This window comes from Peptoniphilus sp. HMSC075B08 (assembly GCF_001815405.1).
In the GTDB taxonomy this organism is placed as follows: domain Bacteria; phylum Bacillota; class Clostridia; order Tissierellales; family Peptoniphilaceae; genus Peptoniphilus_A; species Peptoniphilus_A harei.
The window spans coordinates 1-57,671 of the sequence record NZ_KV820444.1; the positions used below are offsets into that span (position 1 = coordinate 1).

At 35.4% G+C, this 57,671-nt stretch carries 47 protein-coding genes (1 of these 47 running past the window's edge); 34 read left to right on the forward strand and 13 right to left on the reverse strand.

The window, feature by feature from the left end; genetic code table 11:
- Positions 1-560: 560 nt before the first annotated feature.
- Both HMPREF3023_RS03150 and HMPREF3023_RS03155 read left to right on the forward strand, forming a co-directional pair.
- Complete coding sequence (locus HMPREF3023_RS03150; RefSeq protein ID WP_070700583.1) at positions 561-1,193, forward strand: hypothetical protein; 633 nt, start codon at positions 561-563, stop codon at positions 1,191-1,193.
- An 87-nt stretch (positions 1,194-1,280) separates the two neighbouring features.
- Positions 1,281-1,913 (forward strand): hypothetical protein, encoded by a 633-nt coding sequence (locus tag HMPREF3023_RS03155; protein WP_070700586.1) that lies wholly within the window; start codon positions 1,281-1,283, stop codon positions 1,911-1,913.
- Positions 1,914-2,051: 138 nt separating this feature from the next.
- Here the strand turns inward: HMPREF3023_RS03155 and nrdG are convergent, their stop codons facing one another.
- Together nrdG and nrdD are read right to left on the reverse strand one after the other, a co-directional pair.
- Positions 2,052-2,546 (reverse strand): anaerobic ribonucleoside-triphosphate reductase activating protein, encoded by a 495-nt coding sequence (gene nrdG, locus HMPREF3023_RS03160; RefSeq protein WP_070700589.1) that lies wholly within the window; start codon positions 2,544-2,546, stop codon positions 2,052-2,054.
- A complete protein-coding gene (nrdD, locus tag HMPREF3023_RS03165) occupies positions 2,546-4,669 on the reverse strand; it encodes an anaerobic ribonucleoside-triphosphate reductase (protein WP_070700592.1) in 2,124 nt (707 codons plus the stop codon). The genes nrdG and nrdD overlap by 1 nt, the downstream gene beginning before the upstream one ends.
- A gap of 205 nt (positions 4,670-4,874) precedes the next feature.
- Between nrdD and HMPREF3023_RS03170 the strand changes: the two genes are divergently transcribed.
- The 3 genes from HMPREF3023_RS03170 (at position 4,875) to HMPREF3023_RS03180 (ending at position 7,625) form a co-directional block, all read left to right on the forward strand.
- Complete coding sequence (locus tag HMPREF3023_RS03170) at positions 4,875-5,681, forward strand: thioredoxin domain-containing protein (protein WP_070700594.1); 807 nt, start codon at positions 4,875-4,877, stop codon at positions 5,679-5,681.
- A 152-nt stretch (positions 5,682-5,833) separates the two neighbouring features.
- Complete coding sequence (panC, locus tag HMPREF3023_RS03175; RefSeq protein WP_070700597.1) at positions 5,834-6,667, forward strand: pantoate--beta-alanine ligase; 834 nt, start codon at positions 5,834-5,836, stop codon at positions 6,665-6,667.
- 1 nt (position 6,668) lies between these two features.
- Entirely contained in the window at positions 6,669-7,625 is a 957-nt protein-coding gene (locus HMPREF3023_RS03180; protein ID WP_070700601.1) for a bile acid:sodium symporter family protein, read from the forward strand.
- Between the two features lie 53 nt (positions 7,626-7,678).
- Here the strand turns inward: HMPREF3023_RS03180 and HMPREF3023_RS03185 are convergent, their stop codons facing one another.
- Positions 7,679-8,155, reverse strand: a complete 477-nt coding sequence (locus HMPREF3023_RS03185; protein ID WP_070700604.1) for a pyridoxamine 5'-phosphate oxidase family protein — start codon at positions 8,153-8,155, stop codon at positions 7,679-7,681.
- Positions 8,156-8,232: 77 nt separating this feature from the next.
- Here HMPREF3023_RS03185 and HMPREF3023_RS03190 point away from each other — a divergent pair, with 77 nt between their 5' ends.
- Positions 8,233-8,538 carry a cupin domain-containing protein gene (locus HMPREF3023_RS03190; protein ID WP_070700607.1) on the forward strand — a complete coding sequence of 102 codons (306 nt, stop codon included), beginning with the start codon at positions 8,233-8,235 and terminating at the stop codon, positions 8,536-8,538.
- Between the two features lie 240 nt (positions 8,539-8,778).
- On the opposite strand, the gene abc-f is transcribed toward HMPREF3023_RS03190, so the two are convergent.
- Positions 8,779-10,380 (reverse strand): ribosomal protection-like ABC-F family protein, encoded by a 1,602-nt coding sequence (abc-f, locus tag HMPREF3023_RS03195; RefSeq protein ID WP_070700610.1) that lies wholly within the window; start codon positions 10,378-10,380, stop codon positions 8,779-8,781.
- Between the two features lie 380 nt (positions 10,381-10,760).
- Positions 10,761-13,061 carry a bifunctional dihydroorotate dehydrogenase B NAD binding subunit/NADPH-dependent glutamate synthase gene (locus HMPREF3023_RS03200; RefSeq protein WP_070700612.1) on the reverse strand — a complete coding sequence of 767 codons (2,301 nt, stop codon included), beginning with the start codon at positions 13,059-13,061 and terminating at the stop codon, positions 10,761-10,763.
- A 161-nt stretch (positions 13,062-13,222) separates the two neighbouring features.
- On the opposite strand from HMPREF3023_RS03200, the gene proB reads away from it, so the two are divergent.
- Both proB and HMPREF3023_RS03210 read left to right on the forward strand, forming a co-directional pair.
- Positions 13,223-14,005: a glutamate 5-kinase gene (proB, locus tag HMPREF3023_RS03205; protein WP_070700614.1), complete on the forward strand. Its 783-nt coding sequence runs from the start codon at positions 13,223-13,225 to the stop codon at positions 14,003-14,005.
- Positions 13,983-15,239, forward strand: a complete 1,257-nt coding sequence (locus tag HMPREF3023_RS03210) for a glutamate-5-semialdehyde dehydrogenase (protein ID WP_070700617.1) — start codon at positions 13,983-13,985, stop codon at positions 15,237-15,239. Before proB ends, HMPREF3023_RS03210 begins: the two co-directional genes overlap by 23 nt.
- Before the next feature lie 605 nt (positions 15,240-15,844).
- On the opposite strand, the gene HMPREF3023_RS03215 is transcribed toward HMPREF3023_RS03210, so the two are convergent.
- The 3 genes from HMPREF3023_RS03215 to HMPREF3023_RS03225 are packed head-to-tail and all read right to left on the reverse strand — an operon-like array spanning position 15,845 to position 19,501.
- Complete coding sequence (locus HMPREF3023_RS03215) at positions 15,845-17,917, reverse strand: TRAP transporter permease (RefSeq protein WP_246829174.1); 2,073 nt, start codon at positions 17,915-17,917, stop codon at positions 15,845-15,847.
- Complete coding sequence (locus tag HMPREF3023_RS03220) at positions 17,907-18,437, reverse strand: DUF1850 domain-containing protein (RefSeq protein ID WP_070700618.1); 531 nt, start codon at positions 18,435-18,437, stop codon at positions 17,907-17,909. The genes HMPREF3023_RS03215 and HMPREF3023_RS03220 overlap by 11 nt, the downstream gene beginning before the upstream one ends.
- Complete coding sequence (locus HMPREF3023_RS03225; RefSeq protein ID WP_070700619.1) at positions 18,437-19,501, reverse strand: TAXI family TRAP transporter solute-binding subunit; 1,065 nt, start codon at positions 19,499-19,501, stop codon at positions 18,437-18,439. The genes HMPREF3023_RS03220 and HMPREF3023_RS03225 overlap by 1 nt, the downstream gene beginning before the upstream one ends.
- A gap of 366 nt (positions 19,502-19,867) precedes the next feature.
- Between HMPREF3023_RS03225 and HMPREF3023_RS03230 the strand changes: the two genes are divergently transcribed.
- The 7 genes from HMPREF3023_RS03230 (at position 19,868) to HMPREF3023_RS03260 (ending at position 28,384) form a co-directional block, all read left to right on the forward strand.
- The gene (locus tag HMPREF3023_RS03230; RefSeq protein WP_070700621.1) at positions 19,868-20,599 is read left to right on the forward strand and encodes a TraX family protein; all 732 of its coding nucleotides are present in this window, start codon (positions 19,868-19,870) and stop codon (positions 20,597-20,599) included.
- An 83-nt stretch (positions 20,600-20,682) separates the two neighbouring features.
- A complete protein-coding gene (locus HMPREF3023_RS03235) occupies positions 20,683-22,050 on the forward strand; it encodes an MATE family efflux transporter (protein WP_070700624.1) in 1,368 nt (455 codons plus the stop codon).
- 176 nt (positions 22,051-22,226) lie between these two features.
- On the forward strand, positions 22,227-23,168 hold the full coding sequence (locus tag HMPREF3023_RS03240) for a D-2-hydroxyacid dehydrogenase (RefSeq protein ID WP_070700626.1): 942 nt from the start codon (positions 22,227-22,229) through the stop codon (positions 23,166-23,168).
- Between the two features lie 153 nt (positions 23,169-23,321).
- Positions 23,322-24,932, forward strand: coding sequence for a MutS-related protein (locus HMPREF3023_RS03245; protein ID WP_070700629.1), 1,611 nt, complete (start codon positions 23,322-23,324; stop codon positions 24,930-24,932).
- Between the two features lie 120 nt (positions 24,933-25,052).
- Positions 25,053-25,658 carry a histidine phosphatase family protein gene (locus HMPREF3023_RS03250; RefSeq protein WP_070700632.1) on the forward strand — a complete coding sequence of 202 codons (606 nt, stop codon included), beginning with the start codon at positions 25,053-25,055 and terminating at the stop codon, positions 25,656-25,658.
- A 9-nt stretch (positions 25,659-25,667) separates the two neighbouring features.
- Positions 25,668-26,603: an NAD(P)/FAD-dependent oxidoreductase gene (locus tag HMPREF3023_RS03255; protein WP_070700634.1), complete on the forward strand. Its 936-nt coding sequence runs from the start codon at positions 25,668-25,670 to the stop codon at positions 26,601-26,603.
- The gene (locus HMPREF3023_RS03260; protein ID WP_070700637.1) at positions 26,600-28,384 is read left to right on the forward strand and encodes a thioredoxin domain-containing protein; all 1,785 of its coding nucleotides are present in this window, start codon (positions 26,600-26,602) and stop codon (positions 28,382-28,384) included. Before HMPREF3023_RS03255 ends, HMPREF3023_RS03260 begins: the two co-directional genes overlap by 4 nt.
- Positions 28,385-28,463: 79 nt before the next feature.
- Here HMPREF3023_RS03260 and HMPREF3023_RS03265 read toward each other — a convergent pair whose 3' ends face one another.
- The gene (locus tag HMPREF3023_RS03265) at positions 28,464-29,096 is read right to left on the reverse strand and encodes an HAD family hydrolase (protein WP_070700640.1); all 633 of its coding nucleotides are present in this window, start codon (positions 29,094-29,096) and stop codon (positions 28,464-28,466) included.
- Between the two features lie 76 nt (positions 29,097-29,172).
- On the opposite strand from HMPREF3023_RS03265, the gene HMPREF3023_RS03270 reads away from it, so the two are divergent.
- Positions 29,173-30,213, forward strand: coding sequence for a DNA polymerase IV (locus HMPREF3023_RS03270; RefSeq protein ID WP_070700643.1), 1,041 nt, complete (start codon positions 29,173-29,175; stop codon positions 30,211-30,213).
- 66 nt (positions 30,214-30,279) lie between these two features.
- Positions 30,280-30,984: a YwaF family protein gene (locus HMPREF3023_RS03275; RefSeq protein WP_070700646.1), complete on the forward strand. Its 705-nt coding sequence runs from the start codon at positions 30,280-30,282 to the stop codon at positions 30,982-30,984.
- Between the two features lie 25 nt (positions 30,985-31,009).
- Here HMPREF3023_RS03275 and HMPREF3023_RS03280 read toward each other — a convergent pair whose 3' ends face one another.
- Positions 31,010-31,765 (reverse strand): formate/nitrite transporter family protein, encoded by a 756-nt coding sequence (locus HMPREF3023_RS03280; protein ID WP_070700649.1) that lies wholly within the window; start codon positions 31,763-31,765, stop codon positions 31,010-31,012.
- 113 nt (positions 31,766-31,878) lie between these two features.
- Positions 31,879-33,294, reverse strand: a complete 1,416-nt coding sequence (nhaC, locus tag HMPREF3023_RS03285; protein ID WP_070700652.1) for a Na+/H+ antiporter NhaC — start codon at positions 33,292-33,294, stop codon at positions 31,879-31,881.
- 111 nt (positions 33,295-33,405) lie between these two features.
- Here nhaC (HMPREF3023_RS03285) and HMPREF3023_RS03290 point away from each other — a divergent pair, with 111 nt between their 5' ends.
- Complete coding sequence (locus HMPREF3023_RS03290) at positions 33,406-33,915, forward strand: adenine phosphoribosyltransferase (protein ID WP_070700655.1); 510 nt, start codon at positions 33,406-33,408, stop codon at positions 33,913-33,915.
- A gap of 259 nt (positions 33,916-34,174) precedes the next feature.
- Here the strand turns inward: HMPREF3023_RS03290 and HMPREF3023_RS03295 are convergent, their stop codons facing one another.
- Both HMPREF3023_RS03295 and HMPREF3023_RS03300 read right to left on the reverse strand, forming a co-directional pair.
- Positions 34,175-34,669 (reverse strand): LURP-one-related/scramblase family protein, encoded by a 495-nt coding sequence (locus HMPREF3023_RS03295; RefSeq protein WP_070700658.1) that lies wholly within the window; start codon positions 34,667-34,669, stop codon positions 34,175-34,177.
- Positions 34,670-34,783: 114 nt separating this feature from the next.
- Positions 34,784-36,775, reverse strand: coding sequence for a urocanate hydratase (locus HMPREF3023_RS03300; RefSeq protein ID WP_371327606.1), 1,992 nt, complete (start codon positions 36,773-36,775; stop codon positions 34,784-34,786).
- Between the two features lie 704 nt (positions 36,776-37,479).
- On the opposite strand from HMPREF3023_RS03300, the gene hutI reads away from it, so the two are divergent.
- The 16 genes from hutI to HMPREF3023_RS03380 all read left to right on the forward strand — a co-directional run.
- Positions 37,480-38,745: an imidazolonepropionase gene (gene hutI, locus HMPREF3023_RS03305; RefSeq protein ID WP_070700664.1), complete on the forward strand. Its 1,266-nt coding sequence runs from the start codon at positions 37,480-37,482 to the stop codon at positions 38,743-38,745.
- Positions 38,746-39,074: 329 nt separating this feature from the next.
- Positions 39,075-40,454, forward strand: coding sequence for a Na+/H+ antiporter NhaC family protein (locus HMPREF3023_RS03310; protein WP_070700667.1), 1,380 nt, complete (start codon positions 39,075-39,077; stop codon positions 40,452-40,454).
- Between the two features lie 531 nt (positions 40,455-40,985).
- Complete coding sequence (gene nhaC / locus HMPREF3023_RS03315) at positions 40,986-42,521, forward strand: Na+/H+ antiporter NhaC (RefSeq protein ID WP_070700670.1); 1,536 nt, start codon at positions 40,986-40,988, stop codon at positions 42,519-42,521.
- Between the two features lie 51 nt (positions 42,522-42,572).
- Positions 42,573-43,088 carry a hypothetical protein gene (locus HMPREF3023_RS03320; RefSeq protein ID WP_070700674.1) on the forward strand — a complete coding sequence of 172 codons (516 nt, stop codon included), beginning with the start codon at positions 42,573-42,575 and terminating at the stop codon, positions 43,086-43,088.
- Positions 43,089-43,417: 329 nt separating this feature from the next.
- Entirely contained in the window at positions 43,418-45,019 is a 1,602-nt protein-coding gene (locus HMPREF3023_RS03325) for a gamma-glutamyltransferase family protein (RefSeq protein ID WP_070700676.1), read from the forward strand.
- Positions 45,020-45,030: 11 nt separating this feature from the next.
- A complete protein-coding gene (gene uvrB, locus HMPREF3023_RS03330; protein WP_070700679.1) occupies positions 45,031-47,022 on the forward strand; it encodes an excinuclease ABC subunit UvrB in 1,992 nt (663 codons plus the stop codon).
- 12 nt (positions 47,023-47,034) lie between these two features.
- On the forward strand, positions 47,035-49,851 hold the full coding sequence (uvrA, locus tag HMPREF3023_RS03335) for an excinuclease ABC subunit UvrA (RefSeq protein WP_070700683.1): 2,817 nt from the start codon (positions 47,035-47,037) through the stop codon (positions 49,849-49,851).
- Between the two features lies 1 nt (position 49,852).
- On the forward strand, positions 49,853-50,644 hold the full coding sequence (locus HMPREF3023_RS03340; protein ID WP_070700686.1) for a L,D-transpeptidase: 792 nt from the start codon (positions 49,853-49,855) through the stop codon (positions 50,642-50,644).
- A gap of 113 nt (positions 50,645-50,757) precedes the next feature.
- Positions 50,758-51,612 carry a transporter substrate-binding domain-containing protein gene (locus HMPREF3023_RS03345; RefSeq protein WP_083315501.1) on the forward strand — a complete coding sequence of 285 codons (855 nt, stop codon included), beginning with the start codon at positions 50,758-50,760 and terminating at the stop codon, positions 51,610-51,612.
- Between the two features lie 68 nt (positions 51,613-51,680).
- Positions 51,681-52,355, forward strand: a complete 675-nt coding sequence (locus HMPREF3023_RS03350) for an amino acid ABC transporter permease (protein ID WP_070700689.1) — start codon at positions 51,681-51,683, stop codon at positions 52,353-52,355.
- Positions 52,348-53,070 carry an amino acid ABC transporter ATP-binding protein gene (locus HMPREF3023_RS03355; RefSeq protein ID WP_070700692.1) on the forward strand — a complete coding sequence of 241 codons (723 nt, stop codon included), beginning with the start codon at positions 52,348-52,350 and terminating at the stop codon, positions 53,068-53,070. The genes HMPREF3023_RS03350 and HMPREF3023_RS03355 overlap by 8 nt, the downstream gene beginning before the upstream one ends.
- Before the next feature lie 153 nt (positions 53,071-53,223).
- A complete protein-coding gene (locus tag HMPREF3023_RS03360) occupies positions 53,224-53,910 on the forward strand; it encodes a hypothetical protein (RefSeq protein WP_070700695.1) in 687 nt (228 codons plus the stop codon).
- Entirely contained in the window at positions 53,900-54,109 is a 210-nt protein-coding gene (locus HMPREF3023_RS03365) for a hypothetical protein (RefSeq protein WP_070700697.1), read from the forward strand. The genes HMPREF3023_RS03360 and HMPREF3023_RS03365 overlap by 11 nt, the downstream gene beginning before the upstream one ends.
- 422 nt (positions 54,110-54,531) lie before the next feature.
- Positions 54,532-56,070, forward strand: a complete 1,539-nt coding sequence (gene hutH, locus HMPREF3023_RS03370; RefSeq protein WP_070700700.1) for a histidine ammonia-lyase — start codon at positions 54,532-54,534, stop codon at positions 56,068-56,070.
- Positions 56,071-56,145: 75 nt separating this feature from the next.
- Positions 56,146-57,039, forward strand: a complete 894-nt coding sequence (gene ftcD, locus HMPREF3023_RS03375) for a glutamate formimidoyltransferase (protein ID WP_070700702.1) — start codon at positions 56,146-56,148, stop codon at positions 57,037-57,039.
- Positions 57,040-57,048: 9 nt separating this feature from the next.
- Positions 57,049-57,671, forward strand: the 5' end (the start) of a protein-coding gene (locus tag HMPREF3023_RS03380; RefSeq protein ID WP_070700704.1) for a formate--tetrahydrofolate ligase. The gene runs 1,057 nt beyond the window's last position; 623 of the gene's 1,680 nt are visible here — the first part of the coding sequence; it begins with the start codon at positions 57,049-57,051; the stop codon falls past the right edge of the window.

The following is a 57,671-nucleotide window of genomic DNA, read 5'->3' on the forward strand; positions in this document are numbered from 1 at the left end:
GCAACGACCTGGGAGAGTAAGTTATCGCCAGTTAAAAGGTCTATTGATGTAAGGATTCCTTTGTCAATAGACTTTTTATTTTAAATACTCCTTTTAAAATTAGTAAAATATTTTGCTTTAATTATTCCACAAAGAGTAATCTCATTACATATTAAAGATAAGAAGATCTTCCAAGACCTCTTGGGAGATTTTTTTATTGGAGAAATTTATCTTAATTTATAAAGAGAAGCTTGTACTTAAAATAATAAGATAATTAGTGTTTAAAAGATTCTTCTTATTAAGAAGTAAGATATTTTTGATTGAATTATAAATTTTAAACTCCAGTGGCTATTATGTGAGATAAAAGCTTAGGTAGATTCTTATGATATTAATTTGAAATAGCAGAATTTTACTTAGGAAGAATTTCTTATAATAGGTTAGGGAGTTTTACCAGTAAAAGAATATTTGTATGCTTTCCTATATACTTTTTAATGAATTAAAAATAAAGAAAGATAGGTATGAGATTTTAAATCTTGTTAATTATAAGTAAATTTTAGGGTAAACTATAGGTAGGTGATATTATGAAAAGTAAAGTCGCAAAAGTTTTTGCTATTGTAATAATTCTTGCAATAATTTTATTTGCAGCTATTCAAATTTATTTTTCTCCAACTCCAGATTTTAGGAGAAATAATTCTATCCATGGGGTCAAGGTAAATATAAAGGTTTCTGATGATGAGAGAAAACCCATTGTAAGGACCTTTGAGAGATCTAAGTTTGAAAGTTTACCTGAGAGCAAGGTCATGAAAGTAAGGGATAAAATTGATGGTAGGATAGAAGGAGACATCCCTTGTATACACTTAAGTGAAGATAATAAATTTTATGTAGAGTTCATAAATAAGGGAAAAGCTTATGAGCCAGAAATACCAAAAATAAAAATATTTGCTCATGCTTCACATTATGATGACAAAGAAAAGCAAAGAGTTATAGAGGGCGAGTTAGATAGGCTTGACGACGGCAGGTATTATTTTGAGACTAAGAGATATAGCACTCAATTTGAAAAATATTTTATGGAATACTTAAGGATTGAAATTTATTATACTATTGGCCATGTTGACTATGTCTCCACCTTTGGGACCTTCCAAGATAACGCCGATGATGGGACTAACTTCTTTGACAATGAAAAATTAGAAAAGCCAATCCCTCCAGAAGAATAAGACAAAAAGATCTTACCTTCGCGAAAGATGTTATTGTGAATTTTTATTATCAATTGTTAAAGGTGTAATAATAAATTAGGTGATATTATGATAAAAAAATTAATAAATATTTTTTCTATTATTTTAATTCTTCTTGTGACTTTATTTGTAGGTCTACGCATTTATTATTACCCAAAGCCAGAGCTAAAAAGAAATAATTCTGTCCATGGAGTTAAAGTAAATATAAAGGTGTCTAATGATGAAAGGACACCAATTATTAGGACCTTTGAGAGAGCAAAGTTTGAAAGTTTACCTGAACAAAAAGTTATGAGGGTAAGGGATACAATTGCAGGAGCCATAGAAGGAGACATTCCTTGTATTCATTTAAGTGAAGATAATAAATTTTATGTAGAGTTCATAAATAAGGGAAAGGTTTATGAGCCAGAAATACCAAGAATAAAAATATTTGTATCTGAATCTCCTTTTGATGACAATCAAAAGCTAAGAGTTAGAGAAGGCGAGTTAGATAGGCTTGACGATGGCAGATATTATTTTGAAACTAAGAGATACAGCACTCAGTTTGAAAAATATTTTATGGAATACCTAAGAGTTGAAATTTACTACACAATTGATGGTGTGGACTACATTTCTACCTTTGGGACCGTTCAAACTAATGCCGATGGTGGGACAAGCTTCTTTGACAATGAAAGGTTAGAAAATCCAATCCCACCAGAAGTCTGAAATAGGACAAAAAAAATCCTCAGCAGTGATGTCTACCCATCAAGGCTGAGGTTTTTTTATCTTAATTTTTAATTTATATAAAAGGGTTTATTAAGTCTTATAAAGTAATTAATTAGATAAAAAATTCTAAGACAAAATTTACAAATCAAACAAAACTACTTCATTGGACTCTAAAGATTTTTGCACGTCGATTATCCTTTGGTTGGAAGATCCTCGAAATCTTAAACTTAAGTCTTTTAAAGCTTCTACAAATCTTCCATCAACTAGGACGTGACATTCTTCTAGGAGTTTCTTCTTGTCCTCATCTTTTAAAATTTCTTCATAAGTATAGCCAGAGAAGATCCAAATGTCTTTTTGGACTTCTTTTTTTATGTCACGAAGAACTTGTAAGAGGTCCACTTCATTTTGGAAGGGTTCACCACCTAGGATGGTGAGGCCCTTAACTTCATCTAACTTTAAAAATTCTATAACTTCGTCTGTTTCCTTTTGGGTCCAAGGATCACCAAAGTCAAAGTCTTGGTATTCTTCATTAAAACAATTGTGGCACTTGTGGGTGCAGCCTGTCACAAATATTGTGGTCCTTATGCCAGGACCATTGGCAACATCATACTTTCTTATTTGTGCAAAGTTCATTAGATGTGAAGAACCCTTGCGTTGATTTCCTTAGTGCGACCTTCGTTCCAGAAGTTTTCACCAAGGTAACCACAAGTACGTCTTACTACAGTAAGGCTTGACCTGTCTGTGTTGTGGCATTGTGGGCATTCCCAGTCGCCATGGTCATTTAGTTTGATTTCACCGTCAAAGCCACATTCTGCACAATAGTCTGACTTTGTATTAAATTCTGCGTATTGGATGTTGTCGTAAATATATCTTACAATTGTCTCTAGGGCTTCAAGATTGTGGCCCATGTTTGGAATTTCTACATAGGAGATGCAGCCGCCAGTTGACTTGTCTTGGAATTTTGCTTCGAAGTTAAATTTTTCAAAAGCAGAAATTTCTTCACGAACGTCTACGTGGAAGGAGTTGATGTAGTAACCCTTGTCAGTTACATTTTCTATGATGCCAAATCTTTCCTTGTCAATGTTGGCAAATCTTTGTGTAAGTGACTCAGCTGGTGTTGCGTAAAGAGTAAACTTAATTCCATACTCTTCAGTCCACTTCTTGACAGCATCGTTAAGGGCGTCCATGATCCTCATGGCAAAGTCGTAGCCCTTCTTGTCTGTGTGGCTCACGCCCTTTATTAGCATTGTGGCTTCATAAATTCCAATATATCCAAGAGAAACTGTTGAGTAGCCATTTTCTAGAAGTGGAGCAATAGGCTCATGCTTGCCAAGTCTTGCAATGGCTCCGTGTTGCCAGTGAATTGGGGATGAGTCACTGTTGACCTTCTTTAGGTGTTCGTAACGCAATAGTCCAACCCTCTTAACTAGGTCTAGTCTTTTTTCAAGGATTTCAAAGAATTTTTCTTCGCTTCCTCCAGCAAGGATTCCTATTTGTGGAAGGTTGATGGAACAAGCACCCATGTTAAACCTACCTTCAAACTTGTAGTTACCCTTCTCGTCCTTGTAAGGTGGAAGGAAGGCCCTGCATCCCATTGGAGAAAATACGTTGCCTTCGTAGTTGGCACGCATCTTCTTGGCAGAAATGTAGTCAGGATACATCCTCTTAGCTGTACACCTAATTGCAAGAGATGTTAAATAATAATATTTTGAGTCCTTGTTGATGTTATTTTCATCAAGAACGTAAATTAGCTTAGGAAAGGCTGGTGTAACATAAACACCTGCGTCATTTTTGATTCCTTGGATTCTTTGCTTTAAGATTTCTTCGATTATCATTGCAACTTCATCAACATATTGGTCGTCATCTTCAAGCCACATAAATAAGGTAACGAAAGGTGCTTGACCGTTGGAAGTCATCAAAGTATTTATTTGATATTGGATTGTTTGGATTCCACTTTCAAGGTCCTTCTTAGTCATTTGATTTGCCATTTTTTCAGCAAGTTCAATATCTCCAAGAGTGTCAAGGGCAAGGGAAAGGTTCTTTTCGTAAGACCTTCTTAGGTACTTGCCAAGACAAGAGATATTAATACTTTGGCCACCATATTGGTTTGATGCAATTTGTGCAATGATTTGTGTCATAACATTGCAGGCAACTTGAAAGGACTTTGGAGTTTCAATCATCTTGCCATTAACAACAGTTCCATTGTCAAGCATGTCCTTCATGTTAACTAGGCAGCAGTTAAAAATTGGTTGGATGAAGTAGTCCATATCGTGGATGTGGATTGCGCCAGATTCGTGTGCTTCCACTAAATCTCCTGGAATCATCTTTCTCTTGGCGATATCCTTTGAAACTTCACCTGCTATTAGGTCTCTTTGAGTAGAGGCAATAACAGCATTTTTGTTGGAGTTCTCGTCCATGAGATCTTCGTTTGTTTCGTTTAAGAGACCAAGAATATCATCATCAGTAGTGTTTTGTTCACGCTTAAATTGTTGAACAGACTTGTAAGATTCGTAAGCCCTAGCAGTGGCTGGGTTTTCGTTTTGAATCAAACGGTAATAAACTTCTCCTTCTATGTCATAAATAGAAAGGGGAAGTTCTTTTTCTCCAGCCAACTTTTCTATTTCATTTGCAATTTCAAGAGCTTGACCTTCTATGTAGACACCAGAACTTGAGTGCATTGCCTTTTCAATGGCAATTACAATTTTATCCTTGTCAAAGTCAACTTTTTTTCCGTTTCTCTTGATAACTTGTAACATTTTTCCATCTCTCCTTTTATATAAATATATGAACGCTCCTTTTTTATTACGGATATAATTATACTACATATAGTGTATGAAAGCCATGAGGAAAACATATATTGTGTTAAATATTATAAGATTTTTAAAAGTCAAGTCTTTTTAAGAAGATTTTGCTGAAAAAATTTTTATCCTTTGATATAATCGACCTAGATTAGGAGGGACCATGTTAAAAATATTTACAGACCTATTAGATCCCTTTTTATGGGGACTTTTTCCAATAATAAGAAAATTTGAAAGAAAATATAAAAATTTTGATTACGAATTTGTCATGGGAGGACTAATTGGCAACTACGAAGAATTTTTGCCAGAGAACTTCAGGGACAAAAACTCAGTAGATCTTGGCAATAAAATTCTCTTTGACATGTACAGGGCCACAGGAACTATAACTAACATGTCAGGATTTCCATCATCGCCGGACCTTTTCACAGAAGACTACAAATCGTCTTATCCCTTGGACAAGTATTTCATTTCGGTTGAAGAGATGGATAAGGAAATAGCCAAGGACTACATGAGAAAGTCCTTAGAAGAAGCCATAATTTTTGGAAAAAATATATTTAAACTAGAAGTCCAAAAGGAAATCCTAGATGGCTTTGGCCTGGACTATGATGAATTTTTATTTAACTACGAAAACTCTCACGACTTGTTCCTACAGGATAGGATGGAGGCCTTTGACTACAGGGTAAAGAAGCTACCAGGATTTTTAATTACAAAAAACTCCAGAGTCCTACAAAACATCATGGACTTTTCAAGAGTGGAAGAATTTTTCTTAGAAAACCTAGACCTAGAAGAGAGAGAAGAAAACTTAAGTGAAGAAGAAAAAATTTTGGACTACATAAGGTCCTATGATTTGGTCTTAAAAGATGAAATTAAAATTGTCTTTGAAGATGAAAATATTTTAGAAGACATTATAAAAGATGGAAAAGTTAAGCTAGAAAAAATAAATTCCTTTGAGATTGTGAAAATTATTTAAATAATAAAATTAGACGGCTAGACCGTCTTTTTTTCTGCAAAAAATTTTTAAATTTGTTATAATATTTGCCGGAGACGGTATTATTTTTATAAACCGTACTTAAATATTTATAATTAAATATTTCTCCAAAATAAATTTTTAAGGAGAGAATGATGAAGGTACTAAGAAATGTACAAGAAGCTTTGGAATTTACTAAAGGAAATTACCAAAAGTCTGTGGGTTTGGTTCCTACTATGGGATTTTTGCACGCAGGTCACAAGTCACTTATGGATGAGGCGAGAAAGAACAACGACGTCGTAATCGTGTCTATTTTTGTAAATCCAACACAATTTGGACCTGGTGAAGACTATGAATCTTACCCAAGAGACGAAGAGAGAGATTTTAAACTCTGTGAAGAGGCTGGAGTTGACGCAGTGTTCACACCAGACCCAGAGGAGTTTTATCAAAACCACAAAACTTACGTAACTATCGAAGATTTAAAGGACAACTTATGTGGCAAGACTCGCCCAATTCACTTTAGGGGAGTTTTAACTGTTTTAACAAAGTTATTTAACATCTTTAGACCTACTAGAGCCTACTTTGGCAGGAAGGATGCCCAACAGTTTTTAATTGTAAAGAAGGCTGTCAAGGACTTAAATTTTGGAATCGAAATTGTTCCTTGCCCAATTAAAAGGGAAGATGACGGACTTGCAATCTCATCAAGAAATGTTTACTTGTCTGATGAAGAGAGAAAGGCCGCACCAGTTCTTCATAGGGCCTTAGAGAAGGGCAAAGCTGCCATGAAAAAGGGTATAAAGGCAGAAGATTTAATCAAAATCATTGAAGATGAAATAAAAACTGAAGACCTTGCTGATATTGAGTATGTTCAAGTTGTTGACACAGAAGAAATAAGAGACATGGACGTAATAGACAGGGACTGCCTTGTGGCCATTGCTGTTAGGTTTGGCACAACTAGACTTATAGACAACTTTTTCTTCGAGGTGTGAAGTGTTTAGAAAGATTTCAACCTATATAGAAAAATACTTGATCTTAATTATCCTACTTCTTTCTGCAACTGCCCTAAGGTATCCAGATGCCTTTAAGGGAATGACAAATTACACATCCCTCTTCTTGGCAGCGGCCATGTTTGGCATGGGAACTAGCATAGAAGTTAAGGACTTTAAAAATCTGTTAAAGGCACCAAAACTTATATTTTTGGGAGCTCTTTGCCAGTACACAATTATGCCCCTCTTGGCACTTTTCTTGTCAGTGATTTTTAAATTGCCAAAGGATATAAGTCTTGGGGTAATCCTTGTTGGAACTTGCCCTGGTGGAACTGCTTCAAATGTCCTCAGTCATATTGCTGAAGGAGACTTGGCATATTCTGTGCTACTTACAGTTGCCTCAACTTTACTTGCCCCAATTTTGACGCCACTTCTTGTCTACATGATGGCAGGATCTTTAGTTGAAGTTTCCTTTATGGCTATGTTTATGTCTATTGTAAAGGTAATCGTCCTTCCAGTGGGACTTGGAATTATTGCCAATACTATTTTAAAAGAAAGAATTAAGAAGGTGGATTTTATCTTTCCCCTTATTTCTTCTATAGCAATTGCCCTTATCATTGCGGCCATTGTGGGACTTAACGCAGAAAAAATTATGACTTCAGGACTTTTAGTCTTTGGAGTAGTTATTATCCACAATATTTTGGGCCTTGGTCTTGGCCTTGGTCTTGGAAAATTAGTGGGTCTTGATTACGACAAGCAGTCAGCCCTATCAATTGAAGTTGGCACACAAAACTCTGGTCTTGCAGTAGTTCTTGCAAACACAAACTTTGCAATGAACCCACTTGCAGCCCTACCAGGAGCAATTTTCTCTGTAGTTCAAAACCTAATTGGTTCAATTTTTGCGCATTATAGGGAAAGTCAAAGAGAAAAGAAGTTAGAAGAAGTTAAATTAAATATATAAAAATAGAACCAAGGTTTAGGTGAAACTAAGCCTTGGTTTTTTATTGCGATTTTTTATTTTTCGTGGACTCTCTTGCAAGTCATGTGCTGGATGTTAAGGGAAAAGACTAGGGCATTTTTAAAACTTCTCTCCATAACTCCATTTATTTCTGACATTGAAGGATAATATCTCGATGCAAGTTCAATTAATTTTTTGGCGGCTAAGTCTCTGTCCTCTATGATTTCGATTTCTCCAAAGGCCACTAGGCTCTTTAGATAGTAGGACCAGCCATTTTCTGAAAGCTCTTGGTCCCCATAAGTCACAAAACAGGCCTTATTATTCTTCTTGATGCAGTCAAGCTTGTAGCCAGTCTTGGCTCCGTGAAAATAAATTTTATTTTCTTCCTCGTCATATAAAAAATTTATGGGAATAGAATAGGGGTATCCATCTTCTCCATTAAAGGATAGGACTCCTCTTTTATTTTTCATAAGCAAGCTCTTAGCTTCTTCAAGGGGAAGCTCTTGCTTTATTCTTCTCATTTCTCTAAACATTTTCCACCTCTCTTTTAATTATAGCAAATTATTTTGCACTTATATATTGAGATTTAAAGTCGTGATATAATTAGCCTATGGATAAGATATACAATATTTTTAAAAATATAAAATTCTCTAGTGAAGATGAAATTGAAGAAAAAATTTACGAAGACGATGGGATAAAAGTTATTAGGACAATGTCCCTTGACCAAGTCACAGGCTTTTATGACCAAGATGAACTTGAAATTGTCTTCTTGCTAAGGGGAAAGGCAGAGATAGAGTATGAAGATGGGAGGAGACTTGACCTAGGAGAGGGTGATAGCCTAGTAATAAGACCCCACGAGATCCACAGGGTTTCATGGCAGGAAGAGGCAGTTTGGCTCTGTATTTTTAGAAAGTAGGATTTTATTAGAAGATGGCAAAAAATTATGGATTTATGAAAGATTTGAGCTTTGTAAAAATTTATGAACTTGAAAAAATTTGTTAAGTCATAAAAATTTGCAAGTTTATAAAAAGTTAAGACGTCATAAAAAGTCCTAAGCTTGAAAATTATTGTTTTAATTTAGAGAGATTTTATTTTTCTAATGTTACATTTTAAAATTAAGTCTTAAAAAAGCACCTACTCTCGTAGATGCTAAAATTTATTTTTTTCTTTCTTCAATGAGTTTATTATACTCCTCTTCTAGTTTTTTTCTTTCCTCTTTAGGTAACTCCATTGCTAGTCTAGAACTTATGGAAGATATTCTAAAATCAAGTAATAAACTATCTCTATCCTTGCTACTCATTGTTTTCTCTTTTTTATTTTTGTATTGTGATAAACTACCTTTAAAACTTTTGATTCTTTTATCTTCTATAATTAAAAGTGTATCTGCTAGATTATTTATAAACTCCTCATCATGACTTACAAATATAAATGGTCTATCATAAGATTTCAATAGATTTTCTAAACTTTCTATTGCTCTTATATCTAAAAAGTTTGTCGGTTCATCAAAAATAAGATAGTTAAAATCAGAAGTTAATATTTTAGCCAACTTTACCTTGGCTTTTTCTCCATCACTTAAAATACTTACAATCTTGTGGACATCATTAGTCTTAAATCCTAATCTCGCAAGAACAATTCTTGTCATTGTTTCATCATATATAGATGTATTTAATACATTTGCTAGGATATCAGCATCTTCTTCTAAAATATCACTCATTTGACTAAAATAACCTATTTTAAGATTTGGATGCACCCATACATTTTCTTGATTTAGAATCATATTTACAAGGGTGGTTTTTCCACTTCCATTTTCTCCTATAAGAGCTGTTTTAGAATTATTTTTTATTTGAAAGTTGGATTTTTCAAATAAAATCTTATTTCCAAACTCTTTATTTAGCTTTTCTCCTCTTATCAAAACTTTAGAGTGGAGTTGTTTATTATCTGGAATGGATAGTTGTATTTCTGTTTCTTCTTTAGGTTTTTCTTTTACTTCTAGTTGATCTATTCTGGATTCTACAGATTTTACTTGTTTATCTAGTTTTTTCTTGTTTTCTTGACCGCCCATCTTATGGAGCCTTGCTTCTGAGTTTCCCATCCTTTTAGGCGTGGTTCTTACTTTTGATGATTGTTCTTTTATATTGCTAGCTAAATTTTCAAGTCTTCTTTTTTCTTTTATAAAATTTGAATACTCTTTTTCTTTAAACTTAAGTCTTTTCTCTCTTTCTTCAAGATAGAATTTGTAGTCCCCATTATATTCTTCAATTCTTCCGTTCTTTAATTCTAAAATCTTTTTACAAGTTTTATTTATGAAATCACGATCATGCGAAATTAGAAGATATCCAACTTTTCTTGAATTTAGCTTTCCTATGAGTTCTTCCTTTTGCTTTAAGTCTAAGTGAGATGTAGGCTCGTCGATTAATAGAAATTTAAAACTATCTGATAATAGGTCTGTTAGCTTTAATCTTTGCTCTTCGCCTGGACTATAGTTGTCATTAGCCCTTAACTGTGATTTAGAGTAGGTTTCATCAGAAAAGTACTTGGCTTTACTGTCATAATTTAATAAATAACCCAGTTCTCTATCCACTCTTACTTGACCAGTATAGTCTTTATCTAAGCCTAATATTATTCTTAAAAAAGTAGTTTTACCCTTACCATTTTCTCCTATTAAGGCTATCTTTTCATTTTTATTTATTGATAAACTATCAATTTCAAATAGCTTTCTATCTGGTAAAGTTTTTATTAAGTCTTGTATATATATCATAAATCCTCCTATGTTTTTGTGAGAGGATTTCTTTTCCTCTCTTAGTTATTTAGAAAATTATTTGTGTTAATCATTTATCTGTACCTCCTAATACTATTCCATAATAGATACCCAATTCAGAATACTATAAGCCCTTTGCCATAAGAAACCGATTCACTTGTATAATTACTACATCTTATATCCCTATCAAGAGCCAGAATTGTAGTAATAACTCCCTCTATCTTTTAGATCTTCATTTTATAATATTTTTTCAAAACTATATAAGAAGATTTAAAGATATAATTATGTTTTAAAAAATATTTCAAAACATCTTAACTTAAGTAATGAATACACAAAAATAGGGAAGAGCTAAGACTCTTCCCTTAATTTTTATCTTTATCTTATTTATTTCTCAAAAATTCATCAATGGACTTTGCTGCATTTTTACCAGCACCCATGGCTAGGATTACTGTTGCAGAACCTGTAACTGCATCTCCACCAGCAAAGATTTCTTGGCGAGATGTTTGGGACTCTTCATTTACAATGATGCCGCCCCAGTTTTCTATGTCAAGATTTTTTGTAGTTGAAGAAATTAGTGGGTTTGGATTTGTTCCTAGAGCCATGATAACTGTTTGGAAGTTCTCTTCATAGTCACTTCCTTCAATGGCAACAGGTCTTCTCCTGCCAGATGCATCTGGTTCTCCAAGTTCGTTTCTCACGCACTTCATTCCCTTAACCCAGCCTTCGTCATCTCCAAGGATTTCAACAGGTGCAGTTAGCATTTCAAACTTAATGCCCTCTTCCTTGGCGTGGTGGACTTCTTCAGTCCTTGCAGGTAATTCCTTTTCAGTACGTCTGTAGACAATGGAAACGTCGGCCCCAAGTCTCTTTGCAACTCTTGCAGCATCCATGGCAACATTGCCGCCGCCAATAACTGCAACTTTTTCTCCAACGTTAACTGGAGTGTCGTACTCTTCGTCAAAGGATCTCATGAGGTTATTTCTTGTCAAGAATTCGTTGGCTGAATAAACTCCATTTAGATTTTCGCCAGGAATATTCATAAACTTAGGTAGGCCGGCACCTGATCCAATAAAGACTGCTTCAAAACCTTCCTTGATTAGGTCGTCTATGGTTTCAGTCCTGCCTATTACAAAGTTATTTTCGAATTTAACTCCAAGTTTCTTTATATTTTCAACTTCGTACTCAACAACTTCGTCTGGAAGCCTAAATTCTGGAATACCGTATATTAAAACTCCACCAGATTGTTGTAAGGCTTCAAAAACCGTTACGTCGTAGCCCATTTTTGCAAGTTCACCTGCACAAGTAAGGCCAGCTGGTCCTGCTCCAACTATTGCAACCTTCTTGTCAATCTTTCTGATGTCGGCACTTTCTTGGATTTGGTGACGTCTTGCATAGTCAGCTGCAAATCTTTCAAGCTTACCAATGGAAACTGCGTCGCCCTTATTTAAGAGGACACATCTTTCTTCACATTGAGATTCTTGTGGACAAACCCTGCCGCAAACTGCTGGAAGGGAAGTGTAAAGGGAAAGAACCTTGTAGGCTTGCTCAAAGTTGCCACTGGCAATTTCCTTTATGAAGCCAGGGATGTCAATGGAAACTGGACAGCCTTCAACGCAGCCAGGTTTCTTACAGTTTAGGCATCTTGAAGCTTCTGTTGCTGCTTCTTCGGCAGTGTAGCCAAGGCAAACTTCCTTGAAGTTTTTATTTCTTTCATCAGGTGCTTGTTCAGCAATTGGAACTTTTGTGAACCTGTCTTCAGCTTTTTTTATTTCAAAGTCTTGATTGTCCTTTAAAGAAGTCTCGGCCTTGTGATCAGATACTGCAAGGTCCATTGTGCAGTGGTGGTCAGCAATTGTTTGAGTCTTCTTGTTGTCAATGTATTGTCTTTGCCTCTTCATGGCAGAATCAAAGTCAACGAGGTGACCGTCAAATTCTGGTCCATCGACGCAGGCAAACTTAGTTTTTCCATCAATAGAAACACGACATGCACCACACATGCCAGTTCCATCAACCATAATTGGGTTTAGGGAAACTGTTGTTGGAAGGTCATACTTCTTAGTAGTTAGGCAGACAAATTTCATCATTATCATTGGCCCAATGGAAACCACTTGGTCGTAGTGCTTTTTCTCATTTTCCACAAGGTCCACAATCTTGTCAGTTACAAGACCCTTAAAGCCATAGGATCCGTCATCAGTTGCTATGTATAGGTTGTCGCAAACGGATTTTAATTCATCTTCAAGGATTACAAAATCTTTGGACTTTGCCCCAATGATTATGTCACAGTGAAGTCCCTTGTCCTTAAAAAATTTGGTCTGAGGGTAAACTGGTGCAGTACCAACACCACCGGCTACGAATAAGTATCTTTTGTCCTTTAAGTCTTTTAAGTCCATGTCATAAAAATCTGATGCGTGGCCAAGAGGTCCAACAAAGTCCTTGAAGCTTTCTCCTTCTTCAAAGGCTGCAATCTTCTTTGTAGATTCACCAGAAGCTTGGACAACTATTTGGACGCTGCCTCTATCTATGTCATAATCAGAAATAGTTAGGGGAATTCTCTCAGAATACTTGTCGGCAATTAAAATAACAAATTGACCTGGCTTTGCAGATGCTGCAATCTTAGGCGCATATATGTCAAATAAAAATATATTTGGCGCAAGTTCTTCTTTTCTTAAAATTTTTGGCAAAATAATCACACTCCAAGATTATTATAGCATAAGGGCAATTGTTCTTGATGGGAAATTTAATATAGTAAGATTATTTATTTAATCTTTATATAAGCCCACAAATGTGAAAAAATATTTACTAATGTGTAAATTTCAAGTATATTATAAATAAGGTGGTTGAAATGAGAAAATTTTCAAGAGAAATAAAGAAAGTCGTGATAAAGGTTGGGTCCTCATCCATAACCCACGACAATGGAAAAATAAATTTACAAAAAATCGACGAACTCTGCTTTGAAATTGCAAACCTAAAGAACCAAGGCTATGATGTTGTTCTTGTTTCTTCAGGTGCCATTGCAGCAGGACGTGCTAAATTAAATCTAGAGGAAAGACCAAAGGAAACTTCTGACAAGCAGGCAGCTGCAGCAGTAGGTCAAGTTGCCCTCACCAATATTTACGACAGGTCTCTTGTCTCCTATGGTTACAATTCTGCCCAAGTCCTACTCACAAGGACTATTGAAGTTGACGACGAGATGAGGGTCAATGCAGAGAATACCTTTGAGAAACTTTTGGGCATGAATGTAATCCCAATAATAAATGAGAACGACACAATTTCTACTTATGAAATTAAGTTTGGGGACAACGACACCCTCTCGGCAGTTATTGCCAGGATGATTGATGCAGACTTACTTATTATGCTTACAGACATAGAGGGACTTTACACTGACGACCCAAGAAAAAATCCTGAAGCAAAGATTATCCATGAGGTTGCAGATATAAAAGACGTAGAAGGCATGGCCAAGGAAACTAATTCTAATGTTGGAACAGGTGGCATGTATACCAAGATTAAGGCGGCCAAGCTTGCCATAGAAAAGGACATAGAAGTTGTAATTGGATCTGGAGAAAACATGAAGATCATTAGGGATATAATAAAAGGAGAAGAAATTGGAACATATTTTAAGTGTTAAAGAATTGGGGAAGATTGCAAAGGAAGCATCCTACAAATTAAAAAAATTAAAAACAAAGGAAAAAAATGCCATGCTTCTTGAAATCAAGAAGGCTCTTTTATCTGAAAAGGAAAATATTTTAAAGGCCAACGAAGAAGACATCAAGAAGGGTAGAGAAAATAAGATGCCTGAAGGCCTAATCGACAGACTTCTCTTAACTGATGAGAGAATCGAAGGCATGGCCAAGTCCATTGACGAAGTAATTGACTTTAAGGACCCAGTTGGCAAGGTCCTATCAATGGAAGAAAACTATGCAGGCCTTTTAATTGGTAAGAAGACTGTCCCAATGGGAGTTATTGCCATAATTTATGAGTCAAGACCAAATGTAACTCTTGATGCAGCTATTCTTTCTCTCAAGGCTTCAAGTGCCATTATCCTTCGTGGTGGCAAGGAGTCTATCAAGTCCAACATAGCTATAGCTGATGCCATTAGACTTGGGATAAAAAATGCTGGCTACGATGAGGACTTTGTCCAAATTGTAAAGGACACGTCAAGAGAATCATCAAAGGAATTGATGCAGCTTAAGGGTTATGTAGACCTCTTACTTCCAAGAGGATCAGCATCTCTTATTAACTCAGTAGTTGAAAATGCTAAGGTGCCTGTAATTGAAACGGGAGTGGGCAACTGCCACATCTATGTTGACGATATGTGCGACATAGAAAATGCTGTCAAGATTATTGAAAATGCAAAGACTCAAAGAATTGGGGTTTGCAATGCAGTGGAATCACTTGTCTTAAATAAGAATCTGCCAGATGAGTTTTTCGATTTATTTAACCAAGTGGTAGAAAAATATGATATCAAGGTTCATGCAGATGAAGCCGCTCTTCCTAAGATTAAAAATGCTGTGAAGGCAGAAGAAGATGACTACGGCAGGGAGTATTTGGACTACGAAGTTTCTGTTAAGACAGTTGAAGATGTAGATGCTGCTATTGACCACATCACAAGATATTCAACAGGCCATTCAGAATCTATCTTGTCAGAATCCTATGAAAGAGCAATGAAGTTTTTGGAAGAAGTTGACTCAGCCTGTGTCTATGTAAATGCTTCAACAAGATTTACTGATGGAGGAGAATTTGGCAAGGGAGCAGAACTTGGAATCTCAACACAAAAACTCCACGCAAGGGGACCAGTGGGTCTTGACGAACTTGTGAGTTACAAGTATATAATCTTTGGTCATGGAGAATACAGGAAGTAAAAATTTTCTAGGGATTTTTGTTAGTAACTTTTAGATTAATAAATTTACTGGTTTTGTAAGATCAAATTTTTTAAAAATTAGATTTAGAAAAGAATTTAGAATCTAAGCAGATACATTAATTTAAAATCTAAATTTTACAATAAATAGGGCAGAAATAAATAAAATTAAGTCGGCAGGTCATCCTGTCGATTTTTTTGTAGAAATTTTTATGGAAAAAAATTATTTTATTTTAATTACTTTATTGATGCCCTTTTAAAATATTGCAGGGAAGGAAGATGTGAAAATAATTTGAATAAGATAGGAAATTCTCTTATATAAGAGAAAGGGCGAAGATAAAATGATATGCGATCAAAAATAATAAAGAAAATATGAGGATAAGTGAAGATAAAATAAGATGGATATAAAAGTAACTTTAAGAAGTTTATAAAAAGAGGAATGAAGAAAAAAATTTGTTTTAGATAAGAGTAAGCTTATAAAATTTTTTAATCTTAATATGTATAAAATTTAAATCCAAAGAATATTAAGCTAAGGAGTAAGTAGAAAAATTTACAAAAAAAGAAGAAGCTGTGAAGCCTCTTCTTAATTTATTAATTTAAAGAAAAATTTTAAGCGGGATTAGTAGCATCCTTATCCTTGTCCCCATCATTGTTCTTATTTAAAAGTTTTTGAGTGACAAATATAACTGCTAGGGCACCGAGACCAATGGCATCTGTAAGAAGCTTTGGATCAAGTAGTGCAAAGGCAGCTCCAAGAAGGATTACTCTTTGCCAAATTCTTAGATTTCCAAATAGGTAGGATTCAACTGTACCTGCCAAGCAGATTGTACCAATAAGAGCAGTTATTATTGTTGGGATAGCTGCTGTGATTGGTAACCAGTTAACTGTAGTTCCAACTACTGAATCAACCATAATCAAGTGTGGGTTAATAACATAGATGTAAGGTATGATAAAGGCACCTATTGCGAGTTTAAAGGCCTGCACACCGGTCTTCATAGAGTTGGCACCTGCTATACCTGCTCCTGCGTAAGCTGCTAGGGCAACTGGAGGAGTAACGTCGGCAACTACACCAAAGTATAGGATAAATAAGTGGGCTGACATTAGGTTTACACCAAGTTTTGTTATTGCTGGAACAGCCATTGTTGCAAGTACTATGTACTTAGCAGTAGTTGGAAGTCCCATTCCAAGAATAATTGAAGCTATCATTGTTAAGAATAGAGTTGGGATAAGTTTACCCTTAGCTATAAGTACGATAACTTCTGCAATCTTAAGACCGAAACCAGTAAGTGTAACAACACCAACGATCATACCGGCACAAGCACAGGCACAAGCTACGCCAACGGCACCCTTAGCACCTGCTTCCATTGCTCCAAGTATGTCTTTAGGAGTAAAGGAATTGTCTTTCTTAATAAGTGAAGCTGCGAAGGCAACTATAATACCAATAACTATACCAGTTAAGGCAGCCATTGTTGGTGGATATTGTTTAACCAACATGAAGATGATTGCAATTAGAGGTAGAGTTAAATAACCTTGTTTTCTTAAAATATGTGAAACCTTTGGAAGGGATTCTCTAGGCATTCCCTTAAGGCCAAGTTTACATGCTTCTAAGTGAACCATTGTACCAACAGCTATATAGTATAGAACTGCTGGGATAATAGCAGCCTTTACAATTGAAATGTAAGGGAAGCCTGTGAAGTCAGCCATGATAAAGGCAGCAGCACCCATTACTGGAGGCATGATTTGTCCACCAGTAGATGCAGTAGCTTCAACGGCACCTGCGTAGTGAGGTTTGTATCCAACAGATTTCATTAGTGGGATTGTAAAAGCACCAGTAGTAACTGTGTTAGCTACAGATGATCCAGAGATTGAACCCATAAGTCCTGATGATAAAACTGATGTCATGGCTGGGCCTGATCTTGTAGAACCAGTAAGAGCGTAAGCGAAGTCTATAAAGAATTCACCAACACCAGTCTTGTCTAGGAAGGAGCCGAACAAGATAAACATAAATACGAATGTAGAAGATACTCCAAGTGGTGTACCCATAATACCTTCAGTAGTCATGTACATGTGAGAAACAATTCTAGTTACATTAAAACCTCTGTGGGCAAAAACACCTGGCAAGTGTCTACCAAAGTAGGCAAATAGTAGGAACACTATAGTTACTATTGGAAGCTCTGGACCAACAACTCTTCTTGTAACTTCTAGAGTAAGAAGAACTGCAAGGACACCAAGTACCATATCGGTAGTGGACATTTGACCACCCTTTAAGGCAATAGCTTCAACATTAAAGAATATGTAGCCCCAAACACCAATTGATAGAATCATTAATACCCAATCCATAATATCTATTTTGTCTTTAGATGATTTTTTAAATCCAGGATAAAGGGCAAAGCCAAGTGTAAAGGCAAAGATTAAGTGAAGTGATCTTTGCTTCATAGCTAGTAATGTGCCGTGCCATGATGTAAATAGATGGAAGGCAGACATTAAAATTGCAACGATTGTAATGAATAAGGCAACCTTACCAGTTAGCTTACGGAGCTTACTAGTTTCAAGGTCGTATTGTTCCATTAACTCATCTACGTCCATAGCACCAAGCTCTTCAGCAGATTTAATGGCGCTGGCTTCTTGTTCCGTAGTTTTGTTTTCTAAATTATCATTTAATTTTTTATCTTTATCGCTCAATTTGGCACCTCCTTAGTGCGTAATCCAAAAGTGAAATGTGTTCGGTAGAAAATTCTAGGGCCTCTCTTGGCTCAGAAAAATCTAAAAAGGGAGTAGTCTTTCCATTTATTACAAGCTTATGGTTGGCTACGACGGCCCCAGTCCTATAAATAACAGTTTCAAAGGGAACATTCATATCATATAAACAAAAACTTCCATCTTCAGCATACTTAAACTTGTAAATTAAATTAACAGGAAGACCGGCACCCTGGTCGCGGTATCTTTGTTCCATTAAGATGAGCTTGCCATCTCGAACTTCATACCACTCACTAGTCTCAGACCTTTCAACAGAATGGGTGTAGACTATGCCGAACCTCTCCTTATCCTTTAAGTGACAAATCTTTAATACATCTCCATTAAAATATGATTTTATAATTATTGCATCGATTTTCACAAAGGATAAAATAAAAAAAACTAATATAATAAAGAGTATTGGAAAGATCAAAGTCTTTCCAATGCCCTCTTTATTCTTACCACTCATTATTTCTTAACTTCGTCGAAATATTTTTGTGCACCTGGGTGTACTTCAATACTCATACCATCAAGAGCCTTATCAAGAGCGATGTCTCCACCTCTTGCGTGAGATTCTTTCATAGTATCAAGGTTTTCAAATAATAATTTTACGATATTGTAAGCATCTTCGTCAGCCATTCTTTCGTCAACAGCTAGCATAGATTGTACTGCTACTACAGAAATTTCTTCATCTTGTCCCTTGTATTCAGATGGAGTGATGTGTAGGTTAACATAGAAAGGATACTTAGCAATAAGAGCTTCAGCCTTATCTTCTGCAATTGGAACTAGGTGAACATCGTGAGTAGTTGCTAGTTCAGTAATAGCTGAAGATGGGATAGCTGCAGTTAAGAATGTAGCGTCGATTTGACCTGATTTAATTTGGTCAGCAGCTTCTGAGAAAGATAAGAAGTCAACTTTTCCTAAGTCATCATAAGTAATTCCGTGAATATCAAGAATTTGTTTTACGTTAACTTCAACACCAGAACCTGGAGAACCAACAGCTACTCTCTTGCCCTTAAGATCATCAATAGTTTTAATTCCAGAATCATCTGAAGCAACTATTTGTACGATTTCAGGATATAGACAGCATAGTCCTCTAAGACTAGGTTTTTCTTCTCCTTCAAAAGTATCAGTACCGTTTACTGCATAGTAAGCAACGTCATTTTGGATAAATGCGATTTCTGCGTCTCCCCTAGTAACAAGTTCAACGTTTTCTTTAGAAGCACCAGTAGCTTGTGCAGTTGCTGTGTAGTCAACTCCTGCATTGTTAAGAATGTTAGATAGTGCTCCACCTAGTGGGTAATATGTACCACCAGTACCACCAGTTGCAACTGACATGAATCCGCCCTTAGTTTCCATTAGGCCTTCAGCAGTAATATCGCCAGTAGCTTCTTCAGTCTTAGCTGTTTCTTCAGTCTTAGTAGCGTTTGCATTTTCTTTCTTTGCATTGTTTCCGCCACCACCACATGCTGTTAGTGTAAGTGAAACTACAGCAATTAGCATGATTAACATCGTCAATTTTTTCTTAGTCATAATATAATACCTCCTTGACTTTATTCAAATAAACCAACCATGAAAATGTTTATCTGATGATTAAATAGTACAATAATTAAGAAGATTTGTCAATCTATTAATAAGCTTGAACAAGGGATAAATAAAGAATAAATTATAAAAAGTAAAATAATTGAAAACGGTTTTATAATGTGGATTAAAATTATATGTTTAAGGAAAATAATTTTTTGCAAGAAATTTATCTTAATTTAGTGACTTAACAAGACAAATTAAGGGGTTAGAAGAAAAAAATATTTTATATGCTTAGTATTTATAGTAAAATAATTGTACTTTGAAAAAATAAATTTAAAGTTTGATAAAAAATATTTGGACAACAAAAGGACGAAAATGAACAAAAGATTTACTAATGAAAAATTAATGAAATTTCAAATTTTAAATGGAGCCCAGCTAAAGTACATAGCCTTTGGGTCCATGTTAATTGATCACATAAACAAGGCCCTCATTTGGCCTAACCTTGATGGAGTAGGTGGCTTATCAATATTAAGTTCCATCTTTGATGTAATAGGACGGATTGCCTTTCCGCTTTTCTCTTTTTTTATTGTGGAAGGATTTTTTAGGACTAGGTCTAAGAAAAAATATCTTTTAAACTTGATATTTTTTGCAATAATTTCAGAAATTCCCTATGACATGTTTTCTTCTAAGGTTATATTAGAATTTAGATTGAATAATGTACTCTTTTCTCTTGCCTTATCCTTAATTACTATTTGGATTCTCGATGAATTTAGAAAGAGATATGAAGAAAAAATTGGAAGGCTGTGGATTTTATTTTCTATTCCACTCCTTATAATTATGTTTTTTGTTTCCACCTTTGTGTCAGGTGACTACGACTTCCACGCAATTATGACGGCCTTTGTCTTCTATTTACTTTATGAAAGGCCAGTGGCTGGTGCAATTTGTGCCTACCTCACAATAGTAAAAGAAGTTTGGTCAATTCTTGGATTTGGACTAACTGTTATGTATAATGGTGAGAAGGGAAAACAAAATAAAATTTTTAATTATTTATTTTATCCAGTCCATCTTTTAATTCTTGGACTTTTGAGGATGTATTTTAATATTTAATTTTTAACTTAAGACGCATGGGCGTCTTTTTATTTTTTTGAATGTGTTTATAAAATAAAAAAATAAAAATTGGGAGGTAATAGATGAAAGAAGAAAATATTTTAGGAAGAGAAGATATAAAAAAGTTACTTATACAGTTTGCCTTGCCAAGTATTTTTGCCCTAATAATAAGTTCTCTCTATAACATTGTGGACCAAATTTTTATTGGGAACTCTGTGGGAATGTTAGGCAATGCAGCAACCAATGTTGCCTTTCCCCTTGTGACAATTTGTACAGCTCTTGCCCTCTTGTGTGGAATTGGTGGAGCTGCAAATTTTAATATTTCATTGGGAAGAGGAGAAGAAGAACTTGCAAGACACTACATTAGAAATGCCCTAAGTCTTGCCACTATAGCAGCACTTATCTTTACAATAATAACTCACATATTTATGGGAAGTTTTTTAAAGGTCTTTGGTGCAACAAAGGAAATTATGGACTATGCCATAGAATATGTTTCTATAACTTCCTATGGATTCATATTCTTAATTCTCGTAAATGTGGGCTCGACTTTAATAAGAGCTGACGGGTCACCAAAGTTTTCAATGTACTGCATGGTAGTTGGAGCCCTTATAAATTTAATTTTGGACCCAATTTTTATATTTGTCTTTGACATGGGAATGGCAGGAGCTGCTTACGCAACAGTTCTTGGACAGTTCTTTTCTTTTCTATTAATAATATTTTATTTTGCAAGACATTTTAAGTCTGTTAACTTAGAAGGAAAATATTTTGAATTACAATTTGATAAGATAATTAATATTGCGAGACTTGGAGCGGCAAGTGGCTTTAATCAAGCAGCTATACTATTTGTTCAAATACTAATGAATAATTTTTACAGATATTATGGATCCTTGTCAGAATATGGAGCCAACATACCCCTTGCTGCAGTGGGAATTGTCATGAAGGTTAATATGATATTTTTCTCTGTCAACATTGGGCTGTCCCAAGGACTTCAACCAATTTCTTCCTTTAATTATGGAGCAAAAAAATATGACAGAGTTGTAGAAGTTTATAAACTTGCAATTAAGTATGCCCTAATAGTTTCAACAATCTCCTTTGTAATCTTTCAAGTCTTCCCAAGACAAATAATTATGCTCTTTGGGGGAGGAAGCGAATTATATTTTGACTTTGCCATAAAGTTATTTAGGATTATGCTTTTCTTTACTTTTTTAAATGGAGTGCAACCAGTTACTATGGGATTTTTGACATCAATTGGTCTTGCCAAGAGGGGGATTTTGATTTCTCTTTTAAGACAAGTACTTCTCCTAGTTCCCTTTGCCTATCTCTACGCAAACTTATTTGGAGTAAAGGGACTCTTGTACGCACCACCAACGGCAGATTTTATAACTGCCATAGTTACCTTTTCCCTAGCAAAGAGAGTTTTAGACGGTCTCAGGAGAAATTCAATTAAATAATAAGTGGAAGGCTTTGGATAAATCATTAACTTAAAGTAAATATAGAATGGTTTTCCAAGGCCTTTTTTAAAGAAAAGTGTTAATTGGTCCAAGCTTATAAATGAACTTGAAAAAGATAAGGATTTCATCTAAAATAGAAATGTAACGAAGTACATAAAATTTTAAGGAGGATGTAAATGAAAGCGTTAATGGTAGATTATATGTCAGACGTAATTGACAAAGGACTTGAAGAAAGAGGTATTGAACTTGATAAGGTTATGCTTCCAACTTCAGAAAAATTAGCAGAAATTATTGAACCTTATGATTTCCTATTCATGAGAGTTGACCCATTCATCAACAAGGAAGTTCTTGATGCTGCTAAAAACTTAAAGGCAATTTTTGTTGGTTCAACAGGAACTAACCACATTGACCTTGAATATGCAAAGGAAAAAAATATTCCAGTTAAAAACTCACCAGGACAAAACGCAAACGCAGTTGCTGAACTTGTTTTTGCTAAAATGTTAGACCTTTACAGAAACTCTGTACAAGCTCAAAACGAAGTTAAGGGTGGAATCTGGAACAAATATAGATGGATTGGTAGAGAACTTAGAAACAAGACTCTAGGAATTTGTGGTTTTGGTGCAATCGGAAGAAGAGTTGCTGAAATCGCTAATGTATTCCACATGGACGTTCTTGCTTATGACCCATTCCTAAAACCAGAAGACATTAAAGTTGATTATGTTAAACTAGTTGATTTCGACGAAATCGTAGCTAACTCTGACATTATCACTCTTCACATGCCACTAACTCCAGACACTAAGGATCTTTTCTCAGCAAAAGAATTCGAAAAAATGAAAGACGGAGCTTGCATCATCAATGCTGCACGTGGTGGAATTGTTAACGAAGAAGACCTATACGACTACATCAAGAATGGCAAACTAGGTGGAGCAAACTTAGATACACTTTCTAACGAACTTGGCTCTGGCGGACTTGACACTCAAGATGTTCCAGTAGAAAACAAATTATTCGAACTTGACAGACTTTATGTTACTCCACACATTGGTGGTTCAACAATTGATGCTCAAGACGATATCGGAAATGTAATCCTAGGAAACTTTGACGAACTTTTCGGAAAATAAGAATAAATAAAATTTAAATTTTAAAGACTGCTTGCTTAGGTGAGCAGTCTTTTTTTCTTGTAGGAAAATATGACTTGTTGACAGGGAAAAAAATATGATAAAGTTTACTTAATAGAATTGATAAAGAGGAAAAATTATAAAAAAGGAGACAGCATGAAGGACTACTATTCAATGATAATTTTATTTCTTGTCTTCACTGGGATTATCTTTATTTATAATCTCTATGTAAAAAAGAAAAATGAAAAAATTTTAAGACAGGAAATAAGGGAGAACTTTGGAAAAATTCATAGTAAAATCTTCAAGGGAAAAATTAATGGGATACATAAGAGACTTGGAGGAAATGTCAGCGAAATTACTGCCAATGACTTAAACCTTGATGAAGTCTTGGCCAAGATGAACCACACTATGTCCAAGATGGGCCTGGAATTTTTTTATTATAGGCTTAGGGACCTCATCTTAGACAAGGATGAACTTACAAGACTTCAAGAGAAGAGAAGACTTTATGAAGGTAAGGAAGAAGATCTTGAAGACTTTCAGTTTCATTTAGGAAAGCTTGGATACTTCAAGGAAGATATCCTTGAACTTATTGAAGAAGAAATTGAGATCCAAAGAGAACTTGAAGTTTTGGCGAAAGTTTTTTCTTTAACGGCACTTTACATCTTGATACTATTTATAAGTTTAAGAGCCCAGGCCATTTTATTTATTTTTGCCCTCTTGGCAGTTAACACCTTTATCTACAAGAAGTTTAACGAGATGGCTCTAGGAAGGCTTGAAGCTTTAGTTAGATTAAAGGGCCTTTTATATGTGGCAGAAGGACTTATTAAAAATAAAAATCAAGTCTTCACAGAAGAAATTAATGAAATAGAAAATATTTTAAGAGATCTTGCTCCCTTAAAGAAGAGCCTGAGGTCTTTCGGATTCTTGACAGGTAACATGGAGTTGGACTTTGCAGAAACTTATAGGAATGTTTTGTTTTTATCAGAAGCCAGAAGCTTCTCAAAGTCACAAAAATATTTTAAGAAGTACAGGGAAGAAATCTTTAGACTCTATTACCTCTTGGGAAAAATTGACTGCGAGATTGGAATTATATCCCTAGCAAAGGCCTACAAGACAGGAGAAGCAAGTTTTGGAGATAAAATTCTTGGAAAGGACCTCTACAATCCCTTGATAAAAAGTCCTGTTCCCAATGACCTTGACTTGAATAAGTCCATTATCCTGACTGGGTCCAATGCGTCGGGCAAGTCGACTTATCTAAGGACTATTGGCATTAATTCAATTTTTGCCCTTAGCTTTGGAATGTTTTTTGGAGAAGAATTTGAAATAAAACCAATGAAAATTACTTCAGCCATAGATATTAGTGACTCAATAATGAAAAACCTCTCCTACTTCATGGCAGAGTCCAGGGCCATTGGTGACATGATAGACGACGAGAGTGAAAAAATAATTTTGCTAGACGAAATTTTTAGGGGAACTAATACCATTGATAGGATTGCATCGGCTACTGCAACTTTAAAATATTTGGCAAAAAATAATCACGTGGTTGCAGCAACTCACGACATAGAGCTTACAATGCTTTTAAAGGATCATTTTGCAAATAAACACTTTGAAGAAAAAATAGAAGATGGGGACATTAAGTTCGACTACCTCTTAAAGGATGGACCAGCCACTAGCAGGAACGCCATTGCAATCTTAGACAATTTAAATTATCCAAGAGAAATAATCAAAGAAGCAAAAAATCTTTCAAGAGAGTTAGAAGAAAAATAAATTTTAAGATCATACTTAGGTAGATTTATACCTAAGTATTTTTTTATGCTTTAATACTTTATTTTTATCCTTTATACTAGTAATAAGCGAGAAAATGTTTTTATGGATTGTGAGGAAAAGATGAGAATTTATTTTACTAGACATGGGGAGACTGAGTGGAACAAGCTGGGGATTATCCAGGGACAATTAGACTCGGCACTAACTTCTGAAGGAATGGATATGGGAAGACGCTTGGGCGAGATGTCTAAGGACCTTAATTTTGATAGGGTTTATTCATCTGATCTTGGCCGTGCCTATGACACTGCAAGGTTAATTTGCCCTGACAGGGAAATTATTAAGACCCCTCTTCTTCGTGAAATTGACGTTGGGTCTTGGTCAGGTAAAAATATCAAGGATGTAAAAGTAGAAGATGAGATCCTTTACAAAAAATATTTTGAAGATCCAAAAAACTATAAGAGACCTGACGGAGAAAGCATTCACGACCTAAGGGAAAGAGTGGAAAAGTTTTTTGAGAAAGCAGTTTATCCCAATGAAGATGAAAACATCCTTATCGTTACTCACGGTGTGACCATTGTGGCAATCTATTCTCTCATGGAGGGGATTCCTATTGAGGACTTTTGGTCTAATAGGGTGAGGCGAAATGGCGAATTTAATATAGCAGATTATGAAGATGGGACCTTTAAAATTATTAAGAAGGCGCCAAAGAATCCAGTGGACTCAATTTGAGGTGATAATATGACTACTTATGATTTAATTATAATTGGGGCAGGGGCAGCTGGCCTTAGCTCAGCGATTTATGCAGGCAGGGCCCTATTAAAGACTCTTGTAATTGAAAAATTTTCTTTTGGTGGCAGGGTTAACGACACTCCAAAGATTATAAATTATCCTGGCTTTAAAGAAATTGCAGGCAGGGACCTTATTAATGAATTTAGGAAGCAGGCAGAGAGTTTTCCAACTAATGAATTTGCCTATGGAACTGTCAAAAAAATTGAAAAAATAGAAGATGGCTTTAAGCTAACTACCATGAGGAGAAAAGAATTTACTGCCAAGGCAGTTATTATTGCAACAGGAACCTACGCCAAGATGTTAAACGTCCCTGGTGAAACTGAATTTGCAGGACGTGGAGTTTCTTATTGCTCCACTTGTGATGCAGATTATTTTAAGGACAAGGACATACATATACTAGGTTCAGGGGACTTGGCCCTTGAAGAGGCAGATTACCTCTCCAACTTTGCCAATTCCATTAACATGATAATTATCCACGAGGAAGGAAAGTTTGATGGCAATCAGCTGGAAGTTGAGAGGATAATGAAGAACCCAAAAATTTCCTACACTTGGCATTCAAAACTTGAGGGCATAAATGGGGGCGAAAGGGTAAATAGCCTTGACATCTTGGACTTAGATGATAAGACTAAAACCAGAGTAACCTCTGATGGGATTTTCATCTTTGCAGGCATGAGTCCCAACTCTAACTTTGTAAAGGACCTTGTGGATCTTGATGATTTTGGATTTATAAAAACTGATGAGATGATGAGGACTTCTGTTGAGGGAATTTTTGCTGCAGGTGACATTAGGAACAAGGCCCTTAGGCAAATTGTAACTGCAGCTAATGATGGTGCAGTAGCAACAGTTTATGCAGAGAAGTACATTAGGAAGAGGGGTGTCAAATGAGAGTCTATCCAAGGGGAACAGTGTTATACAACAGAGAAAAGGCCTACAATGGAATAAATTTAATTTCAACTGCCAAGGACGGGGCCCTTTTGACAAAAATGGATGGGACAGAGTTAAAAAGATATTCTGTTAACCCCATGCCAGCCAAGATGCTGCCAAACAAAAACATTATGAGTATATCTTCCTTTAGGTCATCGGACTTTGGTGTCAGTGATGGTATTGATCTGCTTGAGTTTGATAAGGATGGGAAGATTGTCTTTGACTTTGACAAGTTTAAGTTTACTGAAGATAGGGGCTACAGGCCTAAGTGGATGGCAAGGGCCCACTCAGATTTTCAAAGAGAGGGCAATTCTGTTGGCTACTATTATCCAGACCAAAAAATTGTAGAAAATGGGAAGACCCTCCTTCTAGTCCATGATGCTATTGTTGACACAAGGATATCTGACAAGGCTCTTCTAGATGATGTGATATTAGAAGTAGATGGAGAGGGGAATATCCTTTGGAAGTTCTCCTTTAGTGAGCACTTCGACCAGTTGGGATTTTCTGAAGAAGCCAAGAACGTAATTTACAGAAATCCAAACCTCAGGATAACAGAGAGACCTCTTGGCAACTATCTCGATGTAACTTCAATTTCTACAATTGGAGAAAACAAGTGGTATGACCAAGGAGACCCACGCTTTCATCCTGATAATATTTTATTTACTGCCAGGGCAGCAAATATTATTGGGATAATCGACAAGAAGAGGTCGCGAATTTGCTACAAGCTGGGACCAAACTTCTCCGACTTTAAAAAAGTTGACCCAGTTGTTGGTTCTGCCTTTGCCAGTATTGTCCCAAGGGGCCTGCCAGGTGAAGGCAACCTCTTGATTTTTGACAACGGGGGAAGATGTGGTTATGGTTCGCCAACTCTTACATCTCCATCCGGCCTACTTCCTTTCGTGAGAAATTATTCTAGGATTCTTGAAATAAATCCAGTTACCCTTGCAGTGAATTGGTCGGTGGATCCAAGAGACTTTGGATTTTCTATACCAATGAATGGCTACAAGTTCTATTCCCCTTATGGTGGCAACCTCCAAAGACTGCCCAATGGCAACACCCTAATAACACTAGCAACAGAAGGTCTTGTAATAGAAGTTACACCATCAAAAGAAATTGTTTGGCAATGGACTTGTCCTTATAGGACAACGACAGAAAACCTCTTGAAGAACAACATGATTTACAGGGTTTACAGGTATCCTTATGATTACCTGGACATTGATGAAGAGGAAAATGAAATTCAAGAAATAGAGGATGCATCTTACTTTAAACTTCCTGGAGCAGGAGAATTTAAGTCAGTTGAAATCACAAATGTAAACAAGAGTGAACTATCAATTGACATTGACCCACTTTCTCAAGAGTCAGAGTCTGTAAGAGACCTTGTGGAAAATAAAAAGGTAATTAAGAGAAATGAATCTGTAATCAAATATATTGCAGCAAGTCATTTTGAAGATACAATAAGAGAAAACAAGATGGCAATATTAATTTATGGGGCAGAGAGGTGCTCTCACTGCGAGCCACTTATGGAAGTTATGGAAGTCCTCTTGGAAGAAGAGTTCAAGGAAGTTTCTTGCTTCTACATGGACCTTGACAAAAACAAGTCCTTTGCAGAAAAATATGAAATCTTTCAACTACCTAGGGTTTCCTTCTTTAAAGACGGAGAAAAAGTTTATGAATTCATGGGAGAAAAGTCCTATGATGAAATTGCCGGCTTAATAGAAGAGTATCTTTTAGAATTATATTGAGACACAAAAAAACTGGGATTAAGCTCCCAGTTTATTTTTATGATTTATTAAGTTAATTATAGATTAATTAGAAGTTTAATTAAGACTCTTCTGTGTGCCAAGACAAGTTAACGTATCCCTTCTTATTGACTTTGGAATTTATTAAAAACCTATTTTTTACCATCCTCAGCATATACTTGTCGTCCTTGTAGGAGTCGGAATATCCACAAGAATTTTCGTAGTCAATCTCAATTCCTTCTTGGGCCAAGAGGTCTTTAATGTTTTTAACTTTCATGTCCTTCTTGTTGTTGCCCCTAGTGAGCTTATAATCATCTCCAAGGTCAGTCCCAAGAATGTAGTCAAAGGGATAGAGGTCCTTGATATACTTTAGGTAGGGAGTGGCAGAAGCAGAGCAGAGAATTTTAATTGTGTCTTCATCGTGGGAATAAAATTCATCTTCAAATTCCACAAAGAAAAATTTGGGGAAGAGGTAGTCTGTTACAAAGTCCCTTAACTCATCTTCGGAAAAATATTTTATAATAGAAACCATTTGGTTTTTCATAATATCAAAATCAGATGCCAACTTAGACCTTATGTAGGCAGATCCAAGGCCTCCCATGGTCCTAAAAAAATTTATTTTTTTATTTTTAAATCCATACTTATAAAGCTCTACTATTGATTCACAATCAACTACAGTTTTGTCAAAATCATAGAGCGCAAGCTTTCTTTTCAAAATCTCACCTCAATAGAATTATATCAAATTGCCCTCATTATAAAAAGATTTATGATATACTAAAATCGTGATATTTATGGGAATTATTATACACGTTGACATAGACGCCTTCTACGCATCAGTAGAAGAGCTTGACGACAAATCTATAATAGGTAAACCTCTAGTCGTAGGTGGCAGGTCCAACCATGGAGTTGTAACTACGGCTAATTATGTTGCAAGAAAGTACGGAATCCACTCTGCCATGCCTATGTATATGGCGAGAAACCTCTGCGACCACTTGATAATAAAACCCATGAGAAGGGAAAGATACCTTGAGAAGTCAAGAGAAGTATTTGAAGTCCTAAGGACCTACACAGATAAAATCGAAAAAGTTTCCATTGATGAGTCCTATCTAGACATAAGCGGCCTGGGTTATGATGAAGATATTGTGTATGACTTGCAGAAAAAAGTTTATGAAAAGACTGGTCTAAGTGTGAGTTGTGGCTTGAGCTACAACAAATTCTTGGCTAAACTTGCCAGCGATTGGAATAAGCCAAAAGGAGTAAAAATTATTAGGCAGTCAGACATTCCTGAAATTTTATTTCCCCTAGACATAAGAAAGGTCCATGGAATTGGGAATAAGACAGAGAAGAGGCTGAGGAACATAGGGATAAATACTGTTGAAGACTTGTATTCATTAACTTATGATTTTTTGACAACTATGTTTAAGAAGAGTGGGGAAGAAATCTATAAGAGGATCAGGGGAATTGACGAGAGAGAAGTAACTCCCAACACTGTGAGGAAAAGTCTTGGGACAGAGTCCACCTTTGAAGTGACATCCAAGAGGGAAGAACTTATTTCTTACTTAAAAGACTTTTCCAAAGAAGTATCTGAAGACTTAATCGTAAAAGAGATTTCTGGCTACACCCTGACTCTCAAGATGAAGGACGAAAACTTCAAGGTCAAGACCAGGTCAAGAACCTATGAGAATGCCATCTATGAAGAAGATGATATCTTTAAGAAGTCTCTGGAAATTTTTGAAGAAGCCTATGAGGGCGACAAGCTTAGACTCATTGGCATAACAGTTTCAAACCTTGTGGATTTAAACATAAGACAACTTTCATTTTTTAATGGATAAAAATATCAATCTTTTTTCGAAATTTTATGCTAAAATATTGAAGAAATAAGATAAAGGAATTTAATTATGAGAAATTTTTGGGACTTAGACTATGGGGAAGTGGGTTTTAAATTCTACGGGACTTACCACTTTGCCTGCCTTCTTATTATTTTTGTATTTGGAATAGTTTTATATAAACCCTGGAGAGAAAGAAAAAACTTCAGAAGGTTTCTTGCCTTAACACCAATTAGCTTGGAGATGATTAGACTTGTTGGGGTCTTAATGAGTGGTCATTACGACTCTTCCTACTTGCCCTTCCACCTCTGCCTAATTGGATCCCAGTTCATGGCAGTAGACGCCTTTGTGGATAGGAAGTTTATCAAGGCTTGTCTCTATTATTTGTTTATGCCAGCGGCAATCTTGAGCCTACTTACTCCAGGCTGGGACATGGTAAATAAATACTCCTATGTGGCAATAATTTCTTGGATCATACATGGGATTAATGCTTTTTATCCAATCTATCTTGTACTTTCAAAGGAATACACTCCAAAGGTAAGAGATATAAGCTATCCAATAATTTTTATACTTGTGACTCTTCCAATAATAAAAACTTTAAACAAGAAACTTGATGCAAATTATTATTTTATAGAAGAGCCCTATGAGGGATCAGCCCTTGCAACTATTAATGATGTATTTCCAAATTATGTGGTGGGACTTTTTATAGTGACAGTCCTTGTAATGGTGATGACATTTTTTATCTACAAATTAATAATAAAAATTAGAAAAAAATAAGACGAGGATTTTAACCTCGTCTATTTTAGTTTTCGCTACCTAAAAAATAATAAGTTATGGCAACTAGAGAACCACCAATAATATTTCCAATAGTAACAGGTATTAAATTTTTTAGAATTAGCCCCATAGTAAATTCTGGATTTAACATTTTTGCTAGGGCAAAGCAAGTCATATTTGCCACGCTATGCTCAAAACCAAGGCTTACAAAAGCCAAGATACACCAGAAGATTAAAATCAACTTTGATGAATCAGATATGGGTCTAGAGCAAATTAAAACTGCAAGACACACTAGAATGTTACACATTATTCCCTTAAATAAAAGTGCAGTGAAGTCAAAACTTGACTTTGTTGTTGCTAGTTTTAAGAGGGCTTCGTTATATTCAGGGGAAACTCCTGTCATTTTAAATAAGAAAGAAATTAAAATTGATCCCAAAAGATTTCCTATGTAGGAAAAAACTAAAATCTTTAAAAGTGTGGAAGTTTCAATTTTTTTGTTTAATCTTCCAATACTTGTCACAAGGACATTACCTGTGAAAAGTTCGCCACCAGCAAAGATTACAAAGGAAAGGGCGAGGGAAAAGACAAAGCCATTTATAAATTTAACAGCTGGAATTTCAAGTCCTGAAAAGACACTTGCAGATAGGGTCATGATTAACATTCCCATTCCAATAAAAAATCCTGCAAGAACTGAAGCGACCATGTACTTAAAAAGAGAATTTTCAAGTAAATTTTTCTTAGTGTTTGTAGAATTTGTAAGTCCACCAATTATATCCTTATACATATCACACCTCTTTTTTTATTCCATTAAACATTATATCAAAAAGAGGTGACTTTTCAATTGGTGAAAGACTCTTTATGTGAAAATATATAAAAGTTTTCTTTATAATTTATATTTTATTTTGAATTTGCATCTAACTTATATTTATTAGCTTCTATTGCCACAATTATTACTTGAACAAGAGGCATCAATAGGTTAAAAAACAAAAATGGTAGATAGTGGACTGTGGAAACGCCAAGAACTGTAGACATATAAGTTCCACAAGTGTTCCAAGGAATCATGGCTGATGTAACAGTTCCACCTGATTCAAGAGTTGAAGAAAGAAGGGTTGGGTCAAGATTTCTTTCTTTGTACTCATTTTTAAACATCCTTCCAGGCACAACTATGGAGATGTATTGCTCGGGCATAGATGCGTTGGTAAAGACACAGGTTAAAATAGTAGAAATAACAAGCCCCACTATAGATTGAACCCTGTGGAGGAACTTCTTAACAATGGCTTCGAGTATTCCAGTCTCTTCTGCAATACCACCAAACATCATGGCAATAATAGTAAGAGAGATGGAAGACATCATGTTGTTTAGGCCACCAGTTGTCAAGAGTTGGTCCACTGCTTCAAGGCCAGTATTTGAAACATATCCATTAAGACCAGCTGATAAAATGTCGCCAAAATTAATGCCTTGGTAGATTGGTCCAAGGATAGCTGCAATAATAATTCCAAGGGCAATTCCAGGAACTGCTGGGAGTTTTTTTGCAATGGAAATAATTACTACAAGAGGTGCTAGCAAGAGGACGGGAGAAATTGTAAAAGTTTCCTTTAGTCCCTTGGCAATTATATTGACATTAGATAGGTCTGCAGATGCTCCTCTATATTTTGCAGATAAGAATCCAAAAATTAAAAGAGTTAAGCCATAGGCAATTAGAGTTGGCTTTGCCATAGACTTGATGTGAGTGAAGACATCTGTGCCAGCCATAGCTGGTGCAAGGTTTGTTGTATCTGATAAGGGACTCATCTTGTCACCAAAGTAGGCACCAGATAAAACTGCGCCTGCAGTGACAGGGGCAGGAATCCCAAGTCCGCTTGCTATACCCATAAGGGCAATCCCCATGGTACCAGCAGTTCCCCAACTTGTACCTGTTGCAAGGGAAGTGATTGAAGTAATTAAAACTGTGGCAACAAGAAAAATTGATGGCTTTAAAATCATAAGTCCATAGTAAATCATTGTTGGAACAACTCCAGCCAAGATCCAAATTCCAATTAGGACTCCAATTATGGCCAGGATTATTATGGACTGCATGGCCTGTGATATTCCCTTTATCATTGAGTTCTCAATGAACTTCCAAGTGTATCCAATCTTTAAGGCAACAAGCGAGGCAATTAGAACTCCAATTAGCATAGGAATGTGAGGGCTTTCTTCGTATTTTATTATGCTTATAAACATAATTATTGTAAGAGATGCGAAGGTAAAGAGGGCTTCAGCAAAGTTTGCCTTCCTAACTTCCTTTTCATATTTATTTATATTTTTCTGCTTCATTAGACACCCCATATATATCAAAAATTTAACATATTATAACATTAAAAAGACCTCATTAAAAGTTTTTATTAGCTTCTAAAGATGGTATACTATAAGAGAATGGGGGAAATTATGGAATTAAAAGATACAATTCGAGCAATTGAAGATTATCCAAAAGAGGGAGTTATCTTTAGGGACATAACAACTCTTTTAAAGGATAAAGATGCCTTCGAAAAATCAGTTGATGAAATGGCAGCAAAAATAGATGACGATGTTGATAAAATTATAGGGATTGAAGCTAGGGGCTTTATCTTTGGGGCAGCTCTTGCCTACAAGTTAAACAAGGGCTTTATTCCTGTGAGAAAGCCAGGAAAACTTCCATGGGATAAAATTAGCGAATCCTATGACCTTGAGTATGGAGAAGATTCTATTGAAATTCATAAGGATGCTCTTGAGACAGGAGAGAAAATTGTAATAGTAGATGACTTACTTGCAACTGGTGGTACATCAAAGGCTTGTCTAAAACTTGTCAGGAGCCTAGGGGGAGAAGTGTCTTCGCTAGTATTTTTAGCAGAGCTTGAGGGACTCAAGGGAAGAGATGAACTAAAGGACGAAAAAGTTCATTCAGTTATAAAATATTAAAAATTTGCAAAAAAATTTATAGGCTTACAAAAATTTTAATTAATAAAAATTTCTAGCCTAATAAAAATTTGAGATTTAATAAAAAATTATAAGCAAATAAAAATTTGTGAACTAATAAAAATTTCTGATTTATCAGAAAATTATGAACTAATAAAAACTTATAAGTAATTAAAAACTTATAAACTAACAAAATAATATAAGGCGTTAAAAAAACATCTGGGAGATAAATTCTTACAGATGTTTTTTCTTTGAAAAATATTTAATTTGAATTTCTTTTTGCAGCTGTGTCTTTAATATTATTTACACAAAGGGTGAGGGCTAGGAGGCCCTCAGTGTACTTTTCATCATAGACTGTGAGCCTATAGGTATCAGTCAAGGCAAAGAAAGTCTTTTCTATTTCTCCAATTAAGTCTTTGCCCTTATAAATTTCAAAATTCAAATCTGGGAACTGTCCTTCCAAACTCAGGGACTCGCCAGCATAGTCTATATGAATCCTCCTAACTAGAAAGCTAATTTTTGATTCTACCCTCATGAACTTGCCGTCAGAAAAATTAACATTAAACTTTTGGAGGAGGGAGAAGAGTTCTTTCTCAATTTTTAAAATCTCATTTCCATCTATATCAGAAATTTTCACATCATAGCCAATGAGTGTAAAATCTTGGTCTACATAATAAACTTCTCTTCCATCATCATCTAGGATGGGGTAGTGGTCTGTAATCTTAAAAAGATTTTCTTTAAAATAATAATTTTTCATGACTCCTCCTTGGACTAAAGATATATCTTAATTTGATTTTATAAGTTTATGAAGTTAATTACAACAAAAAATAAAACCCCACAGAAACCTGCGGGGTTTAGAAATATTTAGATATTAGTCGATATTAAGTGAATCAACAGCATTATCAATTAATTCATCCTTAACAAGGTAAGGAAGTGTAATGTGTCCGTATTCATTATCTTCGTTAAATTCTTTAGATACTTCGATTGCGTGATCGTTTCTAGCCCAGTTACGTCTAGCAACACCACTCATAACGTCCCAAGTAAGTGAAAGTTTGATAATTTCATCAACCATTTCAGATCCGTCAAGAACTAGACCGAATCCACCGTTAATTGATTTACCAATACCAACTCCACCACCATTGTGAAGAGCAACTAGTGACATACCTCTAGCACAGTTTCCTGCGAAACATTGAGTAGCCATGTCAGCCATTACATTAGAGCCGTCTTTTATGTTAGAAGTTTCTCTAAATGGAGAGTCTGTACCAGATACGTCGTGGTGGTCACGACCCATCATAACAGGACCGATTTTTCCTTCTCTAACAAGTTCGTTGAATTTAAGAGCGATGTCAACTCTACCCTTAGCGTCTTGGTAAAGTATTCTAGCTTGAGTTCCAACTACTAATTGGTTCTTATCAGCGTCTCTAATCCAGATATAGTTATCCATATCTTGATATCTTCTGTCTTTATCTATACATTCCATTGCAGCGTGGTCAGTTGCAATTAAGTCTTCGTGTTTACCACTTAGGCAAACCCATCTAAATGGTCCATATCCATAGTCAAATAGAAGTGGTCCCATGATGTCTTCTACATAAGAAGGCCAAATGAATCCGTCTTTGTCGTCTTTACCGTTCTTAGAAACTTCTTTAACTCCAGCATCGTAGATAGCTTTTAAGAAAGAGTTACCATAGTCGAAGAAGTAAGTTCCCTTAGAAGTAAGGTTCTTAATAACGTCAAAGTGTTGTCTAAGAGTCTTGTCAGCAAGTTCGTGGAATTTCTTTTTATCAGTTCTTAATAATTCAGTTCTTTCTTCGAAAGTAATTCCTACTGGACAGTATCCGCCATCGTAAACGTTGTGGCAAGATGTTTGGTCAGAAAGTAGGTCAATATGGATGTCATTTTCGTCCATATAGTGAAGAAGATCAACGATATTACCGTGGAAGGCAATAGAAAGAGCTTCTTTCTTTTCAAGAGCGTCTTGAGCAAGTTTAACAGCTTCTTCAGGAGTTTCAGCAAGTTTCTTAATCCAGCCTTGTTCAAGTCTAGTTTCGATTCTTGAAATATCAACTTCAGCTATGATAGAAACAGCACCAGCGATATCTCCAGCCTTACCTTGAGCACCAGACATTCCGCCAAGTCCAGATGAAACGAATAATTTACCAGCTAAGTTATCTTTTTCGCTAAGACCTAATTTTAATCTACCAGCGTTAAGGATTGTGTTGTAAGTTCCGTGAACAATACCTTGTGGTCCAATGTACATCCAACCACCAGCAGTCATTTGTCCGTAGTTAGCAACGCCCATTTCTTCTGCAATTTCCCAGTCTTCAAGGTTGTCATATTCACCAACCATAAGTCCGTTAGTGATTATAACTCTTGGAGAGTTCTTTCTTGATTTAAATAGTCCAAGTGGATGACCAGATTCCATTACAAGAGTTTCGTCATCGTGCATGATTTCAAGGTATTGTTTAATTAGGTTGTATTGCATCCAATCGTGACAAACTGAACCAGTTTCTCCATAAGTTACAAGTTCATATGGATATAAAGCAACATCAAAGTCTAAGTTGTTGTCAATCATTACTTGGAAAGCTTTACCAGCTAAACAATTTCCCTTGTATTCGTCAATTGGTTTACCGTAAATTCTTCCTTCTGGTCTGAATCTATATCCGTAGATTCTTCCTCTAGTAGTAAGTTCTTCTAAAAATTCAGGAATTAATTCTTCATGATATTCTTCTGGGATATATCTTAGAGCATTTCTAAGAGCAATTTTAGTTTGATCTTTTGAAAGTCTAAATCCTCTATCAGGAGCTCTTCTAATTCCTTGTTCAAAAGATTTTTTTTCTGGAAGGTTCTTAATTTCTACCTTCATAATCTTTTGAACTTCTGCGTTATGATTATTTATCACTTTTATCAACCTCCATTTAATAGACATTATAAATTAAAAATTTTAAAAAGTAAATACATAGGGAAATTAATTTCCTAAAATTTAAAAAATATCCTAAAAAAGCAATGGGTTTTCCTAAATTGCCTTGAAAACACACGTATCAAGGACGCCTTTCCTTAAAAAAGATGATTAATTTATCGTGATAAACCGAAGAAATGAATCGTTTGCAAAATTTATGTAAAACCATAGAAAGTGACTTGCTTAAAAGTTTCTTCTATAAAAATAATATAAAGCTTTAGATTATAAAAATATGAGCTTACAAATAATCCCTTTGTCAAAAATAAATATTATGTGAAAAATAATTATTAAATCATAAGAATTTATAGACTGGTAAAAAATTTTTGAGTCACAATTTATTGATAGCTTATAAAAGTTTCTGAAGTAATAAATAATTATAAACTTGTAAAAAAATATAAACTTATAAAAATTCATTGAGTCGAAAAAATTTATAAACTTGTAAAAAATTATAAATCGACAAAAAATTGGAATAACAAATTGAAGTGTGAATTTATAATAGTAGAAATAAAATTAAATTATTAAAAATTTAATTAAAAAACTTAATAAAAATATTTTCATATTTATTGGGTATATAATATGTGTTAAGATATTGACAGAAAAAGGAGGAATTTATGAAAGCGGATAAAATATTAGTTAATCTTGAACAAGTCTTCTCACCAAAGGATATTGGTAGACCACTAAGAGGGGAAGAAATGAACCAAGCTGACATTCTAGAAAATGCTTACATTGCAATTAAGGATGGTAAGATCTTAGAAGTTGGCGAAGGTAATGGATACGAAAACTTAAAAGACGAAAATACAGAAATTGTTGACCTAACTGGTAAAACTGCAACTCCAGGCTTAATTGATGCTCACACTCACCTTGTATATGGTGGAAGCCGTGAAAATGAATTTGCTATGAAGCTTAATGGAATGGAATACCTTGAAATTCTAGAAGCAGGTGGAGGAATTCTTTCTACACTAAAGGCAACTGATGCAGCAAGCTTTGATGAACTTTATGATAAGACAAGAGATCTTCTTGAACACATGCTAGTTCATGGTGTAACTTCAGTAGAAGCAAAGAGTGGTTACGGAATTACTCTTGAAACAGAATTAAAGGAACTTGAAGTTCTTGAAAAATTAAATAAGGACTTCCCAACAGAATTAATTACAACATTTATGGCTGCTCACGTTATCCACGAAAAATATAAGGATAATCCAGACGAGTATGTTGACATTGTAATCGACATGATGCCAGAAGTTGCAAAGAGAAATCTTGCAGAATTCTGTGACGTATTCTGTGAAAAGGGAGTATTCACAGCAGAACAATCTGAAAGAATTCTTGAAGCTGCAAAGAAACATGGCTTTAAATTAAGAATTCACTCTGATGAAATAGAAAACATTGGTGGTGTAGATGTTGCTGCCAAAGTTGGAGCAGTTTCTGCAGAACACTTAATGGTAGTAGATGATGAAGAGATTGAAACACTTGCTAAGGCAAATGTAATTGGCAACCTACTTCCTGGAACAACTTTCTCACTAATGCTAGACACTTATGCTCCAGCAAGAAGAATGCTTGACAAGGGAATGGCTATTACACTTTGTACAGACTCTAACCCAGGATCATGTCCAACAGCAAACCTTCAATTTATTATGCAACTCGGTTGCTTAGAAATGAAGCTTACACCAATTGAAGTTTACAATGCAGTAACTATTAACGCTGCTTACTCAGTTGACAGGGCAGATACTATTGGATCCTTTGACAAGGGCAAGAGGGCAAACATTGCAATCTTCGATGCTCATAACATTGACTACACACTTTACTTCTTCGCAACAAACCTATGTAAACAAGTTTATGTAGATGGTGAATTAGTTGTAGAAGATAGAAAGTTAGTAAAATAATTCTAGGAAAACAATATAGGAATTAAAATAAAGGGGCTGAGGCTCCTTTATTTTTTATGTTTAAAAATGTTTATTTAAAAAAATAAAAAAATACAATAGTTTAGATTATAAAACATTATTTAAAATAATATAAGAATTTATTGAAATAGATAAATTAAAAGCTCACAAAAGCCTTGAAAACACACAATCAATTAAAATTATACTTTAACAAATAATAGAGAAAACTGACTAAAGTATTGTATATTTTATCGTAATAGAGAATTAGATTGTTGACAAAAATACAATAATATGAGAAAATAAAGAAAACATTTTCAAAGGAGGAAATAAATATGTTGTTATTTAACCCCGTAGTAGTGTCGGTACTATTACTCGTAATCTTATGTATGTTAAAACTTAACGTACTACTTTCACTATTAGTGGCAGGTATTGTAGCAGGTATAACTGCAGGCATGCCATTATATGTATTTGAACCAGATACTTGGCAAGCAAATACAGTTGGACAGCTTCCAGGATTTGCAATCGAAGGCGATTCAATTATAGGTACAATTATTGGTGGTATGGGATCTATGGCAGAGACAGCTCTTGCTTATATCCTAATAGGTATGTTTGCTTATGCAATTGGTAAATCAGGACTTATAACTATTCTTGCTCAAAAGATTTCTAAATTAGTAGGAAATAATAAATTCTTCTTAATTTTCCTAATAGCATTTATATCAATCTTTTCACAAAACCTTTTACCAGTTCACATTTCCTTTATACCTATTCTAATTCCACCTCTACTAGGACTTATGAATAAGTTAAAGATTGACAGACGTGCAGTAGCATCAGCTCTTTGCTTTGGATTAAAGGCACCATATGTTTCAATACCAGTAGGTTTTGGACTTATATTCCACAAAATTATTGCAACAAACATGACAGATGCTGGCATGCCAACAACTGTTAATGACACAGGAAAGGTAATGTGGATTGCAGGTCTATCAATGTTAATTGGTTTAATCTTTGTAGTATTTGTTCTTTATGGAAAAGACAGAGAATATGAAGATCGTGAAATCCCTGGAGTTATTTCTCTAGACGAAGAAGTTCACATGACTTCACAAGCTTGGGGAGCTCTAGTTGCAGCTATAGCAATGCTTATAGTTCAAATCATTACAACTAACCTTCCGTTCTCAGCATTAATTGGTATTATCTTCCTATTAATTACTCGTTCAATTAAATGGGATGAAATTGACGATATGGTTACTGGTGGACTTGACCTAATGGGATTCATCGCATTTGTAATGTTAATAGCAGGTGGATTTGCTAACGTTCTTAACACATCAGGTGCAGTAATTCACCTAGTTAACGATACAGCAGCTATGATGGAAGGTGCTTCACTTGTAGTATCGGCTATTGTTCTACTAGCAATTGGTCTTGTTATTACAATGGGTATCGGTACATCTTTTGGTACAATCCCAGTAGTTGCAGCAATTTACGTTCCGCTAGCTCAACAATTAGGTTTCTCACAATCAGCTATTATCCTATTAATTGGTATAGCAGCTGCTCTTGGAGATGCAGGATCACCAGCATCTGACTCAACAATGGGACCTACATCTGGTCTTAACGCTGACGGACAACACGACCACATTATGGACACTTGCGTACCGACATTTATCGCATTTGACGTGTTCCTAGTAATCGGTGGAGTTATTGGATCAGTATTATTATCTTAATAATTTAAAATTTAAGAAATTGATTTAAATCGAGCAGGTACTCATAGGTGCCTGCTTTTTATTTTCAGAATTTTAATAAAATATATAACTTTTAATTAACTCCAAAGTCAAATAAAAATATGATATGAAAACTTTATCCTAAATAATTATAATTAACATCATAGAGGAAAACTTAATCTATAAATAAAAGATATCAATATTAAAAGTGTACATATTTAAAAATAAAATACTAAAAATTAATAAAAACAATGATTTAATGCTTTTAATCGGAAACCTATAATTTATTGAAAATACCTTATTATATAGATGAAGACTAAAATGAATTTATCTAATTATCATAAAAGCTAACTAATACATTGTACAAAATTAAATGTAATATAAAAATCTTTATAAATTATAGTTGACTTATACTAAACACAAGAGTAAGATGAGGGTAGAAAACATTTTCAGTAATACAAAATTTTAGCAAATGTATTACAGACATGCCAAATATTTTATGACGTGCCTTAATGTTTTAAGGAGGTTTTATTTATGAAGAACGATGGTCAAAAAGCTGTTAGACTACCAAGTTTTTTTGAAGCAATTCTACCTATTTTAACAATGGTAGCGCTAATGGTATATGTTTTCAAATTTAGTGATGAGGCGTATGATGCTGCTCACATGCCACTAATCATAGCACTTATAGTAACTGTTACTATTGGTGTAATTTGCGGACATAGTTTTGATGAAATGTTGTCTGGTATTATAGACAGGATAACAGCAACATTGGACGCAATTTTAATTTTACTTACTGTAGGTCTATTGGTATCATCCTTTATGATTTCAGGTACAATTCCTGCTCTTATCTATTACGGACTAGATTTCTTATCACCACAAACATTCCTACCAGTTGGTTGTTTGCTTTGTGCTATAGTTGGTTGTGCATGTGGTTCATCTTGGACTGCAACAGCTACAGTTGGTATTGCTTTCATGACAATTGGTGCTGGTCTTGGAATTAACCCTGCACTAACAGCAGGTATGGTAATATCAGGTGCCTATGTTGGAGATAAATTCTCTCCACTATCTGATACTACAAACCTTGCAGCAGGTGTTGCTGGAACTGGTCTATTTGATCACGTTGCAGCCATGGTATCTACAACAGGTCCTGTTTTCTTAATATCTCTTATTATTTATACTGTTTTAGGTATGAATATTGCAGGCGCTGGATATGATCCAACAATTGCTGATGGTATTAGAGAAGCAATAGCTGGTAACTTTAATGTTAACCCATTAGTATTACTTCCAATTCTAGTTATTGTTTTAATCATGGTTCTTAGAATCCCTGGTCTTCCGGGCGTACTTGGTTCAGTTGCAGTTGGTGTCATCTTTGCACTTATCTTCCAAGAAAGATATTCAGTAGCAGACTTATTCTCAATCCTTCACTATGGTCCATCAATTGAAACAGGAAATGAATTCCTTGATGGTGCTCTTGCAAAAGGTGGTATGGATAACCAAATGTGGACAATCAACCTTATTATTCTTGCAGTATCCTTTGGTGGTGCTCTTGAAAAATGTGGTATCGTTGAAAAATTATTTGGTGGAATTAAAAATAAAATCAACTCTGTTGGTGGAATCGTTTTTGCTACAATGCTTACATCAATCTTCTGTGACGCAGCAATGTGTGACCAATTCTTAGGAATCGGTGTTCCTGCTCCTCTATATGATACAAAATATGATGAACTTGGACTTGCAAGAAATATGTTATCAAGAACACTTGAAGATGCTGGTACACTTTGGGCATGTATGTTCCCATGGACAGCTTGTGGTGCTTACCAATTTAGAACACTTGGTGTTAACCCACTTGCATTCTTCCCATTTGCATTTGTTAACTTACTAAACCCAATCTATGCATGTGTAACAGCATTTGCTGGAAGAAACATATTCTGGGCTGACGGATCTTATACAAATCTATTTGGTAAGACTACAATGAAGAAACAAGCTAAGTCTCCAGAAAAAGCTAGAGAAGTAGCTATGGCAGCTCTTGAAAGAAGAAGAGCAGAAGGAAAAGCTCCAAAACTTAGCGCTTAATTAAAATTTCCTAACTAAATTTTAGAATATTTAATAGAAAGAAGTGATTATGTGTCAGAGATAAAATTACCTTGGGATAATGACAGCGAAGCAATCAAATACGTATATGTGAATCCTAGAAAAAGATTTTCTGAAAAATATGCCTACGTAGTCACTTCTGTCTTGATTATCTTAGGTATTTTCACAAAGTATAAGTTGACTTTGATTTTGGCTATCCTTTTACTTATCTCCCTACTTGCAAAAAAGTATGTTGCAATTACAAGTAAGGGGCTTGAAATTTACAACGACATTAAAGTTTCAAAGATTCACGAAGTTTGGGATTGGTCAGATATTGATGCGATTACTTATGAGAAAAAAGCTGATGAGCCAGGCAAGACTCTCCTCTATTTTACTAAGGGAGATATTACAAGGAGATTCTTCTTTAAGGATGAGGACAAAGACAGAGTCTTTGATGTGGCTAAAAAGCATAATAAAAAAATAAAAATTTACGATGCCTATGAGTATAAAGAAAATCTCAAGTCTTTCAAAAAGGAATTAAAAAAGACAAAGAGAAGTTGGCAACGATAAAAAAGTTTTTTAAGAGACTTCAATTAAGGAGTCTCTTTTTTATGTTAAATGAAATTATATTTTCTTCGAAGTATATAAATTAAAAGTAGTATATAAATTAAAAGTAACAAATTATTATAAGTTTAAAAATTATTTTAAACTTGTAAAGTTGAATTATTCACCAATTAATTATAGAATTAACTTTGTTAGACAGAGGAAAAAAAGAAGTTATAAGAAGTCGAGAATAGAATATTATTCAAAAGAAGATAAGACAAAAGGACAATAGAATATTTTTAAAAGGATGATAAGACAAATCGACAATGAGAATATTCTTTAATAAGGATGATAAAATGAAATTTGATTACAACTCTTACCCTTATCCTTCAACTAGGAGGACAATTTTTGGGAAAAATGGAATAATGGCAACATCATCTCCCTATGCAACAAGTGCTGGGGCAAAAATTCTCCTTGAAGGTGGCAATGCCATAGACGCTGCTCTTGCTGCATCTATGACTCTTCCTGTTGTGGAACCAACAGGCAACGGGCTGGGGTCAGATATGTTTGCTTTAATTTATTTTGAAGGCAAGCTTTATGGGATAAATGCCAGTGGGAGAAGTCCCAAAAATATTTCTATTGCAAAGCTTAGAGAAAAGGGCTATGATAGAATGCCATCTTGTGGGGTAAATGTTATAAATACGCCAGGGTTAATTGGTGGAGTCATGAAAATCTATGAAGACTTTGCCAGCCTTAGTCTTGAGAAAATTTTTGAGCCTGCGATTTCTTATGCAGAAGAAGGATATCCAGTGACTCCGCAAATTGCAAATCTTTGGGGAGAAAGTGTGGAAAAATATAAAAGCTTAAATAGGGAAGAGTTCAATGAATTTTTTAAGTCCTTTACTCTTGATGGTAGGGCCCCAAGAGCTGGAGAAGTTTTCAAATCACTTGACATGGCAAGGACCCTAAGAGAAATTCGTGACACTAAGGGCCAGTCCTTTTATAGGGGAGAGCTTGCAAAAAAAATCGTCAGTGAAGTGGAAAGGCTTGGAGGATTTTTAAGCTTTGACGACTTAGAAAACTTCGAGGCAAGATATGTAGATCCAATTTCTACCAACTATAAGGGGATTGATATTTGGGAAATTCCTCCCAATGGCCATGGAATTTCTGTCCTAATGGCCCTAAATATTTTAAGTGAAATGGAAATAAAAGATCGTGAAGACCCAAAGACTCTTCACAAGATTATTGAGGCAATAAAACTTTCTCTTACTGATGCCAAGGCCTATGTTGCAGATCCTGAAAAGATGCAAATTGAAGTTGAAAGACTTTTATCATGTGACTATGCTAGGGACAGGAGAGCGAAAATAAGTGACAGGGCAAGGACTCCTGAAGCCTTTAAGATAAAATCATCTGACACAGTTTATTTTGCCACAGCAGACAAAGACGGCAACATGGTTTCCATGATTCAGTCAAACTATGCTGGCTTTGGGTCTGGAATTGTGGTTCCTGGAACTGGAATAACTTTAAACAACAGGATTGAGAATTTTTATTTTGAAGAAGGACTTGCCAACTCTCTTGAGGGAGGAAAGCTTCCTTACCACACAATAATTCCTGGCTTTATGACAAAAAATAATGAGGCACTTGGAGCCTTTGGAATAATGGGTGCCTTTATGCAGCCACAAGCCCATGTCCAAGTCCTTATGAATATGATAGATTTTAATTTAAATCCACAGGCTGCCCTTGATGCTCCAAGGATAATGTGGATTGACGACAAAAAAATTCAGGTAGAAAATGACTTTAAGCCTGAAATTATTGATGAACTTAAAAAACTTGGCCACGAAGTTGAAGTCGTGAGTGACTTCAAGAGCATGGGTAGGGGCCAAATTATTTTGAAAGATAAAGATGTTTATATTGGCGGAACAGAAAAGAGGACGGACTCCAATATTTTTTCTTATTAGAAGGTGATTAAATGGAATTTAAAATTCATTCTGAATACAAGCCCACAGGTGACCAACCCCAAGCTATTGATAAATTGGCTGAGGGTATAAAGAAGGGCTACAAGCACCAAAACTTACTTGGGGTAACAGGTTCTGGTAAGACCTTTACCATGGCAAATGTAATTGAGAGGGTTCAAAAGCCAACTCTTGTAATTGCCCACAACAAGACCCTTGCCTACCAACTTTGCTCAGAATTAAAGGAATTTTTCCCGGAAAATGCTGTGGAATTTTTCGTTTCCTATTATGACTACTATCAACCAGAAGCCTATGTGCCAGGAACTGACACCTTTATTGAAAAGGACTCATCTATCAATGATGAAATAGATAAGCTTCGTCACTCTGCAACAATGGCTCTCTTCGAGCGAAAGGACGTAATTATTGTTGCATCAGTTTCCTGCATCTATGGTTTAGGGGACCCAATTGACTATGAACAACTGGCAATTTCTCTAAGGCCTGGCATGATAAGGGACAGGAATGATGTCATGAGCAAGCTTGTGGATATCCAGTATGTGAGAAATGATTATGAATTTAAGCGTGGGACCTTTAGGGTTCGTGGAGATATTTTGGAAATTTTTCCAGCCTCTTCATCAGAAAATTCTATAAGAGTTGAATTTTTTGGGGATGAAATTGACAGGATAACTGAAGTCAATGCCTTGACGGGCCAAGTCCTTCATTATCTTAACCATGCCTATATTACTCCGGCATCCCACTTTGCCACTTCAGAAGAAAAGGTAAAACGTGCCATTGTTACAATAGAAGAAGAACTTGAGGAAAGACTTAAGGTTTTAAAGGACCAAGAAAAACTTTTAGAAGCTCAGAGGTTGGAGCAAAGGACAAGGTACGACTTGGAAATGTTGTCTGAAATGGGATTTTGCTCTGGGATAGAAAACTATTCAAGACACCTATCAGGTAGGGCACCAGGATCAAGGCCTTATACCTTAATTGATTACTTTCCAAAGGACTTTTTAACAATAATCGACGAGTCCCACCAAACTATTCCTCAAATTAGGGGTATGTACAATGGGGACAGGGCTCGTAAGGAAACTCTTGTTGATTACGGATTTAGACTTCCTTCAGCTCTAGACAACAGGCCTCTTAGGTTTAACGAGTTTGAAGAAATGATAAACCAATGTGTTTATGTTTCTGCAACTCCAGGGCCCTATGAACTTGAACACACTGAACAAGAAGTTGAACAAATCATAAGGCCAACAGGTCTTCTTGACCCAATAATTGAAGTAAGACCAATTAAAAATCAAATTGATGATATTATAAATGAAGTAAATGGAGCTATTGAAAGAGGAGAGAGGGTCTTAATAACTACTCTTACCAAGAGGATGTCTGAGGATCTATCAAGGCACTTAAAGGAAATTGGATACAAGGTGACTTACATGCACTCTGATGTCGACACTCTAGAGAGGATGAAGATTATAAGGGACCTAAGGCTTGGTAAGGTTGACGTCCTTGTTGGAATCAACCTCCTAAGAGAGGGTCTTGACCTGCCAGAAGTTTCAAGAGTTTGCATACTTGATGCAGACAAGGAAGGCTTCCTTCGTTCTGTCACATCACTTATCCAAACTGCTGGTCGTGCAGCTAGAAATGCCGATGGAAAAGTTATTATGTATGCCGACATCATAACTCCTTCTATGAGGGTTACTATTGATGAGACTTCTAGGAGAAGAAAAATCCAAGAAGAATACAATGAAGAGCATGGGATCACTCCAAAGACAATAGTGAAAAGTATCCGTGAAGTCATAAACACTGCTATTGCTGCAGAAGAATCTGTGGACTTCAAAGATATTAAAGATGAAGAAAATGAATTTACTAAGGATGAAATTAACGAGATGATAGATGCCCTAAAACCTGAAATGTACAGGGCAGCAGAAGAACTTGACTTTGAAAAAGCTGCTGAAATTAGGGACAAGATAAAGGATCTAAGGGAGAAAAAGAAATCTGCCCTCCTTTAAAGAGGTGTTAAATTGAAAGACGAAATAATAGTAAAGGGAGCTAGGGTCAACAACTTAAAAAATGTTGACCTTAATATTCCTAGAAATAAATTTGTAGTTTTTACAGGACTTTCTGGATCAGGTAAGTCTTCCCTTGCCTTCGACACAATTTATGCAGAAGGTCAAAGAAGGTATGTGGAATCCCTATCTTCTTATGCAAGACAGTTCTTGGGACAGATGGATAAGCCAGAGGTTGACTATATCGAAGGCATGAGTCCATCTATTTCCATTGACCAAAAAACCACTTCAAAAAACCCGAGATCAACTGTAGGTACAGTTACAGAAATCTACGACTACCTAAGACTCTTGTATGCAAGAGTTGGTCATGCCTTTTGTCCAGAGTGTGGGAGAGAAATTTCTTCCTATACTATAGACCAAATGGTGGATGAAATAATGAAGCTAGACGAGAGGACAAGGATTCAAATTCTTTCACCAGTTGTAAGGCATAGGAAGGGTCAGCACAAAAAAGTTTTTGAAAAAATAAAAAAAGAAGGCTTTTTAAGGGTTATTGTTGACGGAGAAATGCGTGATATTGGGGAAGAAATTGAACTTGAAAAAAACAAGTATCACGATATAGACATTGTAATAGATAGGATTATTATAAAAGAAAAAATTGAATCAAGACTTGCAGACTCACTGGAAATTGCCACAAACTTAAGTGATGGGATAGCCAAGATAAATGTTATCGATGGAGACGACATGGTTTTCTCCACAAAGTTTGCCTGCCCTCACTGCAACATTATAATAGAAGAAGTTACTCCAAGGTCCTTCTCCTTTAACTCTCCTCTGGGAGCTTGTGATGAATGTAAGGGACTTGGATTTTCTAAGGAAGTTTCAAGAGATTTGGTTATTCCCAACAAGGAACTTTCTATAGATGAGGGGGCCATTGCCTGTTACTCAAACTCCAAGGGAACTTATTATTATGAAATAATTGCACAAATTGCCAAGAAGTTTGATTTTTCCACTAAAGAGCCAATAAAAAATGCTCCAAAAGAATTTATCAAAGCAATTTTTGAAGGTTATGATGGTAAGTTAAACTTCTCCTTTAATTCCTACTTCTCTGGGGAGAAAAAATATTCTGGAGGCTTTGAGGGAATCCTAAAAAACTTAAAGAGAAGGTACACTGAGTCAAGTTCTGACAGGATGCTTGATAAGATTGACGAATTTATGGAAGAAGTTCCATGTCCTAAGTGCCATGGAGCAAGGTTAAGAGATTCATCTCTTGCCATAAGAGTTGGAGGCCTAAATATTTTTGAATTGACGGAACTTTCCATAGATAAGTCCTTAGAGTTTTTTGAAAATCTTGAATTTACAAAAAATGAAATGATAATTGCTGAAGAACTCTTAAAGGAGATTAAATCAAGGCTAGAATTCTTGGTAAATGTTGGTCTTGAATATTTATCTTTATCGAGAATGGCTGGAACTCTTTCTGGTGGCGAGGCCCAAAGAATTAGGCTGGCAACCCAAATTGGTTCACAACTTGTGGGTGTAATTTACGTTCTCGACGAGCCAAGTATTGGGCTCCACCAAAGGGACAACACAAAACTCCTTGAGTCACTTAGAAACTTAACAGACATTGGCAACACCTTAATTGTTGTTGAGCACGACGAGGATACCATGTTTGCTGCAGATGAAATTGTAGACATTGGACCTCTTGCAGGTGTCAATGGGGGAAGGATTGTTGCTCAAGGTAGTGCTGAAGAGATTATGGAAGTTCAAGAGTCCATAACTGGTGCCTACCTAAGTGGCAGGAAGAAAATTGAAGTTCCTAAGGAAAGAAGAGAATATACAGGCAAGTCCATTAAAGTTAAGGGTGCAGAGGAAAACAACTTAAAAAATATTGATGTTGAATTCCCGCTGGGACAATTTGTCTGCGTGACAGGAGTTTCTGGATCAGGCAAGTCTTCACTTGTAAATGAAATCCTCTACAAGAGTCTTGCTCAAAAGATCAATAAGTCTAGGATAAAACCTGGCAAGCACAAGTCTATTGAAGGCCTTGACAACATTGACAAGATTGTTGACATTGACCAATCTCCAATTGGAAGGACACCGAGGTCAAATCCTGCCACTTATACAGGTGCTTTTGATATAATAAGAGATGTCTTTGCCAATACTAATGAAGCAAAAATGCGTGGCTACAAGAAGGGGAGATTTTCCTTTAACGTCAAGGGAGGAAGATGCGAGGCTTGCAAGGGCGATGGAATCTTAAAAGTTGAGATGCACTTCTTGTCTGACGTCTATGTTCCTTGTGAAGTTTGCCATGGCAAGAGATATAATCGTGAAACTCTTGAAGTAAAATACAAGGGCAAAAACATTTATGAAGTTCTCGATATGACAGTGGAAGAGGCAATTGACTTCTTCCAAAATCATGAGAGAGTTTTGAGAAAGCTTGAAACCCTAAGAGATGTTGGACTTTCCTATATAAAATTGGGACAATCTTCTACACTTTTATCAGGTGGAGAAGCCCAAAGGATAAAACTTGCCACAGAATTATCCAAGAGGGCAACGGGAAGAACTCTTTACATCTTAGATGAGCCAACAACTGGACTTCACTCAGAAGACGTGAATAAATTAATAAAAGTTTTAGAAGAACTTGTGGATAGGGGCAATACAGTAATAACAATTGAGCACAACTTAGATGTTATAAAGTGTGCCGACCATATTATTGACCTGGGACCAGAAGGTGGAGAAGGCGGAGGTCAAGTTATCTTTACTGGAAGGCCTGAAGAAATTATTAAGTGCAAAGATTCTTATACAGGAGAATTTTTGAAGGATAAATTGGAGGATTAATTTGAAAAAAATTAAAAGACTGGGAGCATTTATTTTGGCCGCAAGTCTCTTGCCAAGTTTTGTATCAGCAAAGGGATTTGTGAGACAAAATGATTTTATGGATAAGTCTGGTCAAGAGAGGACTCATGCCCTAAAGAAGTGGCAGGCGAGGATGAACCTTCCTGTAACTGGCGGGATGAATGACAAGACCAACCAAGCTCTTTATACACAAAATTACGAAGTTTATGACATGGTGACTAATCCACCAACAAGTGGCAACTGGATAGTAGTCAATAAGTCAAGGAGAACTCTTACCCTATATAAGGGTGGGCAATCTATTGGGAAGTTCCCTGTAACTCTTGGGACAAGTTCAACTCCAACACCATCAGCTAAGGCGAAAATTCAAAATATGCACAAGAATCCTGCTTGGGGTGGAATGGGAGGTAAGTACACTCCAGTTGCATCCAATGATCCAAAAAATCCTCTTGGAGAAAGGTGGATGGGTCTAAGCATACCTGGCATGAGTGGATATGGTATACATGGAAACATAAAGCCCTTACAGATTGGTGGCTACTATTCTAATGGATGCATAAGGATGTTTAATTACGACATAGAAAACCTTGTTTTTCCAAAAATGAAAGTAGGAGCTCCAGTATGGTTGGGGACAGATGCTGAATTAGAATCTTGGGGAGTTTATCAATACTCAAGGCCTAAGAAAGTTGAGCCAAAGCCAGTGGAAAAGAAAGAGCCTCCAAAGGAAGTTAATAAAAATCCTGTAGAAGAAGTTCCAGCAGGTGACTTATTAGAATTTTAATTTAATAAAGTGGCCTTAAAGCATTGAAAATCATAAGTCTTTGCGTTATAATGTTTTTTAAAATTATAGCGAGAGCTTTAGAAGACTATTTTAAATTAAAGTCGGAGGTTATTATGAAAAAGAAAATTTTTAATATTGCACTTATTGCAATGACAGCCCTGCTACTATTTGGCTGTGGAAAAAAAGAAGAAACGAAAGAAGGAGCTAAGGAAGCAGTTAAGTTTGAAGTGACAACTACTGGTCCAACAATTGATGCTATAAAGGAAAAGGGAAAAATAGTTCTTGGAACTTCAGCAGACTTCCCACCAATGGAATGGACATCTTTCCAATCTGGTAAAGAAGAATTCACAGGTGTTGATATTGCAATTGCACAGTCCATTGCTGATTCACTTGGAGTAGAACTTGAAGTTAAGAATATGGCTTTCGAAGGACTTCTTGCTTCTCTAAACTCAGGTGATGTTGACATGGTTATAGCAGGAATGGGTGCTGACGAAGAAAGAAAGAAACAAGTTGATTTCTCTGATGAATACTCACAAGGACAACAAGTTTTACTTGTAACTGAAGAAAACAAGGACAAGTACAAAACTTTTGATGACCTAGAAGGAGAAATAGTTGGTACACAACTAGGTACACTTCAACACAAGTTTGCAACAGATAGATTTGGAGACAAATGTAAGGGATTTGATCTTAACAATGTTATTATTGAACAGTTAAAGAACAAGTCCATTGATGCAGCTTTCTTATCAGAACTACCTGCTAAACAATTTGCTTCAATCACTGATGGTCTTGTTATTATAAAAGACTTAGGAATTCCAGATGATAGTGGATTTGCAGTAGCAATTAAAAAAGGCAACGATGACTTAACAGGAGCTGTTAACGAAGTTGTTAAAGGATTAAAAGATTCAGGCCAAGTTGATAAATGGTTTGATGAGTATATTGAACTATCTAACAAAGAGGCAGTAAAATAAATTAAATATTCCCTACATTAAGTGTGGGGAATTTTTATTTTATAAAATTTTTTAAATAAGGGGAAATTATGGGAATTATGAATCAATTTGCTTTCATAGAGAGATACCTGCCAACTTACTTAAATGGCGCAATAACAACTATTGAGCTTTCAATAATTGGCGTCCTTCTAGGTTTTACTCTTGGCATAATACTTGCTCTAATGAAAACATCAAAAATAAAAATTTTAAATATCTTGTCAAGCATCTACATCGAAATCGTAAGAGGAACACCAATGCTTGTACAAATAATGATAGTTTACTTTGGACTTAAGAAAATTATTCCAGAGCAATTCACAATATTGACAGCGCCAATGTTCTTGTGTGCCCTATCTATATCACTAAACTCTGCAGCCTACATTGCAGAAATTATTAGATCTGGAATTAGCTCAGTTGATTTTGGACAAATGGAAGCTGCAAGGTCCCTTGGACTTAACGAAAAGCAAGCAATGAGAAAGATTATTATGCCGCAGGCAATAAAAAATATTCTTCCAGCCCTAGTAAATGAATTTATAACACTTATTAAGGAATCATCAATTACTTATACAGTAGGAGTTGGAGAATTAATGTACGCAGGTAAAAGTATTTCATCGGGAACTTTTGAATTAGTAAGACCCTTTATATTTACAGCCTGCATCTACTTCATCATGACCTTCAGTCTTTCAAAGGCCATGGGTAGACTAGAAAGGAGACTTTCAAATGATTAAGGTAGAAAATCTTACAAAATCCTTTGGAGAACTTGAAGTCCTAAAGGGAATAGATCAAGAAATAAAAGATGGGGAAGTTGTAGTTGTAATTGGACCATCAGGTTCAGGTAAGTCAACTTTTTTGAGATGCTTAAATCTTTTGGAAACTCCAACAAGTGGCAAGATCTTTGTAGACGATGAAGAAATAACTTCAAAGGAAGTAGACATAAATAAGGTTCGTGAAGAAATGGGAATGGTATTCCAATCCTTTAACCTCTTTAACAACCTAAACATCTTAGATAACATTACACTTGCACCAACACTTGTAAAGAAAATGGAAAAAAGTAAGGCAGAAGAAAAGGCAAGAGAACTTCTTGCAAGAGTTGGACTGCCAGACAAGGCAGAGTCTTTTCCGAAGTCCCTATCAGGTGGACAAAAACAAAGGATTGCAATAGCAAGAGCCCTTGCAATGAATCCAAAGGTAATGCTCTTTGACGAACCAACCTCAGCCCTTGACCCAGAAATGGTTGGAGAAGTCCTTGACATAATGAAGGACCTTGCAAAGGAAGGGATGACTATGGTAGTTGTTACTCACGAGATGGGTTTTGCAAGAGAAGTTGGCGACAGAATTTTATTTATGGACGGAGGCTACATTGTTGAAGAGGGAAGCCCAGAAGAAATTTTTGGAAATCCTCAAAATGATAGGACTAAAGATTTCTTAGGAAAGGTTCTCTAATAAATTAATAATTTTAAATCAAAATGACTTAGCTAAGGCTGGGTCATTTTTTTATTTATGATTTTTTGATTAAGTAAAAAATTTTTAAGTTATAGAAAATTTTTAATTTTAAATTGTTTGCTAATGATATAATTATTTTAAGGAGGGACTACAATGAAGTGCTTGATGAAAAACTTAATAATTCTCTTTGCACTTATATTTTTAAGCCTAGTCTTTCTTGGAAGGACTGCCTACAAGTCGTATACTGAAGGCTCAAAAGTTCATAAGCAAGAAGAAGTAAATTTAAATGAAGACAAGGGCAATAAAAATTTTGAAATTTTAGAAGTGCCAAGTGATAAAAAGAAACAAATGGAAGAGAGTCTTGGCTATGAAATTTCAGATATAAAACACATAAGACTACTTGATAAGGATGATTATATCGAAGAAGGAGTTAAGAATAAAGAAGGCTACACAATTGAAGATATTTCAGAAGTTAGAGGCGCAATAGAATTTAGTGGGCCAGATGTTTATGAGTCAATATGTGACAATAGAAAGGAAGAAGAAACTGAAATTAAAATTGGAGAAAGGATTCTAAAAAATGATTATATGGCAGACATCCCCCTTGATTCAAAAATAATTTCCAATGCCCTGGGCTTCGATGTGGAGAAAGAAAATAAAATTGACTTGGATCTTGATATAAAAGTAGAAAGAAAAACTTTTGCAAGTGTAAGTCTTTTCCCTGAGATAAATCACTATGACTTTGAAATACATAAAAATGGAAGAGAAATATCAGATGGATATGCTAAGAAAGTTGTGGGAGGATATTTAATAACAAAAAAGGAGAAAATAAATGAAAGCTAGGGATAAATACATAATTACAGGCGTGGTATTGACAGTTTTATTAATAATATTTTTACACTTCATGCCACTTTTTGATCTGAAGATGACATCGTCTTATCAAAATAATTTAATTAATTACCTTAAGGATGACTTCACACTAGTGATTGCCTTTATTTTTTCAGTGGGACTAATAGTCTTTGGATTAATAAAAAAAGATTAAGGGATATTAATGACTTAGGAGACTAAGTCATTTTTTATTTTATAAACTTCCAGAAATTCATAGATTAAAACTAATAATTAATTTAATTTAAAGTTTTTTCACAAAAGTATTAAATAAATTAAGGAAAATTTAAAAAAGATAATAAATTACATAACATCGTGCAATCTAAGAAATAGATTATCAAGAAAACGTATTAAAATATTGTATTTTTTATGTCGATAGAGTTTTATTTTCTCCAAAATTATTGACAATGATTTATATTTAGAATAAAATCTAGTTAGAAAACATTTGCAAGGACTTTCCATGCAAGTGTAGAAATTTTGGCAACTACTTTTTCAAAAGATGATTTGATATTTCATCTTTAATATTTCTTTTGAATTAGTAAGTAAGATGCAATGTATTAAAAGAAAGGGAGTACAATTATGAACAAAGTAGTATTAACAGGTAACGATCTAGATCTTGAACAATTAGTAGCTGTATCTAGAGACCACGTAAAAGTAGAAATTGATGACAAAGCAATCGCTGATGTAAACAAATCAAGAGAATATGTAGAAGAAATCGTTGAAGAAGAAAGAGTTGTTTACGGAATCAATACAGGTTTTGGTTCTCTATCAAGAGTAAGTATCTCTAAAGAAGATTCAGCTCAACTTCAAGAAAATATTATTAGAACTCACGCTGCTGGATTTGGTAACCCACTTCCTGAAGATGAAGTAAGAGCAGTTATGCTTATTAGAATCAACTCTCTATTAAAGGGTGTTTCTGGTATTAGACTATCTACTATTGAATTACTTCTTGAAATGTTAAATAGAAATGTAGTTCCATTTATTCCTGAAAAAGGATCTCTTGGAGCTTCTGGTGACTTAGCACCACTTGCACACATGGTTCTTCCAATGCTTGGACTTGGAAAAGCTTACTACGAAGGCGAACTTCTTCAAGGTAAAGAAGCTATGGAAAAAGCTGGCTTAAAACCAATAGCACTTGCAGCTAAAGAAGGACTTGCACTTATTAACGGTACAACAGTTCTTACAGCAACTGGAGCACTTGCAACTTACGATGCACTTAAACTTTCTAAGATTGCTGATATCGCAGGAGCTATGGCTACAGAATCTGCTAGAGGAATCATCGACGCATTCTGGGAAGAACTTCACACAATTAGACCACACGCAGGATCACTTAAGACTGCTGAAAACTTAAGAAATATTCTTGAAGGTTCAACTTATGTAACTCACACAGCTGAACTTAGAGTACAAGATGCTTACACATTTAGATGTATGCCACAAATTCACGGTGCTTCTAAAGACACTCTTGAATATGTTAAAGAAAAAGTTGAAATCGAACTTAACTCTGCAACTGATAACCCAATCATCACTCACGATGGTAAGGTAATTTCTGGTGGTAACTTCCACGGAGAATTAATGGCACAACCATTTGATTTCTTAGCAATTGCAGTTTCTGAACTAGGTAACGTTTCTGAAAGAAGAATTGAAAGAATGGTTAACACTACACTTTCTGGAATGCCTTCATTCTTAGTTAAACACCCTGGTCTAAACTCTGGTTTCATGATCACTCAATATGCAGCAGCTGCTTTAGCATCAGAAAACAAAACTTTATCTCACCCAGCAAGTGTTGACTCAATAACATCTTGTGAAAACCAAGAAGACTTCGTTTCTATGGGTAACTGGGCATCAAGAAAAGCAAGAGAAGTTATTAAGAACACAGCTAGAATCCTAACTACTGAGCTTATGATAGCTGCTCAAGCACTTGACTTCAGAATGGAAATGGAAGACAACAAGTTTGAACTTGGTAAGGGAACAAAAGTTGCTCACGAAGTAATTAGAAAACAAGTTGGAGTAATAGAAGAAGATAAGACAATCGAAATCTACGAAGAACTTGAAAAAGCTCAAGAACTTATTAACACTGGAAAACTTCTTGAAGAAGTAGAAAAAGTTGTAGAACTTTAATAATAAGGAAAAATCATATATAATATAAAAGGAAAGAAAAAGCTATAAGTAATCTATATTTAGGAGGAAAATTAATTGAAAAGAGTAATGTGTATTCCAAACTATTCTGAAGGTAGAGACCTTGAGAAAGTTGAAAAAATCACTGAATGTTTTAGAGCAAAAGAAAATGTTAAATTAATCGACTACCAACCAGATGCTGACCACAACAGACTTGTTGTTGAAGTAATTGGTGAACCAGAAGCTGTTATCGATGCAGTACTTGAATCTGTAAAGGTTGCTTCTGAAATTATCGATATGTCTAAGCACGAAGGAGCTCACCCAAGAATGGGAGCAGTTGACGTTATACCTTTTGTTCCAGTAACAGAAGTTACAACTGAAGATTGTGTTGAATACGCTAATAGAGTTGGTAAAGCAATAGGAGAAATGGGAATTCCTGTTTACCTATATGAAGATGCTGCAACTACTCCTGAAAGAAAGAACCTTGCTAAGGTTAGAAAGGGACAATACGAAGCATTCTTCGACAAAATTAAAGAAGAAGAATGGAAACCTGACTTTGGTCCACAAGAAATGAACGCTAAATCAGGTGTTACAGGTGTTGCTGCAAGATTCCACCTAATTGCATTTAACGTAAACTTAAATACTGACAGATTAGAAGTTGCTCAAGCAATTGCTAAAAAAGTTCGTCACATTGGTGGAGGACTAAGATTCGTTAAAGGTATTGGACTTGCTCTAGAAGAAAAAGGCCAAGTTCAAGTATCAATGAACCTTGTTAACTTCGAAAAAACTGCAATTTACCAAGCACTTGAAATGATTAGATCTGAAGCTAAGAGATACGGAGTAAGTGTTGTTAACACAGAACTTATTGGACTTCTTCCACTACAAGCTCTTGTTGATTCAGCAGCTTACTACATGCAAATTGAAGACTTTAAACCAGAACAAGTTCTAGAAACACTTTTAATTGAGGAGTAATTAAATAATATGGCATTTAAAACAGATATACAAATAGCTGACGAAGCTACAATGTTACCTATTGAAGAGGTAGCTGCAAAAATAGGATTTGAAAAAGACGATCTTGAACAATATGGTAAATATAAAACTAAGATTTCTTGGGATGCAATTAAGAGAATTGAAGAAAACAATGAAAATGGTAAATTAATTCTTGTTTCTGCTATTTCTCCAACACCAGCAGGTGAAGGTAAGTCAACAGTTTCTATTGGTCTTACTCAAGGTCTTAATAGAATTGGAAAGAAATCTGCCGTAGCACTTCGTGAACCATCTCTTGGACCAGTATTTGGTGTTAAGGGTGGAGCTGCAGGTGGTGGATACTCACAAGTAGTTCCTATGGAAGATATTAACCTTCACTTCACAGGAGACCTTCACGCAATGACAGCTGCAAATAATCTTATTTCAGCTTGTATTGATAACCACATCCACCAAGGAAATGCTTTAAGAATTGACTCTAGACAAATTACTTGGAAAAGAGTAATTGACATGAACGATAGATCTCTTAGAAATGTTGTTATTTCTCTTGGCAAAAAAGCTGATGGATTCCCAAGAGAAGACCACTTCATGATAACAGTAGCTTCTGAAATCATGGCAGT

What these genes read in the sequence shown, in the direction of transcription:
- HMPREF3023_RS03240 (WP_070700626.1), top strand. Translation starts at nt 22,227, where the DNA reads ATGAAAGCGTTAATGGTAGATTATATGTCAGACGTAATTGACAAAGGA.
- uvrB (WP_070700679.1), top strand. Translation starts at nt 45,031, where the DNA reads ATGGAATTTAAAATTCATTCTGAATACAAGCCCACAGGTGACCAACCC.
- HMPREF3023_RS03275 (WP_070700646.1), top strand. Translation starts at nt 30,280, where the DNA reads ATGAGAAATTTTTGGGACTTAGACTATGGGGAAGTGGGTTTTAAATTC.
- HMPREF3023_RS03300 (WP_371327606.1), bottom strand. Translation starts at nt 36,775, where the DNA reads ATGAAGGTAGAAATTAAGAACCTTCCAGAAAAAAAATCTTTTGAACAA.
- HMPREF3023_RS03190 (WP_070700607.1), top strand. Translation starts at nt 8,233, where the DNA reads ATGGATAAGATATACAATATTTTTAAAAATATAAAATTCTCTAGTGAA.
- HMPREF3023_RS03290 (WP_070700655.1), top strand. Translation starts at nt 33,406, where the DNA reads ATGGAATTAAAAGATACAATTCGAGCAATTGAAGATTATCCAAAAGAG.
- HMPREF3023_RS03170 (WP_070700594.1), top strand. Translation starts at nt 4,875, where the DNA reads ATGTTAAAAATATTTACAGACCTATTAGATCCCTTTTTATGGGGACTT.
- HMPREF3023_RS03325 (WP_070700676.1), top strand. Translation starts at nt 43,418, where the DNA reads ATGAAATTTGATTACAACTCTTACCCTTATCCTTCAACTAGGAGGACA.
- hutH (WP_070700700.1), top strand. Translation starts at nt 54,532, where the DNA reads ATGAACAAAGTAGTATTAACAGGTAACGATCTAGATCTTGAACAATTA.
- HMPREF3023_RS03360 (WP_070700695.1), top strand. Translation starts at nt 53,224, where the DNA reads ATGAAGTGCTTGATGAAAAACTTAATAATTCTCTTTGCACTTATATTT.
- nrdD (WP_070700592.1), bottom strand. Translation starts at nt 4,669, where the DNA reads ATGTTACAAGTTATCAAGAGAAACGGAAAAAAAGTTGACTTTGACAAG.
- HMPREF3023_RS03255 (WP_070700634.1), top strand. Translation starts at nt 25,668, where the DNA reads ATGACTACTTATGATTTAATTATAATTGGGGCAGGGGCAGCTGGCCTT.
- abc-f (WP_070700610.1), bottom strand. Translation starts at nt 10,380, where the DNA reads ATGATATATATACAAGACTTAATAAAAACTTTACCAGATAGAAAGCTA.
- HMPREF3023_RS03185 (WP_070700604.1), bottom strand. Translation starts at nt 8,155, where the DNA reads ATGTTTAGAGAAATGAGAAGAATAAAGCAAGAGCTTCCCCTTGAAGAA.
- HMPREF3023_RS03260 (WP_070700637.1), top strand. Translation starts at nt 26,600, where the DNA reads ATGAGAGTCTATCCAAGGGGAACAGTGTTATACAACAGAGAAAAGGCC.
- HMPREF3023_RS03225 (WP_070700619.1), bottom strand. Translation starts at nt 19,501, where the DNA reads ATGACTAAGAAAAAATTGACGATGTTAATCATGCTAATTGCTGTAGTT.
- HMPREF3023_RS03245 (WP_070700629.1), top strand. Translation starts at nt 23,322, where the DNA reads ATGAAGGACTACTATTCAATGATAATTTTATTTCTTGTCTTCACTGGG.
- HMPREF3023_RS03350 (WP_070700689.1), top strand. Translation starts at nt 51,681, where the DNA reads ATGGGAATTATGAATCAATTTGCTTTCATAGAGAGATACCTGCCAACT.
- HMPREF3023_RS03250 (WP_070700632.1), top strand. Translation starts at nt 25,053, where the DNA reads ATGAGAATTTATTTTACTAGACATGGGGAGACTGAGTGGAACAAGCTG.
- HMPREF3023_RS03295 (WP_070700658.1), bottom strand. Translation starts at nt 34,669, where the DNA reads ATGAAAAATTATTATTTTAAAGAAAATCTTTTTAAGATTACAGACCAC.
- HMPREF3023_RS03365 (WP_070700697.1), top strand. Translation starts at nt 53,900, where the DNA reads ATGAAAGCTAGGGATAAATACATAATTACAGGCGTGGTATTGACAGTT.
- proB (WP_070700614.1), top strand. Translation starts at nt 13,223, where the DNA reads ATGAGAAAATTTTCAAGAGAAATAAAGAAAGTCGTGATAAAGGTTGGG.
- nhaC (WP_070700670.1), top strand. Translation starts at nt 40,986, where the DNA reads ATGAAGAACGATGGTCAAAAAGCTGTTAGACTACCAAGTTTTTTTGAA.
- HMPREF3023_RS03355 (WP_070700692.1), top strand. Translation starts at nt 52,348, where the DNA reads ATGATTAAGGTAGAAAATCTTACAAAATCCTTTGGAGAACTTGAAGTC.
- panC (WP_070700597.1), top strand. Translation starts at nt 5,834, where the DNA reads ATGAAGGTACTAAGAAATGTACAAGAAGCTTTGGAATTTACTAAAGGA.
- HMPREF3023_RS03270 (WP_070700643.1), top strand. Translation starts at nt 29,173, where the DNA reads ATGGGAATTATTATACACGTTGACATAGACGCCTTCTACGCATCAGTA.
- HMPREF3023_RS03345 (WP_083315501.1), top strand. Translation starts at nt 50,758, where the DNA reads ATGAAAAAGAAAATTTTTAATATTGCACTTATTGCAATGACAGCCCTG.
- HMPREF3023_RS03230 (WP_070700621.1), top strand. Translation starts at nt 19,868, where the DNA reads ATGAACAAAAGATTTACTAATGAAAAATTAATGAAATTTCAAATTTTA.
- nhaC (WP_070700652.1), bottom strand. Translation starts at nt 33,294, where the DNA reads ATGAAGCAGAAAAATATAAATAAATATGAAAAGGAAGTTAGGAAGGCA.
- HMPREF3023_RS03235 (WP_070700624.1), top strand. Translation starts at nt 20,683, where the DNA reads ATGAAAGAAGAAAATATTTTAGGAAGAGAAGATATAAAAAAGTTACTT.
- HMPREF3023_RS03220 (WP_070700618.1), bottom strand. Translation starts at nt 18,437, where the DNA reads ATGAGTGGTAAGAATAAAGAGGGCATTGGAAAGACTTTGATCTTTCCA.
- nrdG (WP_070700589.1), bottom strand. Translation starts at nt 2,546, where the DNA reads ATGAACTTTGCACAAATAAGAAAGTATGATGTTGCCAATGGTCCTGGC.
- HMPREF3023_RS03280 (WP_070700649.1), bottom strand. Translation starts at nt 31,765, where the DNA reads ATGTATAAGGATATAATTGGTGGACTTACAAATTCTACAAACACTAAG.
- HMPREF3023_RS03150 (WP_070700583.1), top strand. Translation starts at nt 561, where the DNA reads ATGAAAAGTAAAGTCGCAAAAGTTTTTGCTATTGTAATAATTCTTGCA.
- HMPREF3023_RS03310 (WP_070700667.1), top strand. Translation starts at nt 39,075, where the DNA reads ATGTTGTTATTTAACCCCGTAGTAGTGTCGGTACTATTACTCGTAATC.
- hutI (WP_070700664.1), top strand. Translation starts at nt 37,480, where the DNA reads ATGAAAGCGGATAAAATATTAGTTAATCTTGAACAAGTCTTCTCACCA.
- HMPREF3023_RS03155 (WP_070700586.1), top strand. Translation starts at nt 1,281, where the DNA reads ATGATAAAAAAATTAATAAATATTTTTTCTATTATTTTAATTCTTCTT.